General features: G+C 69.7%; 52 protein-coding genes (1 of these 52 running past the window's edge). 30 read left to right on the top strand and 22 right to left on the bottom strand.

Going from position 1 to position 56894, the window contains the following annotated elements; all coding sequences use genetic code 11:
• Window positions 1-79: 79 nt before the first annotated feature.
• Window positions 80-1414, bottom strand: a complete 1335-nt coding sequence (locus ACFXIV_RS29800) for an ADP-ribosylglycohydrolase family protein (RefSeq protein WP_379402898.1) — start codon at window positions 1412-1414, stop codon at window positions 80-82.
• Window positions 1411-1851, bottom strand: a complete 441-nt coding sequence (locus ACFXIV_RS29805; RefSeq protein WP_379402899.1) for a hypothetical protein — start codon at window positions 1849-1851, stop codon at window positions 1411-1413. The genes ACFXIV_RS29800 and ACFXIV_RS29805 overlap by 4 nt, the downstream gene beginning before the upstream one ends.
• A gap of 233 nt (window positions 1852-2084) precedes the next feature.
• Between ACFXIV_RS29805 and ACFXIV_RS29810 the strand changes: the two genes are divergently transcribed.
• The 4 genes from ACFXIV_RS29810 to ACFXIV_RS29825 all read left to right on the top strand — a co-directional run bounded on the left by ACFXIV_RS29810 (window position 2085) and on the right by ACFXIV_RS29825 (window position 8515).
• A complete protein-coding gene (locus ACFXIV_RS29810) occupies window positions 2085-2573 on the top strand; it encodes a universal stress protein (protein ID WP_379402900.1) in 489 nt (162 codons plus the stop codon).
• Window positions 2574-2742: 169 nt separating this feature from the next.
• Complete coding sequence (locus ACFXIV_RS29815) at window positions 2743-3834, top strand: isochorismate synthase MenF (protein ID WP_379402901.1); 1092 nt, start codon at window positions 2743-2745, stop codon at window positions 3832-3834.
• A 234-nt stretch (window positions 3835-4068) separates the two neighbouring features.
• Window positions 4069-4239, top strand: coding sequence for a DUF2613 domain-containing protein (locus ACFXIV_RS29820; protein ID WP_354841234.1), 171 nt, complete (start codon window positions 4069-4071; stop codon window positions 4237-4239).
• Between the two features lie 46 nt (window positions 4240-4285).
• Window positions 4286-8515, top strand: coding sequence for an alpha-(1->3)-arabinofuranosyltransferase (locus tag ACFXIV_RS29825; protein ID WP_379402902.1), 4230 nt, complete (start codon window positions 4286-4288; stop codon window positions 8513-8515).
• Between the two features lie 37 nt (window positions 8516-8552).
• On the opposite strand, the gene ACFXIV_RS29830 is transcribed toward ACFXIV_RS29825, so the two are convergent.
• On the bottom strand, window positions 8553-9704 hold the full coding sequence (locus ACFXIV_RS29830; RefSeq protein ID WP_379402903.1) for an acyltransferase family protein: 1152 nt from the start codon (window positions 9702-9704) through the stop codon (window positions 8553-8555).
• A gap of 201 nt (window positions 9705-9905) precedes the next feature.
• Between ACFXIV_RS29830 and ACFXIV_RS29835 the strand changes: the two genes are divergently transcribed.
• The 3 genes from ACFXIV_RS29835 (at window position 9906) to ACFXIV_RS29845 (ending at window position 14642) form a co-directional block, all read left to right on the top strand.
• Window positions 9906-11045, top strand: coding sequence for a DUF3068 domain-containing protein (locus ACFXIV_RS29835; protein WP_379402904.1), 1140 nt, complete (start codon window positions 9906-9908; stop codon window positions 11043-11045).
• A 171-nt stretch (window positions 11046-11216) separates the two neighbouring features.
• On the top strand, window positions 11217-12593 hold the full coding sequence (locus ACFXIV_RS29840) for a polysaccharide biosynthesis protein (protein WP_379402905.1): 1377 nt from the start codon (window positions 11217-11219) through the stop codon (window positions 12591-12593).
• A gap of 9 nt (window positions 12594-12602) precedes the next feature.
• On the top strand, window positions 12603-14642 hold the full coding sequence (locus ACFXIV_RS29845; protein ID WP_379402906.1) for a hypothetical protein: 2040 nt from the start codon (window positions 12603-12605) through the stop codon (window positions 14640-14642).
• Between the two features lie 88 nt (window positions 14643-14730).
• On the opposite strand, the gene ACFXIV_RS29850 is transcribed toward ACFXIV_RS29845, so the two are convergent.
• Complete coding sequence (locus ACFXIV_RS29850; RefSeq protein ID WP_379402907.1) at window positions 14731-15900, bottom strand: glycosyltransferase family 4 protein; 1170 nt, start codon at window positions 15898-15900, stop codon at window positions 14731-14733.
• Between the two features lie 185 nt (window positions 15901-16085).
• Here ACFXIV_RS29850 and ACFXIV_RS29855 point away from each other — a divergent pair, with 185 nt between their 5' ends.
• Entirely contained in the window at window positions 16086-16913 is an 828-nt protein-coding gene (locus ACFXIV_RS29855; protein ID WP_379402908.1) for a class I SAM-dependent methyltransferase, read from the top strand.
• Here the strand turns inward: ACFXIV_RS29855 and ACFXIV_RS29860 are convergent.
• Both ACFXIV_RS29860 and ACFXIV_RS29865 read right to left on the bottom strand, forming a co-directional pair.
• Entirely contained in the window at window positions 16875-17177 is a 303-nt protein-coding gene (locus ACFXIV_RS29860) for a hypothetical protein (protein ID WP_379402909.1), read from the bottom strand. The two genes, ACFXIV_RS29855 and ACFXIV_RS29860, sit on opposite strands and share 39 nt — an antisense overlap.
• 203 nt (window positions 17178-17380) lie before the next feature.
• Window positions 17381-17584: a hypothetical protein gene (locus ACFXIV_RS29865; protein WP_379402910.1), complete on the bottom strand. Its 204-nt coding sequence runs from the start codon at window positions 17582-17584 to the stop codon at window positions 17381-17383.
• A 239-nt stretch (window positions 17585-17823) separates the two neighbouring features.
• On the opposite strand from ACFXIV_RS29865, the gene ACFXIV_RS29870 reads away from it, so the two are divergent.
• The gene (locus ACFXIV_RS29870) at window positions 17824-19257 is read left to right on the top strand and encodes an aldehyde dehydrogenase (protein WP_379402911.1); all 1434 of its coding nucleotides are present in this window, start codon (window positions 17824-17826) and stop codon (window positions 19255-19257) included.
• Between the two features lie 66 nt (window positions 19258-19323).
• Here the strand turns inward: ACFXIV_RS29870 and ACFXIV_RS29875 are convergent, their stop codons facing one another.
• From ACFXIV_RS29875 to ACFXIV_RS29885, 3 genes are all read right to left on the bottom strand, one after another.
• Window positions 19324-21150 (bottom strand): phosphoenolpyruvate carboxykinase (GTP), encoded by a 1827-nt coding sequence (locus ACFXIV_RS29875; RefSeq protein WP_379402912.1) that lies wholly within the window; start codon window positions 21148-21150, stop codon window positions 19324-19326.
• Between the two features lie 169 nt (window positions 21151-21319).
• Window positions 21320-23035: a hypothetical protein gene (locus ACFXIV_RS29880; protein ID WP_379402913.1), complete on the bottom strand. Its 1716-nt coding sequence runs from the start codon at window positions 23033-23035 to the stop codon at window positions 21320-21322.
• A gap of 45 nt (window positions 23036-23080) precedes the next feature.
• Window positions 23081-23749 (bottom strand): hypothetical protein, encoded by a 669-nt coding sequence (locus ACFXIV_RS29885; RefSeq protein WP_379402914.1) that lies wholly within the window; start codon window positions 23747-23749, stop codon window positions 23081-23083.
• A 240-nt stretch (window positions 23750-23989) separates the two neighbouring features.
• Between ACFXIV_RS29885 and ACFXIV_RS29890 the strand changes: the two genes are divergently transcribed.
• The 4 genes from ACFXIV_RS29890 to ACFXIV_RS29905 are packed head-to-tail and all read left to right on the top strand — an operon-like array spanning window position 23990 to window position 30294.
• The gene (locus ACFXIV_RS29890) at window positions 23990-25363 is read left to right on the top strand and encodes a lipase family protein (RefSeq protein ID WP_379402915.1); all 1374 of its coding nucleotides are present in this window, start codon (window positions 23990-23992) and stop codon (window positions 25361-25363) included.
• Window positions 25364-25421: 58 nt separating this feature from the next.
• Window positions 25422-26255, top strand: coding sequence for a tRNA (guanosine(46)-N7)-methyltransferase TrmB (gene trmB, locus ACFXIV_RS29895; RefSeq protein ID WP_379402916.1), 834 nt, complete (start codon window positions 25422-25424; stop codon window positions 26253-26255).
• A complete protein-coding gene (locus ACFXIV_RS29900; RefSeq protein ID WP_364609557.1) occupies window positions 26252-27022 on the top strand; it encodes an NYN domain-containing protein in 771 nt (256 codons plus the stop codon). The genes trmB and ACFXIV_RS29900 overlap by 4 nt, the downstream gene beginning before the upstream one ends.
• On the top strand, window positions 27022-30294 hold the full coding sequence (locus tag ACFXIV_RS29905; protein WP_379402917.1) for an MMPL family transporter: 3273 nt from the start codon (window positions 27022-27024) through the stop codon (window positions 30292-30294). Before ACFXIV_RS29900 ends, ACFXIV_RS29905 begins: the two co-directional genes overlap by 1 nt.
• 179 nt (window positions 30295-30473) lie before the next feature.
• On the opposite strand, the gene ACFXIV_RS29910 is transcribed toward ACFXIV_RS29905, so the two are convergent.
• The 5 genes from ACFXIV_RS29910 to ACFXIV_RS29930 form a co-directional block, all read right to left on the bottom strand.
• On the bottom strand, window positions 30474-31289 hold the full coding sequence (locus tag ACFXIV_RS29910; protein ID WP_379402918.1) for an alpha/beta fold hydrolase: 816 nt from the start codon (window positions 31287-31289) through the stop codon (window positions 30474-30476).
• A 74-nt stretch (window positions 31290-31363) separates the two neighbouring features.
• Entirely contained in the window at window positions 31364-32005 is a 642-nt protein-coding gene (locus ACFXIV_RS29915; RefSeq protein WP_379402957.1) for a DUF1707 domain-containing protein, read from the bottom strand.
• 108 nt (window positions 32006-32113) lie between these two features.
• Window positions 32114-32776: a response regulator gene (locus ACFXIV_RS29920; RefSeq protein ID WP_379402919.1), complete on the bottom strand. Its 663-nt coding sequence runs from the start codon at window positions 32774-32776 to the stop codon at window positions 32114-32116.
• Between the two features lie 37 nt (window positions 32777-32813).
• The gene (macS, locus tag ACFXIV_RS29925; protein ID WP_379402920.1) at window positions 32814-33998 is read right to left on the bottom strand and encodes a MacS family sensor histidine kinase; all 1185 of its coding nucleotides are present in this window, start codon (window positions 33996-33998) and stop codon (window positions 32814-32816) included.
• 2 nt (window positions 33999-34000) lie between these two features.
• Window positions 34001-35260, bottom strand: coding sequence for an AI-2E family transporter (locus ACFXIV_RS29930; protein ID WP_379402958.1), 1260 nt, complete (start codon window positions 35258-35260; stop codon window positions 34001-34003).
• A 110-nt stretch (window positions 35261-35370) separates the two neighbouring features.
• Here ACFXIV_RS29930 and ACFXIV_RS29935 point away from each other — a divergent pair, with 110 nt between their 5' ends.
• From ACFXIV_RS29935 to ACFXIV_RS29945, 3 genes are all read left to right on the top strand, one after another.
• On the top strand, window positions 35371-36888 hold the full coding sequence (locus ACFXIV_RS29935) for an adenylate/guanylate cyclase domain-containing protein (protein ID WP_379402959.1): 1518 nt from the start codon (window positions 35371-35373) through the stop codon (window positions 36886-36888).
• A gap of 4 nt (window positions 36889-36892) precedes the next feature.
• Window positions 36893-38038, top strand: a complete 1146-nt coding sequence (locus ACFXIV_RS29940) for a YbhN family protein (protein ID WP_379402921.1) — start codon at window positions 36893-36895, stop codon at window positions 38036-38038.
• Window positions 38039-38117: 79 nt separating this feature from the next.
• Entirely contained in the window at window positions 38118-38501 is a 384-nt protein-coding gene (locus tag ACFXIV_RS29945) for a DUF3054 domain-containing protein (RefSeq protein WP_379402922.1), read from the top strand.
• Between the two features lie 22 nt (window positions 38502-38523).
• On the opposite strand, the gene ACFXIV_RS29950 is transcribed toward ACFXIV_RS29945, so the two are convergent.
• Complete coding sequence (locus tag ACFXIV_RS29950; RefSeq protein WP_379402923.1) at window positions 38524-40200, bottom strand: NTF2-like N-terminal transpeptidase domain-containing protein; 1677 nt, start codon at window positions 40198-40200, stop codon at window positions 38524-38526.
• A gap of 338 nt (window positions 40201-40538) precedes the next feature.
• Between ACFXIV_RS29950 and ACFXIV_RS29955 the strand changes: the two genes are divergently transcribed.
• The 5 genes from ACFXIV_RS29955 (at window position 40539) to ACFXIV_RS29975 (ending at window position 43853) form a co-directional block, all read left to right on the top strand.
• Entirely contained in the window at window positions 40539-41144 is a 606-nt protein-coding gene (locus tag ACFXIV_RS29955) for a hypothetical protein (protein ID WP_379402924.1), read from the top strand.
• A gap of 12 nt (window positions 41145-41156) precedes the next feature.
• Entirely contained in the window at window positions 41157-41609 is a 453-nt protein-coding gene (aroQ, locus tag ACFXIV_RS29960) for a type II 3-dehydroquinate dehydratase (protein ID WP_379402925.1), read from the top strand.
• Between the two features lie 240 nt (window positions 41610-41849).
• On the top strand, window positions 41850-42776 hold the full coding sequence (locus tag ACFXIV_RS29965; RefSeq protein WP_379402926.1) for an ABC transporter ATP-binding protein: 927 nt from the start codon (window positions 41850-41852) through the stop codon (window positions 42774-42776).
• Complete coding sequence (locus ACFXIV_RS29970; protein WP_379384229.1) at window positions 42773-43624, top strand: ABC transporter permease; 852 nt, start codon at window positions 42773-42775, stop codon at window positions 43622-43624. The genes ACFXIV_RS29965 and ACFXIV_RS29970 overlap by 4 nt, the downstream gene beginning before the upstream one ends.
• Window positions 43625-43649: 25 nt before the next feature.
• Window positions 43650-43853 (top strand): helix-turn-helix transcriptional regulator, encoded by a 204-nt coding sequence (locus tag ACFXIV_RS29975; RefSeq protein ID WP_379402960.1) that lies wholly within the window; start codon window positions 43650-43652, stop codon window positions 43851-43853.
• Between the two features lie 12 nt (window positions 43854-43865).
• Here the strand turns inward: ACFXIV_RS29975 and ACFXIV_RS29980 are convergent, their stop codons facing one another.
• A complete protein-coding gene (locus ACFXIV_RS29980; RefSeq protein ID WP_379402927.1) occupies window positions 43866-44747 on the bottom strand; it encodes an NAD(P)-dependent oxidoreductase in 882 nt (293 codons plus the stop codon).
• Between the two features lie 138 nt (window positions 44748-44885).
• On the opposite strand from ACFXIV_RS29980, the gene ACFXIV_RS29985 reads away from it, so the two are divergent.
• Window positions 44886-45242, top strand: a complete 357-nt coding sequence (locus ACFXIV_RS29985; RefSeq protein ID WP_379402928.1) for a winged helix-turn-helix transcriptional regulator — start codon at window positions 44886-44888, stop codon at window positions 45240-45242.
• Here ACFXIV_RS29985 and ACFXIV_RS29990 read toward each other — a convergent pair.
• Window positions 45239-46354, bottom strand: a complete 1116-nt coding sequence (locus ACFXIV_RS29990) for a glycerate kinase (RefSeq protein ID WP_379402929.1) — start codon at window positions 46352-46354, stop codon at window positions 45239-45241. The two genes, ACFXIV_RS29985 and ACFXIV_RS29990, sit on opposite strands and share 4 nt — an antisense overlap.
• A gap of 98 nt (window positions 46355-46452) precedes the next feature.
• On the opposite strand from ACFXIV_RS29990, the gene ACFXIV_RS29995 reads away from it, so the two are divergent.
• The gene (locus ACFXIV_RS29995) at window positions 46453-46776 is read left to right on the top strand and encodes a GNAT family N-acetyltransferase (RefSeq protein WP_379402930.1); all 324 of its coding nucleotides are present in this window, start codon (window positions 46453-46455) and stop codon (window positions 46774-46776) included.
• A gap of 59 nt (window positions 46777-46835) precedes the next feature.
• On the opposite strand, the gene ACFXIV_RS30000 is transcribed toward ACFXIV_RS29995, so the two are convergent.
• Window positions 46836-47597 carry a lysophospholipid acyltransferase family protein gene (locus ACFXIV_RS30000; RefSeq protein WP_379384237.1) on the bottom strand — a complete coding sequence of 254 codons (762 nt, stop codon included), beginning with the start codon at window positions 47595-47597 and terminating at the stop codon, window positions 46836-46838.
• A gap of 125 nt (window positions 47598-47722) precedes the next feature.
• Between ACFXIV_RS30000 and ACFXIV_RS30005 the strand changes: the two genes are divergently transcribed.
• The 3 genes from ACFXIV_RS30005 to ACFXIV_RS30015 are packed head-to-tail and all read left to right on the top strand — an operon-like array spanning window position 47723 to window position 49599.
• Window positions 47723-48337: a YqgE/AlgH family protein gene (locus tag ACFXIV_RS30005; protein ID WP_379402931.1), complete on the top strand. Its 615-nt coding sequence runs from the start codon at window positions 47723-47725 to the stop codon at window positions 48335-48337.
• Between the two features lie 42 nt (window positions 48338-48379).
• Complete coding sequence (locus ACFXIV_RS30010) at window positions 48380-48886, top strand: sigma-70 family RNA polymerase sigma factor (protein ID WP_354841142.1); 507 nt, start codon at window positions 48380-48382, stop codon at window positions 48884-48886.
• Complete coding sequence (locus tag ACFXIV_RS30015; RefSeq protein WP_379402932.1) at window positions 48883-49599, top strand: anti-sigma factor family protein; 717 nt, start codon at window positions 48883-48885, stop codon at window positions 49597-49599. Before ACFXIV_RS30010 ends, ACFXIV_RS30015 begins: the two co-directional genes overlap by 4 nt.
• A gap of 51 nt (window positions 49600-49650) precedes the next feature.
• Here the strand turns inward: ACFXIV_RS30015 and ACFXIV_RS30020 are convergent, their stop codons facing one another.
• The 3 genes from ACFXIV_RS30020 to ACFXIV_RS30030 all read right to left on the bottom strand — a co-directional run bounded on the left by ACFXIV_RS30020 (window position 49651) and on the right by ACFXIV_RS30030 (window position 52000).
• The gene (locus tag ACFXIV_RS30020; protein WP_379402933.1) at window positions 49651-50421 is read right to left on the bottom strand and encodes an ABC transporter permease; all 771 of its coding nucleotides are present in this window, start codon (window positions 50419-50421) and stop codon (window positions 49651-49653) included.
• The gene (locus ACFXIV_RS30025; RefSeq protein WP_379402934.1) at window positions 50418-51377 is read right to left on the bottom strand and encodes an ATP-binding cassette domain-containing protein; all 960 of its coding nucleotides are present in this window, start codon (window positions 51375-51377) and stop codon (window positions 50418-50420) included. Before ACFXIV_RS30025 ends, ACFXIV_RS30020 begins: the two co-directional genes overlap by 4 nt.
• Before the next feature lie 119 nt (window positions 51378-51496).
• Window positions 51497-52000 carry an EXLDI protein gene (locus tag ACFXIV_RS30030; RefSeq protein ID WP_379384247.1) on the bottom strand — a complete coding sequence of 168 codons (504 nt, stop codon included), beginning with the start codon at window positions 51998-52000 and terminating at the stop codon, window positions 51497-51499.
• A gap of 138 nt (window positions 52001-52138) precedes the next feature.
• Here ACFXIV_RS30030 and ACFXIV_RS30035 point away from each other — a divergent pair, with 138 nt between their 5' ends.
• The 4 genes from ACFXIV_RS30035 to ACFXIV_RS30050 are packed head-to-tail and all read left to right on the top strand — an operon-like array spanning window position 52139 to window position 56773.
• Entirely contained in the window at window positions 52139-53842 is a 1704-nt protein-coding gene (locus ACFXIV_RS30035) for a thiamine pyrophosphate-binding protein (protein WP_379402935.1), read from the top strand.
• Between the two features lie 3 nt (window positions 53843-53845).
• Window positions 53846-54523, top strand: coding sequence for an SRPBCC family protein (locus ACFXIV_RS30040; protein WP_379402936.1), 678 nt, complete (start codon window positions 53846-53848; stop codon window positions 54521-54523).
• Window positions 54524-54533: 10 nt separating this feature from the next.
• On the top strand, window positions 54534-55577 hold the full coding sequence (locus tag ACFXIV_RS30045) for a 3-oxoacyl-ACP synthase III family protein (RefSeq protein ID WP_379402937.1): 1044 nt from the start codon (window positions 54534-54536) through the stop codon (window positions 55575-55577).
• The gene (locus ACFXIV_RS30050) at window positions 55574-56773 is read left to right on the top strand and encodes an aminotransferase class I/II-fold pyridoxal phosphate-dependent enzyme (protein ID WP_379402938.1); all 1200 of its coding nucleotides are present in this window, start codon (window positions 55574-55576) and stop codon (window positions 56771-56773) included. The genes ACFXIV_RS30045 and ACFXIV_RS30050 overlap by 4 nt, the downstream gene beginning before the upstream one ends.
• Here ACFXIV_RS30050 and ACFXIV_RS30055 read toward each other — a convergent pair.
• Window positions 56727-56894, bottom strand: the 3' portion of a protein-coding gene (locus ACFXIV_RS30055) for a bile acid:sodium symporter family protein (RefSeq protein ID WP_364609476.1). It continues 801 nt past the right edge of the window; 168 of the gene's 969 nt are visible here — the last part of the coding sequence; the start codon falls outside the window, past its right edge; the stop codon is at window positions 56727-56729. The genes ACFXIV_RS30050 and ACFXIV_RS30055 overlap by 47 nt on opposite strands.

Raw genomic sequence — 56894 nt, forward strand, 5'->3', positions numbered from 1 at the left:
GGGGGGGCCCCGGCGGGCGCCGCGCGCGGCCCACCGCCCTCGCCGCCTTCGGGAACCACCGCCACGACCCGATTCGGTGTCAGCGCACCAGATTCAGCGTGCGGCGGGCCAGGTCGGAGATGCGGGTTCTGCCGTAGCCGGTGACCGAGCTGTGGACGGTGTCGTGGAACGGCGCGGTCCAGTGGGCGGGGATGGCGGCGGCTCCGGTGAGGATGCCCGCCACCGAGCCGGCGGTCGCGCCGTTGGAGTCGGTATCCCAGCCGGCCTGGACGGTGAGGGCGACGGTGCGGGTGAAATCGCCTTCGCCCCAGAGCAATCCGGCGGCGATGAGACAGGCGTTGCCGATGGCGTGGACCCAGTTGTAGTGGGCGTGGCGGGTGTGGATGGCGGTCACGGCCCGGTCCCAGGACATGCCGCCGCGGTGGTCGTCGGTGACCTCGGCCAGGGCCAGTGCGAGGCGGGAGCGGGCGGGAATGACCGAGTGCGCGACGGCCAGCGCTGCGGCAGGGTCGGGGGCGGTGAAGGCGGCGGCAATCAGCGCACCCGACCACATGGCGGCCCATAAACCATTGCCCACGTGGGAGATCGAGGCGTCGCGAGCCGCCGCGGCGGCCGCGCGGCGGGGTTGTCCGGGGTGGGTGAAGCCGTGGATGTCGGCGCGGATGAGCGCGCCGATCCACTCGCGGTAGGGGTTGCGGTAGGTGGCGGTGTCGGGCGGGGCGAAACCGTCGATGAGGTTGCGGTAGGCGACGCGTTCGGCGGTGTAGGTCTGCAGGAACGGCAGGCGCTCGAGCCAGAGGGCCGCGACGTCATCGGGGGTGAACGACCTCCCGTGCTGCTCCAGCAGATGCAGACCGAGAATCGGGTAGTCGACGTCGTCGTCGCGGGGACAGCCGTCGATACGGCCGAGAGTGGCTGTGTACCAGGATCTTCGGCCATCGGCCTCGGGCGGCAGCGGGTCGGCGACGGGGACGTAGTCGCGCAGCGGATAGGCCCCGCTCGCCTCCAGATACCCGCGGATACGTGCGGGTGTCCAGACGAAGCCGTTCTCCAGGGGTTTGCCCAGCGTGCAGCCGATACAGCGGCCGAGCCAGCCGCCGTGGATGCGGTCCAGCAGCTCCGGCTCGCCCAACGCTGGAATCGAATCCCCTTCGATGTCAGCCTCATTCGCGTGCCACGGCGCGTCCACCCATTCGGTGTAGGGCCAGTCCGGCAGTCGCGGCGCCCGCTCGACCCGATCCAGCAGCCGCCAGCAGGCCCCGGGAATCGCCCGTTCGGTGTGCGTGAGATCGCGTACTTCCTCCGCGAAATCGTCTACCGCGTAACCGGATTCGGCGCGCTGACACCACTCGTAGTACAGCAGGGCGCGCGGATCGGCCTCATGGTGGCCGAAGAAGGCCGACTCTATGGTCACAACACCGCCTGGGTGGCCGCGACCACCTCGGAGAGCAGGGGCAGGGATTCCTCGCGCTGTGGCACGCGCGCCCACCAGCGGCCCTCATGGGTGTGACGGCCGAATCCGGTGGGCAGGATGACATTACTGCGATGCGGGCCGATGTCGACGCTGTTGCGCTCGAGCAGCTCGAGGCATTCGTCGGACGGGTAGCCGTCGAAGACCGCCAGGAAGGTGCGGCGCGGCGGCTTGTCGCGCACCAGCACCGGGCCGGCCAGACCGCGACAGACCAGTTCGTCAAGGATCAAGGCCCCCAACGGTTCCGGGGTGTTCAGCGCAGCGATGGTGTCGACCAGCGGTAGGACCACGAAGCCCGGTGTGGTCACATGCACGTGGGGGAGACCGAACAGCGAGCGGTACACACGCGCCCACTCCTGCGGGGTCGTCAGCTCGTCCAACCGCACAATCCACCCCTCGTTCGGGCCCTGCTCCAACGACGGCGATGTCGATCGTCGGCGAAAGCCGACGTTTTCAGTGAAAACCCGTCCCCCGCATCGCACCACCGGTTTGGGTGAATCGTGAGCGAACTGTGGAGAACTTGCGACGCGACGAAGATTGCCAAGTCCACTGAACGGTCTGTTTCCGGGGTAGCCTCGGGGTACAGCCAGGCGTTCCTACCAGGAGGTTCGTCATGCCCTGCGATTTGATGCTGATTGCCTACGACGGCTCCGAGAATGCCCGGCGGGCCGTCGAATACGCGGGACGGTTCCTGGCCGCCGACAGAGCCGTGGTGCTGACGGCGTGGGAGCCGATGGTGCGCCAGGCCGCGCGGTTGTCGGGACTGTCCGGGGTGATGCAGCCGGAGTGGGTGACCGACGACGAAATAGAGGACATCGCGCTGGTGGACGCCCGGAATATCAATGCCGAAGGCGTGCGGCTGGCCAAGCTGGCGGGCCTGAACGCCGAGGCGCGCACCGCCGAGTGCACCACCACCATCTGGAATGCCATCGTCGAGACCGCCGACGAGCTGAACGTGGACATCATCGTGGCGGGCACCCGCGGAGCCACCGGCATCCGGGCCCTCATGCATTCGAGCGTCGCCGACGCCGTGCTCAAGCACTGCCATCGCCCGGTGCTCATGGTGCCGCCGGGCCGCGAACCCGCCGAAAAACAGGCCTGACGCCGGGAAACCCCGGACGGCCGGGGTCCACGCGCCTCCGGCCGGAGCGGGGCATTGCGGGAAAGATGCTGGGCCGCACCGGAATACCCGTACCTGCCCGGCGGCCCGGTGAGAGATGCGTCGCTCCCCGGTCCGGGCCGTCCGGCCCCGGGGCTATGGTCGAACCATCATGGACGGATTTCTGCTCGCGACGCCGGACGGTGTCGTACGCACCTCTGGCACCCGCGCCGCCTTCGATTCGGCGGCCGCCGCGAGCGCGGCGCTGCGGTCCGGGACAGCCGAGCTGATCGTGGGCGCGCTGCCGTTCGATCCACGCCGTCCCGCCGCCCTGGTGACGCCCGAGCAGGCCGCGCACACCGCCGGACCGTGGCGCCCGGCCGCCCTGCCGGACCTGCCCGAGGTCCGGATCGTCTCCGAAATACCCAGTGCCGCAGAGCATGTCGCGCGTGTCACGAGACTCGTGGAGCAGCTGGGCGATCCGGAGCAGCCGCTGCGCAAGGTGGTGGCGGCCCGGTCGCTGCTGGCCGAGGCACAGACCCCGCTGGAGCCCGAGGTGATCGCCGCGCACCTGGTGACCCGGCATCCGCGGGCCGCCGTCTACGCCGTCGATCTGTCGGCGGCGGGACGCCCCGGCGACACGCTGCTGGGCGCGACGCCCGAGGTGCTGATCTCCCGGCACGGCCGCGCGGTCACCCTGCACCCGCTGGCCGGCACCCTGCCCCGGCTCGCCGATCCGGAGGCGGACGCGGCCCAAGCCCGGGATTTGCTGGCCAGCACCAAGAATCGCGACGAGCACGCCTTCGTCATCGACTGGATCCGCGAACTGCTGACCCCCGTGTGCGCCGAGCTGACCATCCCCGACGGGCCCGAACTGCTGTCCACGCCCGAGGTCTGGCACCTGGCCACCCCCATTCGCGGCGTGCTGCGCGATCCGGCCACCACCGCCCTGGACCTCGCGATCCTGCTGCACCCCACCCCCGCGGTCTGCGGCACCCCGACCGCCCTGGCCCTGGACGCCATCGCCGACCTCGAGGGCGACCGCGGCTTCTACGGCGGCGCGGTCGGCTGGTGCGACGCGGCCGGCGACGGCGACTGGTTCGTCGCCATCCGCTGTGCGGAACTCGCCGCCGACGCGCTCTCCCTGCGCGCCTTCGGCGGCGGCGGCATCGTGGCCGCCTCCGACCCGCACACCGAACTCCATGAGACCACCGCCAAACTCCGTACCTTCCTCGGCGGCCTGCACTGCACCATCCCCGAATAGCGCTGCGCACCGAGCAACGCGACGTATCCGTATGCCAGGTCGACAACTGATTTCGCGACGGTCGGGGCAACTCCCCGGGGACGTCCAAAATCGGTTCGGCTCCCAACCGGCGGCACGCGTGCCCAACGCCAACGGCTCTCAGCCGCGCGCCAAAGTCTCGGGGTGGCGGGGGAGCGGGCCCGAAACCTGCTAGGTTGGCTCCCGTTACGTGCGTCCGATGTTGGGAGTACCGCGATGAAGTTTGCCGTTCCTGGTGCAGCGAGTGCTGTCGGCGGAGCCCTGGTCGGGCTGGCGGCGGTCCTGGTCATCACAATGGCGGCTTCGCAGGACAAGCGGCCCGAGATCGACCGCAGCGGCGAGGCGGGCTCGTCGCTATTGAACAACGTTGAGTACGGCTCACGCTGACCGGACGACCTCCGAACCAGGCCAACCCGAAGACTCACAGTCCGATGTGACCGGTCCGGGCGAGGACCGGTCTCCGACGACACTTCAGGACTCTGGCGGCACGGCCCCGCTGGGCCGCCGCTGGCTGCTCGGCAGTGTCATCGCCGCCTTCCTGCTGACCTTCCTGCAGGTGCCCGGGCAGACCGTCGCCGATACGAAATACGATCTGGCGCAGAATCCGCTGGGCTTTCTCGCCCGCGCCTCCCATCTGTGGAGCAGCCAGGCCCCGATGGGGCAGGTGCAGAACCAGGCCTACGGCTACTTCTTCCCGCACGGCGCGTTCTTCTCGCTCGGGCATCTGCTCGGCCTGCCCGGCTGGGTGACCCAGCGCATCTGGTGGGCGCTGCTGCTGCTCGCTGGATTCTGGGGCATCATCCGGCTCTGCGAGACCCTCGGCATCGGCAGCCGGGGCTCGCGGTTGATCGCGGCGGTCGCGTTCGCGTTCTCGCCGCGCGTGCTCACGACACTCGGCTCGATCTCCTCGGAGACGCTGCCGATGATGCTCGCGCCCTGGGTGCTGCTGGCTCCCGCCGCCCTGGGCGTGGCGATGCAGCGCCCCGCGCGGCGTGGCATGGCGACTCCCGCGGGCAGCGCCCTCGCGCTCGCGCTGATGGGTTCGGTGAACGCGGTGGCCACGGCCGCGGCGTTCCTGCCCGCGGCGCTGTGGTGGTTGTCCTACCGGCCGAATCGAGTGTGGTGGCGCTTCACCCGCGCCTGGATTCCGCTGCTGGTGCTGGGCACCTTCTGGTGGGTGGTGCCACTGCTGTTGCTGGGCAAGGTGAGTCCGCCGTTCCTGGACTACATCGAATCCTCCGGCGTGACGACGCAGTGGGCCTCACTGGGCGAGGTGCTGCGCGGCACCGACAGCTGGACCCCGTTCGTCTCCCCGGAGCGCATCGCGGGCGCAGTGCTGGTGACCCAGCCCGCGGCGGTGCTGGCCACCGGCCTGCTGGCCGCGGCGGGCATGGCCGGTCTGGCCATGCGGTCCATGCCGAATCGCGGTCGGCTCGCCCTGATCCTGATCGTCGGACTGGTCGGCATCTGCGCGGGTTACGCGGGTGAGCTGGGCGGGCCGTTCGCGGAACAGGTCCGGGTCTTCCTGGACTCCGGCGGCGCGCCGCTGCGCAATGTGCACAAGCTGGAACCGCTCATCCGGCTGCCGCTGGTGCTGGGACTCGCGCATCTGCTGAGCCGGGTGCCGCTGCCCGCATCGGTGCCGATGCCGGTGTGGCGCAGGGCCTTCGCGCATCCCGAGCGCGATCGCATGGTGGCGGTCGCCGCGCTCATCCTGACGGCGCTGACGCTGTCGACCTCGCTGGCCTGGACCGGCAAGCTCGCCCCGCGTGGCAGCTACGACCGGGTCCCGGCGTACTGGCAGCAGACTGCGGATTGGCTGGCGCACAACGCCTCCGACACCCGGGCGCTGGTGGTGCCGGGCGCGCCGTTCGGCAGCCAGGTGTGGGGTCTGACCCGCGACGAGCCCCTGCAGGCGCTGGCGAGCAGCCCGTGGGCGGTGCGGGATTCGGTGCCGCTCAACCCGCCCGGCGCGATCCGCGCCATGGATTCGGTGCAGCGGCTCATTGCCGACGGACGGCCGTCGGCGGGGCTGGCGGCGACGCTGGCCGGGCAGGGCATCGGAATCCTGGTGCTGCGCAACGACCTCGACCCGGAGACCTCGCGCTCCACCCGGCCGATGCTGGCCCACCGCGCGCTCGACGGCTCGCCCGGATTGACGAAGGTCGCCCAGTTCGGGAATCCGATCGGGACCGCCAGGGTGGAGGGCCTGGTCGCGGACGGCGATCTGCGCCCGGAATACCCGGCGATCGAGATCTATCGCGTCGGGTCGACCGTGCCCGGCACCCCCGCCCAGGTGCGCAGCGGCGTCGGCGCGCCGACGTCGTTCCCGGGGGCGTTCACCGTCCCGCTGGACAGCGTCCCGGTGATCCAGGGCGGTCCCGAGGTGGTGGAACGGCTGCGCCGCAATCCCGCGGCGCCCGCCGGGCCGGCCGTGCTGGCCGCCGACGCCGCCACCGCCGGACTGCCGGTGGACGGGGTCACCATCACCGACACACCGATGGACCGGGAGACCGACTTCGGGCGCGTCGACAACCACAACTCGGCGCTGCGGGCCCCGGGCGACGCCCGCCGCACCCACAATCTGGTGCCGGACTATCCGGTGCCCGGCGCCCAGCTGGTGGCGGGCGAATGGTCCGGCGCGACCATCACCGCCTCCAGTTCCGCCGGTGACGCCACCCAGCTGGGCGGTGCCGCGCCCGGCAGCTCGACCGCGGCCGTGGTGGACGGCGATCCGGCCACCGCGTGGATCAGCAATGGCGCCGAACACGCTGTCGGGCAATGGCTCCGGCTGGATCTGGACAAGCCGATCAGTTCCGCGGTGCTGCGGCTGACCACCAGCGCGGCCGCCATCGGCAGCCCGGTGAAGTGGGTGGAGGCGGAGACCGCCAAGGGCACGGTGGCGGCCCGCATCACCGAACCCGGTACGCCGGTGGCGATCTCGCTGCCGCCGGGCCGCACCGACTGGATCAAGATCACCGCCGTGCACACCGAGGACGGCAGCGCCGGCGGCCAATTCGGGATCAGCGAACTGAGCCTGGACGACTACGCCGACCGCGAGAACCCGGTGACCGTGGACATACGGCACCGCACGGTACTGCCGCCCGCCCCCGCCGGCGCGCAGGTGCGCGGCTGGGACCTGGGACAGGAATTCCCCGGCCGCAGCGCCTGTTTCGACTCCCCCGACCGCGTCCGGTGCAGCAAGGGCCTGGCTCTGGCCGCCGAGGAGCCGAGCCTGTTCGAACGCACCCTGCAGGTGCCGCAGCCGGTCACCGTGTCCCCGGACCTGATCGTGCACACCCGGCCCGGTCCGGCGCTGGAAGCGCTGCTCACCGATCAGGACCGGCCCATCGCCCGCGGCCGCGCCGATGTCGGCGACCCGCGCGGCTCCGCCCTCGCGGCCACCGACGGGGACCCGCGCACCAGCTGGACCGCGCCCGAGACCACCGTCCGCAATCCGGCAGGGCCCAAACCCACACTCACCATCGAACTTCCGGCCCCGACCCTGGTGACCGGCCTGGAGGTGACGCCGTCGCGCGGCGATCTGCCCGCGCACCCCACCTCCGTCTCGGTGAATCTCGGCGACGGCCCGCAGGTGCGCACCGTGAATCCCGACTCCGGCGCGATCAGCCGGGTGGACCTGCACCCCTACGTCACCGATCGCATCGAGGTCAGCATCCAGACCTGGGACGGCGTACTCGACCGCACCGCACTGGGTTTCGCGCAGGAGCAGCCGCCCGGCCTGGCCGAGGTGAACGTGCTGGGCCCCGACTACCCCGCCCCCGCCGATCCCGACCGGCTCCTCACCATCGACTGCGCGCACGGGCCCACCATCGCCGCCGCAGGCCACACCCTGCACACCACGGTGACCGGCACCGCCGCCGAATTGCGTTCCGGCGCACCGCTGCCCGCCACCGTGTGCACGGCCGATGCGAACAACGCGAACGATGCGACGAGCGACAGCGGATTCGACTTCCCGTCCGGCCGTGTGGATGTCGCGGTCGCGCCGACCGAACTGTTCACCGTCGACGAACTGCGCCTGGACCGCACCCCGCCGCTCGCCCCGGTGGCCGATCCGAACGGCAGTGCCGGCACGCAGGTGCTGGTGCTGCCGCTGAGCACGAATGTCGGATGGCAGGCCAAGTCCGCGGACGGCGCGACGCTGCACCCCGTGGTGATTAACGGCTGGCAGCAGGCGTGGCTGGTGCCAGCCGGAACCAAGGGCCCGATCACCGTCGCCTTCCCCACCGATCGCTGGTACCGCCTGGCCATCTTCGGCGGCCTGCTGTTGCTGATTCCGCTGATCGTGCTGGCATTCCGGGGTGCGCGCTCACCCGTCCGCGACGATGGGACCCCGCCGCGCACCTGGCACAGTCGCACCGTCGCCGGGCTGGGACTGGCCGCGGGAGCCGGTCTCATCGCCGGACCCGTCGCCCTCGTGCTCACCCTGTTCGGCCTGATGGCCGACCGGCTCCGGCCGCACGTGCTGCCGCGGGCGCTGGTGGCGATCGCGGCCGGCGGTACCGCCATCTCCGCGGCCGCGCTCTCGACCGGGCCCTGGCGTTCGATGGAGGGCTATGCCGGCGGTTCGCTGTGGGTGCAGTTCCCGGCGCTGGTCGCGGTGATCGCGGTGGGGATCGCGGCGCTGCCGCCACGCGGCTGAATCAGAGTGCCGCCCCGCGGCTGAATCGTGCTGCCGCTCAACCGAAGCGGCGACGCGTCCACTGCCGGACGGGTTCCTCGACGAGGGCGTAGCTGGCGGCCGCCAGCGGCAGCGTGAAGGCCACGGTCAGCAGGTAGACCACCACGAAATGCCCGTGGAACGGCACGATGCCGAACACCGGGAAGATGATCGACAGCACGGCCAGATGCCAGATGAAGATGCCGTACGACCAGCGTCCGAGCGTCGCGGCGACCCGGCCCTCCAGCACCCGGTGCCGCCGATCGGGCCGCAGCACCAGCGGGGCCAGCAGGCCGAACCCGATGACCGCGCCGAGCGCCATCTTCATGACGTACTGCCACGGCCGCCCGTGCACGAGACCCGCCGGACCCGCCAGATCGGTGGCCGCCAGCAGCATGGCCACGAACGCGAGCGGCCACATCAGCCACTGGTTCCCGGCCACCCGCCGCCAGCGCGGGGCGGGCAGGTCGGCGAGTTCGGCCAGCAGCATGCCCGCCGCGAACCACGGCAGATAGCCCGGCAGCCAGTTGTCGGCGTGAATGCCCTCGGGTGTGGGCACCGGCAGGAAGTTCCAGCCCAGGCACAGCAATCCCAGACCCAGCACCATCGGCACCCGTAGCCGCGCCCGTTGCCCGCGCAACCAGACCAGGGCGAACGCCAGCAGCGGAAGCACAAGGTAGAAGGCGACTTCCACCGAGAGGCTCCACATCTGGGTGAGACCGTCGGTCAGGGTGAAGGGCACGAACACCTGCAGCAGACCGAGATTCGACAGCCATACCCGCAACCCCGCGGTGTGCGCCGCGCTGGGCAGCAGGATCAGCACCACGCCCACGACCACCCAGTAGGCGGGCAGGATGCGGGCCGCGCGATGCAGTAGATACCGTCCGGCGCTCGGCGCTCGGCCCTGTCCCCGGGCCGCGGCGGCGTGCGGGCGCCACAGCAGGAATCCCGACAGCGCGAAGAACACCGCGACCGCCATGTCGAATCGCTCCCACACCCGGCCCAGCACCGGCTGCCCGGTGGCGCCGGTCTGGAAGGCCACGTGGGTGAGCACGACACCCAGCGCCGCCAGCGCGCGCATGCCCTCGAGTGCCGGAACGAAGCGACCCAGACGGGCCGCGGGCGGCTCGGCCGGGATCGGGTTCGTCTCGGGATTCAGGGTGGTCGTCATCGCGGCCCAGTCTGCCCTGTCGCCGTTCGCCCGAGCGCCCGGCCGCCTCCGCACGACTGCACCGGGCGGCTATTTTCGGGGAGTTTTCCTGCCTCGGCCGCACTCTGGGACCGCTCGGACTGTTAGTGTCTGGGCTCACGAGTGCTGCGCGGCGACCGCAGTACTGGAGGAAACACGTGTTCGACGACGAGGAGAACCTGCATGGCACTCAGTGCCGGTACCAGAAGGACGGTGGCCTGCGTACTCGTGGGGCTCGGTGCGATGCTGCTCGTCGCCGCGATCATGGTCCCCACCTATACGGTCAGTCGGCTGGCGAAGACCCCGCTGGACCTGGAGATCACGACCGTCGCGACCAATCCGCAGAACGGCGCCCCCAGTGAGGTGCTGGACTCCAAGTCGCTGACCTCGGGAACAGGCTCGGCGAAGGTGGACCAGAACGTCCCGCTCGTCTCGCAGCGCTTCCTCACCGTCGAAGACCCGTCGGACGCTTCGGAAATGACCATCCAGGCCGGTCAGACCCTGCGCCGCACCGACAAGCAGGGCGACACCGGCCTGCTGACCGCGTCCATCGACCGCGTCACCGTGGACCGCAAGACCGGTCAGCCGGTGGAGTCGGTGGACGGCGGCCCCAACGGTGCGATCGGCGTGACGGTCGACAAGAAGGGCGAGAGCGTGATGGACCCGGTGCAGCACACCGGCCTCCAGTACCGCTTCCCGATCGGCACGGACAAGAAGACCTACCCGTACTTCGATCTGAACGTGCGTAAGACCTACGACATCAACTACGTCGAAGAGACCGAGATCAACAATCTGAAGGTCTACCACTTCCAGATGGCCGTGCCGGTCACCGATCTCTCCACCGTCGCCAACTCGCCGACCAACAAGCTGACCCTGCCCGCCGAGAAGTGGGGCGTGGAGGGCGACGGCGACGTCACCATGGCGCGCTTCTACACCAACACCCGCGACCTGTGGGTCGAGCCGCGGACCGGCACCGTCATCAAGGGCCAGGAGCAGATCCACCTGTTCTACGCCCGCAGCGGTGACAAGCCCGAGGTGACCGCCCTGAAGTCGACCCTGGTGTTCGACGAGAACACCATCGAGTCGCAGATCTCGGTGGCCAAGGACAATATCGACAAGCTGTCGCTGTACGGCCGCGTCCTGCCGATCATCCTCGGCGTCCTCGCCCTGGTGTTCCTGATCGTCGGCCTGCTGCTCGGCTTCCTCGGCAAGAACGGCGGCAACGGGCGCACCCCGGTCCGCCGCGTCGCCCCGGCCCCGTCCGGCGGTCCCGGCAACTTCGATGCCCCGACCCAGCAGATCGATATGAACAAGAAGCCCTAGCGGCTCCCGGTTCACCGCGGCCCAGCACCTGTGCAGGTGCTGGGCCGCTTCCATTTCCGCCCGAGGCGCTGCTGACAGTCCCGCGCTGGTCGGTGCCGACGGCACAGGGGCGGGAGCGAGGCGCAGGGGTGCGCGGCCGGGGTGGTCGAGACGGATGGGAGCATTGCGGACGTGCCCGTCGTACGCCGTCTGCCCGTGGTCAAGGACCTGACCTTGGTGACGGCGGGGGCGATGACCGCGAATGTGGCGGGATACCTGCTGCAGCTGCTCGCCAGCCGATGGCTGGGGGTGTCGGGATACAGCTCGTTCGCGAGCCTGCTGGCGGTGCAGATGCTGTGCGCGGTGCCCGCGCTCGCGTTGCAGAACGTGGTCGCGCGGGAGGTGGTGCGGGGTGCACCGGTGAGCGCCGCGCGAGAATTGACCGCGCGCTGCGCCGGCCTGGTCGCGGTGGTGGCGCTGGTGCTGGTTCCGGTGGTCGGCGCGGTGCTGAAGGTCGGCGTGGCGGCGTCGGCGGGTGCGCTGTGTTCCGCGCCGGCCTTGGTGCTGCTCGCGGGCGAGCAGGGAATCCTGCAGGGGCGCAGCCGGTTCCGGGAGCTGGCCACCGTCCTGGGCGGAGCGGCGATCGTCCGGGTGACGCCCGCCCTGATCGTGCTGGCCTGCGGTTTCGGTTCGGCGCCCGCGCTGTGGGCCGGCGCGGGTGGTGCCACCCTGGCGGCGATCGTGGCCCGCCGGATCGCGGATCGGGCGCTGACCGACCACGGCCACGAGGCCGACGCGATGCTGCCGAACAACAGCGACGGCAACACCTCCGGCTCGCCGGCTTGGCCGAGTCCCGCTGTCACCGAGGAAGTTCCGGCCGTAGCCCCGTTCCCGGGAGCAGATTCCGGATCCACCGCACCGCGCCGGACGGCGGCCCTGGGGCTCGGCGTGGCGGCGGTGTTCCGGGCCGTGCAGGTGCAAGCGGCCTTGACCGCTTTGTCGGCGGCGGATCTGCTGGTGTCGCGAATCATCCTGGACGAGAACGACGCCGGGCGCTACGCCCTGGGGGCCATTGCCGCGAAGATCGCGTTCTGGCTGCCGCAGGCGGTCGGCGTGGTGCTGTATCCGAAGATGGCGCAGCCGCAGCACTCCGTGCGCGCCGTGCGGTCGGCGCTGGCGGTGCTGGTGGCGATCGGGGCCGTCACGGTCCTCGGGGCGGCGGTGGCCGCACCACTGGCGCCGCTGTTCGCGGGGCGCGATTACGCACCGATCGAGGGACTGCTGTGGCTGTTCGCGCTCGAGGGCGCGCTGCTGGCGGTCCTGCAGGCCGCTCTGCTGTCGGCGATCGCCGCCGACCGGACGGCACCGGCCGCTATCACCTGGGTCGGGCTCGGCGTGGGGATCGCGGTCATGCTGACCTGCGCGCACTCGGTGCTGTCGCTGATCGTCATCGCCACGGCGACGGCCGCCCTCACGACGCTGGTGATCACCGGGCTGGCCCTGCGGGGCGCGCGCGACCAGACCGAGAACCCAACGCGGGTCCCCGAACTCGGGCCGAACGGAACGTAGGGTGCCGGTGTGAGTTCGCAGGGTCGGAAGCGGGGTTGGGTCAGGTTGGTACCCGCTGGGTACAGCCTGGCGCTCGCGCTGATCGTGCTGGGGCCACTGCTCGGGTCCGGATACCTGCTGCTGCGGGACGCGGTCAGTACACCGCGGTCGTTTCTCACCGATTCCGCACTGGGGCTCGGCGATGCCGCTCCGCGCGCCGTGCCACAGGACGCGCTGATCGCCGTCGGATCGACGGTGGTGGACGGCGGCCTCCTCGTCAAAGCGATACTGCTGACCGCGCTGTGGCTGGCCGGCTGGGGTGCGGCCTGCCTGGCCCGCGACCTGCTCCGCGTATCGCTGGGCCCGCAGCTGGTGGCGGCAACCGTCGCCATCTGGAATCCCTATGTGGCCGAGCGCCTTTTACAGGGCCATTGGAGCCTCCTCACCGGCTATGCGGCGCTGCCCTGGATCGCCCTGCTCGCCACTCGCTTACGGGCGCGCTCCGCAACCGCCGGCCGTTCGGGCGCGCTCGGTATGTGGGCCGCGCTGGCGGGGTGTCTCGCCGCGGCGGGGCTCACGCCGACCGGATCGCTGCTCGCGGGGCTGGTGGCACTACTGCTGGTCGGCAAGCAGAATCTGCCTGTCACGGCGGCACTGTGGATCCTGTCGGCGGCCCCGTGGCTGACAGCGACGGCGCTGTCGGGTGCGGGCGCGGAACCCTCGGATCCCGCGGGCATCGCCGCCTTCGCCGCCCGCGCGGAACCGTGGCTCGGCACCCTCGGCAGCCTCGCAGGTCTGGGCGGCATCTGGAACAGCACCGCCGTACCCGGGTCGCGCACAACCTTCTTCGCCCTGGCCGCAACTGTGCTCCTGCTCGCTCTCGTGGCAACCGGCGTACGTGCGGTCCTCGGCGCCGGCACGAACTCCGAATCTCGTTCAGGCGCAGCGGCCCACAACCTGGATCGGACCGACGTGCGGGCGGACGACACGGCCGAACCGGGTGCCGTGCCCGATTCGGATGTCGAATCTCGTCCGGGCGCAGCGGCTCACGACCCGGATCACACCGGTGTCCGTCCGAACGACACGGCCGAACCGAGCAGCGTGCCGGATGGTGAAACTCCCCGGGATCCGATGCACGACGAGGCGCGGGTTGCGCGGCGGCGGCTGGCCTGGCTGGCGGTGGCGGCGATCGTGCTGCCCGCGCTGGGGGCGACCGGGTGGGGATTGTCGGCAGGTGAGTTTCTGGTGACCAAGGTGCCGGGGGCCGGGCTGCTGCGGGATACCCAGAAGTTCGTGGCGCTGGCCGTTCCTGCGTATGCCCTGTGCGCAGCCGCCGGATGCCGGGTGGTGGGGCGCTGGATTTCCACCATGGTCGTGGATGGTGTGAGCGCCGCGTCGCCGCGGGCGCGAACCGGCGGGGCCGCAGTGCTTTTCCTCGCGATCCTGTTCCTCACGTTGCCGGATCTGGCGTGGGGAGTCGGGGGCGCGCTGCGCCCGGTGCATTATCCGGCCGGATGGCAGCGGGTGGCCGACGTGGTCGACGCGCCGGGTGATGTCGCGGTGCTGCCGGGCGGGATGTTCCGGAAGTACCGGTATTCGGGGAGTGCGCCGGTCCTGGATCCGGCTCCGCGCATGCTGAAGCGAGATGTGCTGCAAACCGGTGAACTTCCTGTGCGCGGCGGCGTGGTGTCCGGCGAGGGCGAGCGGGCCCGGAAGGTGGAGGACCTGTTGTTGCAGGGCGGATCCGCGAACCGGCTGGCCGAGCTGGGAGTCGGCTGGGTGCTGGTCGAGGGCGGTACGCCCGGACCGATGGGTGAATCGAAAACCACTCTGGCGCAGTTGAATCCGGTCTACACCGACCGGGATGTGCAGCTGTACCGGGTACCCGGCGATATCGCCGCCCACGACGCCTCGGCCGCGAACCGCCGCCTCTCGGGCGCCGCGCATCTGCTGTGGGCTGCGCTGCTGGCCGGCGGATTCCTCACCGCCGCAATCGATTCCGCTACGCGCCGGTCAGTCCCACGGGAAGCCGAGCGCGAATCCCACCCCGATCACGACAATGCTGACTAACGCAATGACGAGAATGATCCACATGCCTCGATGCTATGAACCGTAGGACAAACGCGTCGCGGCTTTGCCGAATTGCGATGCCCGCGAATCACACTCGCGCGGGCGCGATCAGACCGCTCACCCGCTCGCCGCGCGTGACCGCGGACAGCACCTCGTAGACGCCGTTCCCGGTCTGCTCCCAGGAGAATTCCCGCGCCCGCGCCCGCGCCTTCTCCCCCAGCACCATCCGGGACTCCGGATCGCCGAGCAGTTCGCCCACGGCCTCGACGAGCTGGGCCGGATCGTCGACCAGCAGCCCGGTCACGCCGTCCACGATGGAGTCGGTGAGCCCGCGCGAACTGCGGTACCCCACCGTGGGCACCCCGTGCTGGGCTGCCTCGATGACCGCCAGCCCCCAGCCCTCTTTGCGCGAGGGCAGCACATGCACCCAGGCGCGGCCCAGCAGCCGGTGCTTCTCGTCCTCGTCGACGTGGCCGTGGAAGGTGACCGCGTCGGCGATCCCGAGCTCGTGCGCGTGGGCGCGCAGATTGGGGGCCCACCAGCCGTCGCCGACCACGTCGAGGTGCAGGCCCGGGATCCGCCCGCGCAGCCCGGCCACCACGGCCATGGCGTCCTCGATCTGCTTGTGCGGCACCAGCCGCGAGAGCACCACGATGCTGGGGTGCGCGGTGCGGGTGGCGTCGTCGCCGGCCGGCACCTGCGCGGGGATCGGTTCGGCGCCATTGCGCACCACCGCGATCCGCGTCCCGGCCACCCCGAGCGCGGCCAGCTCCTCGGCCGACGGCAGCGAAACCGTCAGGTACTGATTGCCGCGGTGCACACGCGGCGACAGCCGCGATTCGATCCACCAGCCGATCCGCCCGACCAGCCGCCCCGCCACCGGCCACTGCTCGCGGTGCCCGTGATGCACGAGCACCACGGTCGGCGCGGCCGTCGCGGCCCGGGCGAAGAAGGGGATGCCGTTCTGGGTGTCGATGACCGCGTCGGGCCGCAACCCCTTGAGCGGGCCGATCCCGAACCGGCCCAGCGCGATGGCCGCCAGCGCCCGCGGATACACCGTGAACCGCCCACCGCCCCGGCTGATCTCGATGCCGTCGATCGACTCCCGCCTTGCCGCACCCGGATAGCCCGCGGTCCGCAGCGTGACCTTGACACCGCGCGCGGCCAGCTGTGCCCCTACCTGCTCCAGATACCGCTCACTCCCGCCACCTTGTGGATGCCCGGTGTCGCGCCAGCACAGCAGCAGCACTTCACGCACGGGCGAATCTCCAGGGGGTCAGGGTGGGTCGGGGACAGGCAGACAATGGGCTCCACCATATAGCCCGCCCGCCCGTTCCGGGCCAGCAGCGGTCATCCGACCTGCACGTGCCGCGAATCGATGCCGGGGTGCGAGGTTGCGAGCGGGTGTCCGGGCCGGTGCGCGGCTGTGCGAAACTTGCCGCCGTGCTTCGAGCCGATCAGACCAGACCGCGCCGCCCGCGATTCGCCCGCCGGGCGACGCTGCGCCGGTCGCTACGGCTGCTGAGCAGCTTCCGGTTCGAGCAGACCGATCCGGCCGTGTTCTACGGCGGGGTGGCGGCCGATACCGCCGATCTGGTGTCGGACTTCTACCGGGATCTGACCGGGAAGTCGCTGCGCGGGACGATCGTGCTGGATGTGGGCGGCGGTCCGGGCTATTTCGCGGAAGAGTTCGGCCGGGCGGGAGCCCGCTACCTGCCGGTGGAGCCGGATCCGTCGGAGATGCACGCGGCCGGTCTGCGGGTCGCGGGCTCGGTGCGCGGGTCGGGAATGGCGCTGCCGTTCCGCGATGACGCGGTGGAGGTCTGCATCTCCTCGAATGTGGCCGAGCACGTGCCGCAGCCGTGGGTGATGGCCGCGGAGATGCTGCGGGTCACCAAACCCGATGGCCTCATGGTCTTTTCGTACACGGTGTGGCACGGGCCGTTCGGCGGCCACGAGACCGGGCCGTGGCATTACCTGGGCGGGGAGTACGCGGCGCGGCGGTATCGGCGCAAGCACGGGCGGGAGCCGAAGAACCGTTTCGGGCGGTCACTGTTCGCGGTGCGGGCGGCCGAGGGGGTGCGGTGGGCGCGCGAAACTCCGGACGACATCGGGATTCTCGCGGTGTTCCCGCGCTATCACCCGCGCTGGGCCTGGTGGATGGTGCACGTCCCGGTACTGCGGGAGCTGCTGGTCAGCAACCTGGTCGTGGTGGCGACCAAGCGGCCGCGGTCAGCCTATGGAGAATCCGCGCCGCCAGATCCGGCGTAGGCCGGTGCAGGGTTCGGGTTCGCCCCACGGTGACTCCTGGGTAGCCAACCCGACCGTCTCCAAGGCGGTCAGCCCGACCTGACCGGCGAGGGCGTTCACGGTGGCAACCGCTTCGGCCGCCTGTAATGCGGCGGCGGCTTGCTCGGTGGTCAGGGTCCGGCCCGGCAGGAAGGACACCACCCAACCGCCTGCGCCGACGCTTTTCGCCTGATGCGGCGTGAGATCACTGGTCATCAGCGATCTGCCGACCACTTGCACCGCCATGACTCGGACTCCCCTGTGCGGTAACGGTTCATGAATCGAGCGAGCTATCCACGGTAGCTATAAAGCATGCTCGCTGCGGCTGCCGAATGCAATAGTGCGTTCGGTGAAAAGCGAACCAACAGGTCGGAATTCGATAGTGCGGACTGCTACCAGTTTGCCACAAGGATGCGGAATGGCTTACACCCCTGCACATCCAGAGCGGATCAGTCCTCGGGCAACTGAAGTCGCAGGACGGGTTGCCCTTTCCGGACCGTCGGATAGGTCGCCTCCACCACCTCGACGCGCCACCCCGGCGGCAGCACCCGCTGCAACTGACCCGCAGCCCGCTGCATAGGAGTGCTGGCGCCCGGTGAGTCGACATCGGACAGCTCACCGAGCAGGAAGTCGTCGAGGCGCACATCGGACATGCGGGGGATCTACCTTTCGAAGAGCTAATAAATAGCAACCGACCGGATTGGTGGAGAAAGGTGTACTGGGCCGAGCATAAGCCACGGCCTGGCAACCCCGAATCCGAATCAGGTTTCGCCGCACCGGTAACCGGGCGGCTTAGAAACCGAGGAGTCCCATTTCAAAGAAGATCCCGGTCAGCGGGACATTTGCCCCCATGCGGGGGACAGCGCCGAACGCAAAACTGTAACGTGTTCTCATGGAGTACCAGAGTCTGTTCATCGGTGGCCGCTGGACCGCGCCGGCCGGCGCCGACACCCTGCCCGTCGTCTCGCCCGCAACCCTGGAAACCGTCGGCAGCGTGCCCGTCGTCACCCGCGCCGACGTCGACGCCGCGGTCGCCGCGGCCCGCCGGGCCTTCGACAGCGGACCCTGGCCGGCCACCCCACCGGAGGAGCGCGCCGCCCTGCTGACCCGCGTCGTCGCCCTGCTCGATCAGAAGGCCGGCGACCTCACCGCCGCCCTCTCCGCCGAGATGGGCGCGCCCGCCCTGGCCGCGAGCACCCTCAACTACGTCCCCGCCCGCGCCACCCTCGACTTCTGCGCCGGACTCGGAAAGTCCTTCCCCTGGACCGAATCTCGCACCGGTCTGTTCGGCACCACCCGGGTCTCCCGCGAACCGGTCGGTGTGGTCGCCGCCGTGATCGCCTGGAATGTCCCGCTCTTCCTGGCCGTCAACAAGCTCGCGCCCGCCCTGCTGGCCGGCTGCAGCGTCGTCCTCAAGCCCGCGCCGCTCACCCCGCTGGCCGCCAACCTGCTCGCCGACATCTTCGCCGAGGCCGGGCTGCCCGAGGGCGTGCTGTCGGTGCTGCCCGCCGAGGCCGACGCCGCCGAATACCTGGTCTCCCACCCGGGCGTGGACAAGGTCACCTTCACCGGCAGTACCGCGGTCGGCCGCAAGATCGCCGCCATCGCGGGCAGCCAGCTCAAGCGCTGCTCGCTGGAACTGGGCGGCAAATCCGCCGCGATCCTGTTGCCCGACATGGACATTGCCGACATGCCCAAGCTCGCCTTCGCGGGCCTGATGAACAGCGGCCAGGCCTGCGTGGCCCAGACCCGCATCCTCGCCCCGCGCGGCCGCTACGATGAAATCCTCGACGCCCTCACCGCTTCCGTGGGCCTGTTCCCGGTCGGCCTGCCCGATGACCCCAATGCCCAACTGGGCCCGCTCATCTCGGAGAAGCAGCGCGAGCGCGTCGAGGGCTACATCGCCAAGGGCCAGGACGAGGGCGCGCGCCTGATCCTGGGCGGCGACCGCCCCGCCGACCTCCCCGGCTGGTACGTCCGCCCCACCGTCTTCGCCGACGTCACCAACGCCATGACCATCGCCCGCGAGGAGATCTTCGGCCCGGTCCTCTCGGTCCTCCCCTACGACACCGAGGAGGAGGCCGTCGCCATCGCCAACGACAGCGACTACGGCCTCGCCGGCTCGGTCTGGACCACCGACATCGAACACGGCGCCGCCATCGCGGCCAAGGTCCGCACCGGCACCTACGCCATCAACTGGTACGCCTTCGACCCCTGCGCCCCCTTCGGCGGCTACAAGACCTCCGGCATCGGCCGCGAGAACGGCCCCGAGGGCCTCGACGCCTACTGCGAGCAGAAGTCCCTGCTGATGCCCATGGGTTCCTGACCCACCCGCAGAGACAAAACGGCTCGCCCGCACTCACAGTGCGGGCGAGCCGTTTTCGTCATGTCTTCAGGCGAGACGCTGCTTCAGGGCCTCGAACTCGTCGCGGATGCCGGAGGGCAGCTTGTCGCCGATGAACTCGAACCACTCCTCGATCAGCGGGATCTCCCGCTTCCACTCCTCGACGTTGACCGCGAGCGCCTCGTCGACGTCGGCGGTGTTCACGTCCAGGCCCTCGAGGTCGAGGTTGGTGGCGGCCGGGACATTGCCGATCGGGGTGGCTTCGGCCTCCGCGGTGCCCTCGATGCGGTTGACGATCCACTCCAGCACGCGGGAGTTCTCGCCGAAGCCGGGCCACAGGAAGCGGCCGTCCTCGCCGCGGCGGAACCAGTTGACGTAGAAGATCTTCGGCAGCTTCTGGGCGTCGGCGTTCTTGCCGAGGTTGATCCAGTGGCCGATGTAGTCACCCACGTGGTAGCCCATGAACGGGATCATGGCCATCGGGTCGCGGCGCACGGTGCCGACCTTGCCCTCGGCGGCGGCGGTCTGCTCCGAGGACAGGGTGGCGCCCATGAACACGCCGTGCTGCCAGTCGAAGGACTCGGTCACCAGCGGGACGGTGGTCTTGCGGCGGCCGCCGAAGAGGATGGCCGAGATCGGCACGCCCTGCGGGTCGTCCCACTCGGGGGCCAGGGTCGGGCACTGCGACATCGGGGTGCAGTAGCGCGAGTTCGGGTGCGCGGCCAGGGTTTCCGACTCGCGCTCGTACCAGTCGTTGCCCTTCCAGTCGATCAGGTGATCGGGCTGACCCTCCAGGCCCTCCCACCACACGTCGCCGTCGTCGGTCAGCGCGACGTTGGTGTAGACGGTGTTGCCCGCGTCGATGGTGGCCATCGCGTTGGGGTTGGAGGAGTGGTTGGTGCCGGGCGCGACGCCGAAGAAGCCGAACTCCGGGTTGACGGCATAGAGTTGCCCGTCCTTGCCGAAGCGCATCCACGCGATGTCGTCGCCGAGGGTCTCGGCGCGCCAGCCCGGAATGGTCGGCTGGATCATGGCGAGGTTGGTCTTACCGCAGGCCGACGGGAACGCGGCGGCCACGTAGTACGCCTTGTTCTCCGGCGAGATCAGCTTGAGGATGAGCATGTGCTCGGCCAGCCAGCCCTCGTCGTGCGCCATGGCCGAGGCGATGCGCAGCGAGTAGCACTTCTTGCCCAGCAGCGCGTTGCCGCCGTAACCCGAACCGTAGGACCAGATTTCGCGGTCCTCGGGGAAGTGGGTGATGTACTTGGTGTCGTTGCACGGCCACGGCACGTCGGCCTGGCCCTCGGCCAGCGGCGCGCCCAGTGAGTGCAGCGCCTTCACGAACGGCCGGTCGGTGCCGAGCTTCTCCAGGGCGGCCTTGCCGGCGCGGGTCATCACGCGCATCGACACCACGACGTACTCGGAGTCGGTGATCTCGACGCCCAGCTTCGGGTCCTCGGCGCCCAGCGGGCCCATGCAGAAGGGCACCACGTACATGGTGCGGCCCTTCATGGAGCCGCGGTACAGCTCGGTCATGGTGGCGCGCATCTCGGTCGGGTCGACCCAGTTGTTGGTCGGACCGGCGTCGGCCTCGGTCTTCGAGCAGATGTAGGTGCGGGATTCGACGCGGGCGACGTCGGAGGGGTCGGAGAGGGCGAGGAACGAGTTGGGCTTCTTGCTCTCGTTCAGCTTCTTGAAGGTGCCCGCCTCGACCAGCTTGGTGGTGAGGACATCCCACTCCTCGTCGGAACCGTCCGACCAGACCACGCGGTCGGGCTGGGTGAGTTCTGCGACCTCCTGTACCCAGGCAAGCAGTTCCTTGTGCTCGGTGGGCGCGGTGCCATCGTGAAGACCAGGAATGGTCGCTGAGGTCATGAAAACTCTCCTGAGATGGGCAGCCCCGGTGTCATCGAGCCGAGGACCACGGCTCGCGACACCGAGTGCCACCAATTGCGGCAGGGCTCCCGCTGGTCTCGACGCTTGCCCGTACCGGCTGGACGCGCGTACAAGAACGCAACGGATGCCCTGGTTCCTGCCATAGAGGTTAACGCCATATATCGGGGTGTACGGAATCGGGTTGTCCACTCGGTACCGGGTCGAAACCTCCGACCAGCCGCTGAGCGAATTCGAGTGCGGCCAGGTCACGGTCGCATGCCAGCAGTAAAGCGGGGCGCCGCTGCGCCGCCTGCCGCAATTGCGCCTCCAATTCACCGACCCGCAGATCGGTTTCCACCATCCGCGCGGTGGCACTGCCGAGCACCTCGTCGGTGAGCCGTTCCTCGGCGTCGACCAGGGCGGTGGCGACCCGCTGTTCCAGCTGCGCCCGGGCGTCGACCAGCGTGTCCGCCACCCATTGCCGCAGGTGAGCGTGATCGGCGAGGTGCCGGCGGGCGCGCACCACCCAGCCCGCGGCGGCGGCACCGAGGAGCAGACTGACCGGCACGATCGCGAAGTCGAAGGCCTGCAGCAGGGCCAGCGGCGCCACCACCAGCCGGCCCAGTCCGAAGCCGGCCGAGGCGCCGAGCGCGATCACCAGGTGGTCCTCCGCACCTCGTAGCCGCGGGCCCGGCGTGGGAACCGCCCTCGACACCCGTTCCGCGGGTGCCGGAAAAGATATATGCCATTCCTCCGCGACGGATTCTTCGACCTGACGGCACAATTCGCCGATCCGGGAGCGAATCGAGCGATCCATCTCCTGTGTGAGTTTTTCCACAGAATCGCTCACATGCCGCGGAAATTCGGCGTCTGCGCTGCGCGGCAGGCGTTCGATTTCGGCCCGCAGCTCCCCGTGCAGCGCCCGGATTCTGGCTCCGACCTCGTGCAACAGATCCACTCGCGCCAACTGCAGCCGATTCCGCACGATCGTCATGGCCGAGCCCCGCCCGCCGTCACTCACCGCCAGCAGCCGCGCCCGCTCCTCTCGCAGTCCCGCCACATCCCCGCCGTCCCGCAGCTTCCCGAGCTGCGCCCGGATCCGCCGCCGCGTCTCGGCCACCACCCGCTCCCGCACGATCGCCACCTGATCCCCCACCGCTCCCGCCCCGGCCGCCGCCACCAGCCGCGCGTGCAACAGCCCCACCCCTGACCGGTCCAGCAGCGCCGGATCCCCCGCCGCCCGCGCCACCGCCGCCATCCGCGCCGACACCGGCACGATCTCCGCCCCGCTCTCGCCACCGGCCTTCGCCAGCAGCTCGACACCCAGCTTCCGCACCTCCCGCCACTGCCGATGCGCGTGAATCCCATCCAGCGCGAACACGATCCGCGTCCCGTCCGCCCGCAGCGCCCGCACCCGCGCCAGCATTTCGCCCCCGATCAGCGCCCCGGCGTCGAGCACGACGAGCGCCACCGGACACGGGCGCGCCCCGGGTCCCGCGCCGGTCGCGGACGCCGGATCGGCGTCCTCGGTGTCGGCTCCGGCCGCTGTGACGACGATGAGGTCGATACGCGGCTGGAACCGAGCCAACTCGACTCGCAATGCCGCCGCGTGCGACTCGTCGCCGCTGAGGAGCGCGATCGCGGTGACTCCGGCCCGCGGCTCCGGGACAATCGCCCGCAGCAGGGCCAGACCGTGCGGATTCCAGCGCATGACAACGGCTTCCACCGCCGCGGGCAGCTCGGCCGGCGATGCGGGAGGTTCAGCGACGGGTGCACCGCCCCGGACGGACCGGTCCGCATCGGCCGGGGCCGGCCGCTGCAACGGCGGCAGTTCGAGCCCGTGCAGCGGCGGCGAGTCAGCGGGGCGGGGTTCGGGGATCAACACCGCTGATTCGTATCCGGCGGCGTATTCGGCTTGGCCCCAGGCGAATCAATCGCCGAGCGCGGCGGCGACGGCCTCGTAGCGGCGGTGGAGTTCGTGGTGTAGGGGCTCTATTCCGCTGGCGCAGTGGAGGATCTGCAGCAGCAGCTGCGGGGGCAGGGTGGGGTGGCGGCGGAGGGCTGTGAGGGCGCAGGAGACGCCGAAGAGGTCCCAGCGGTCCAGCAGGGCTCGGCGGGATTCCAGGTCGGGGGCAAGGTCGGGAGCGGTGAAGAGGTCGTGCGAGAGGGTGAGGGGCGGGTCGGGGCGGTCGCGATGGCGGTGGAGAGTCCGGAGGTCGGCGTCGGTGAGGGTGCCCGAGCGGGTGCGCGCGGCGAGGGACGCGACCACCGGGAAGACGGGCAGACCGAGTTCGGCGGTGAGGTCGGCGGCCGCCGCGGCGGCGTCGGGCCAGCGGGCGCCGATGGCATCGGCCTTGTTGAGTACCACAAGGGCGCGGTCCGGGTGGACGGTGGCGAGCAGGCGGCGGTCGGCGTGGCCGGCCAGGCCGGGGAGAACATAGAGGACGAGATCGGCGTCGAGTGCGGGGTCCGGTTGCCCGGGCTGGTCGACCGGCCGGGTTTCTTCAGCGGTGAGCAGCGACAGTGCATGTCGCAGGGTGGTTTTGCCCGCTCGGGCCCGGCCCGTCACCTGGATGCGCGGAGATCGCCCGACCGGCACGCGGGCAGCCTAGCCGGAAGCCCCTGGGCGCGTGGGCATTTCGGATCACAAACACGCAGGTCAGGCGGTGAGGAAGCAGACCGGTCCGGGTCCTTCTGTGCGCCCGCACAATTCGACGCAACCGCTCTTCACAGACACCTGGGATTGCCCTACTCTGGCGATTCGGTCGGCATCAGGGCCGATGCACGGCTGCGGCGATCCCTCTCGGTCCACGGCCGGGCGCGACGAGGGGAGGTGGCGATGACCGTCAATGCGGACGTCATCGAATCATCCGGGACACCGGGCCCGCAAGGGACACTACGACCGGCAGCGGCCGGGCAGCCGAGCAGCCGCCCGCTGCCGCCGGGCCGGGACCCCTTCTTCCATCCGCCGCGCGGGTTCGCCCGCCACGCGGCGGGCACGATTCTGCGCAGCCGCCCGGTCGACATCGCGCTGTTCGGCCTGGTGCCGCAACACGTGACGGCCTGGCAGCTGCTGTACCGCAGCCAGGATCTGCACGGCCGGCCCGAGGTCGCGGTCACCACCGTGCTGCTGCCCGAGGGCGCCGAACCGGATGCGGAGCGCCCGCTGCTGGCGTTCCAGACCGCCATGGACGCCGTGACCGACCGCTGCGCCCCGTCCTACGCGCTGCAGCGCGGCGCCCTGTCCCCCGGTTCCATCACCCAGCTCGAATGGCTGCTGGTCGCGAACGCGCTGCGCCGCGGGTGGGCGGTCAGCATCGCCGATCATGAAGGGCCGCAGGGGAATTTCGGCGTGGCGCGCGAGCCCGGCTACCGCGGTCTCGACGGTGTCCGCGCCGCACTGCGTTTCGCGCCGCTGGGTCTGCGTGCGGACACCCGGGTGGCCGTGTGGGGCTATTCCGGTGGCGGCATGGCCAGTTCGTGGCTGGTGGAGATGGCTCCCGAGTACGCGCCCGAGCTGAATATCGTCGGGGCGGTGCTGGGCGCGCCGGTCGGCGATCCCCGCCACGTCTTCCTGAACCTGAACGGCGGCCTGTTCGCGGGCTTTCCGGCGATCGTGATCGCCGCGCTGCAGCAGGTCTACCCGGCGCTGGCCGAGGTGGTGCGCCGCGACTTCACCCCCGAGGGCCGTCGCCTGCTGGACCGCGCCCGTTCCCTGGGCCCGATCGCGGTGCTGCCGCTGCTGGTGGGCCGCCGCATGGACGACTGTCTGCGGCGTCCGCTGGCGGAGATCCTGCCGGATCTCGAGGACATGTTCGACGAGCTGCGCCTGGGCAATCGCACGCCCGCGTGCCCGGTGCTGGTGGTGCAGCCGGTGCACGACCAGGTCATCGACGCCGCGGGCATCGACGGTCAGGTCGAGCGGTACCGGGCGGGCGGCGCGGCGGTCTGGTACGTCCGCGATCGCCTCAGCGAGCATTTCTCACTACTGCCGCTGGCGACCCCGATGAGCCTGGACTGGCTGGCCGATCGGCTGGCCGGGAAGACTCTTACCGAACCCACAACCAAGACCGTCTGGTCGGTCGCGCTGTCCCCGGCACACTGGCGCGGCATGGTGGAAATGGCAACTACCGCAATGCGAGTCACCCTCGGACTGCCGCTGCGCCCGGCCGCCGCACCGGCGTCCGGCGAGGTCTCGGGCCTGGCAGCCTGAGTGATCGCGGTCGCGGCAACCGTGGTCGATTGCTGCGCGAACTATCCGGTACTGGACAATGGACGCCGTGAACGACGCCGCGAACCACACTGCCGAGCCAGTTCCCGGGCCGCGGTCCGCCCAGGCCAACGGTGACGCCGATCACTCGGAGACCGCCATCGGCCGGCCGGATCGGCCCGCGGGCAACCGCCTCTATCCCCGGGTCACCAGTTTCCGTGCCCGCCGCGGCGCGGTATCGCCCGCACGCCAGGACGCCTGGGATCGGGTGTGGCCGGTGATCGGCAAGGACGTCTCCGACGAAAAGCTGGACGCCGACGCCTGGTTCGGGCGCTCGGCGCCGCTGATCATCGAGATCGGCTGTGGCACCGGCACCGCCACCGCGGCCATGGCGCAGGCCGAGCCGCAGTTCAACCTGATCGGCATCGAGGTCTACAAGCCGGGTCTGGCCCAGCTGGTGCAGCGCGTCGAGCGCGAGGGCATCGACAACCTCCGGCTGCTGCGCGGCGATGCCGTGGATGTCCTGGAAAATATGATTGCTCCCGAATCGCTGACCGGGGTGCGCGTGTTCTTCCCGGACCCGTGGCCGAAGGCGCGCCACCACAAGCGGCGGCTGTTGCAGCCGGAAACCTTCGCACTCATCGCAAGTCGGCTGATTCCGGGCGGCGTGTTGCATGTGGCGACCGACCATGCGGACTACGCCGAGTGGATCGGCCTGTACGGAAATGCGGAACCCCAGCTCATCGGCATGAACGAGCCGACCGGAGGGGATCCCGAGGCCTACCGGAACAGAGCACCGATTGGTTTCGAACGCCCGATTACCAAGTTCGAAAGCAAAGGACTCCGCGCGGGTAGCGCCATCACCGAGTTCATCTGGGGGAAGATCGAATCATGAGCGTCAGTGAGATGGCCCACGGTGTGTCGGAAGTTGCCGGAATAATGCACGGCACCGATTCGACCGAACTATCGGGCACCACAGGGCTCCACGGCAATGCCGGGGTCGCCCTGGGCGGCACCGCCACCGATGTGCGCCGCGTCCTATTGGTCTGGGATGCGCCGAACCTCGACATGGGCCTGGGCGCCATCCTCGGCGGACGCCCGACCGCCGCCTATCGCCCGCGCTTCGACGCGCTCGGCCGCTGGCTGCTGGCCCGCACCGCGGAACTGTCGGTGGGCAGCACCACCCGGGTCGAGCCCGAGGCCACGGTCTTCACCAATATCGCCCCCGGCACCGCCGATGTGGTGCGCCCCTGGGTCGAGGCACTGCGCAATGTCGGCTACGCCGTCTTCGCCAAACCCAAGATCGACGAAGACTCCGATGTCGACAGCGACATGCTCTCCCACATCGAACTACGCCGTCGCGGCGCGGGTCTGGCCGGGATCATGGTGGCCTCCGCCGACGGGCAGGCGTTCCGCGCCCCGCTCGAGGAGATCGCCGGCTCCGGCGTGCCTGTTCAGGTGCTGGGTTTCCGCGAGCACGCGAGTTGGGCGGTCACGTCGGATATTCTCGAGTTCATCGACCTCGAGGACATCCCGGGCGTGTTCCGTGAACCGCTGCCCCGGGTCAGCCTCGACTCGCTGCCCGACGAGGGTGCGTGGCTGCAGCCGTTCCGGCCGCTGTCGGCCCTGCTCACCTCCCGCCCCGCTCAAGGAGTCGCTTAGTGTTCACCCGCTGGGGCGACCTGGTCTACAAGCTGCGCTACACCGTGCTCGGTGTTGTCGTGGCCGCAATGCTCTCGCTCGGAGCCTTCGGATTCGGGCTGGAGGACCATCTCAGCTCCAGCGGATGGTTCGACCCGAACTCCCAGTCCTCTCAGGCCGCGGTCCTGAAGGACCAGGTGTACGGGCGCGATCACAACAGCGACGTGGTGGTGCTGTACACCGCGCCGGACGGCAGCACCGTCGATGATCCCGCGTGGAATCAGAAGATCATCGACAACCTGAACAACCTGCCGGTGAAGTACCCGGAGATCGGTCAGGTCAACGGCTCGCCGTGGAAGACCGACACCGGCCAGCAGCTGGCCCAGGCCGCCAGCCAGGACCGCAAGCACGCCTTCGCCTCCATCGCCATCAAGGGCGACAACGACACCGACATGGTGCGGAACTACCGGAAGGTGAAGGACGCCTTCTACATTCCGGACGTCAAGGTCGAGGTCGCCGGTCTGCAGCCGGTCGCGGGCACGCTGCAGGACACGATGGCAAGCGACCAGCGGCGCATGGAGATCATCGCTCTTCCGGTGGTCGCGATCCTGCTGTTCTTCATCTTCGGTGGTGTGGTCGCCGCCGCGCTGCCGCTCATCATCGGTGGTCTGACCATCATCGCCGCCAATGGCGTGATCATGGCGCTGACCAAATTCACCGAGGTGAATTCCTTTGTGGGCGGCGTCGTTACGATGATCGGCCTCGGTCTGGCCATCGACTACGGCCTCTTCATCGTCAGCCGCTTCCGCGAGGAAGTGGCGGAGGGCTACGACACCAAGGCCGCAGTGCGGCGAAGCATCATGACCGCGGGCCGCACCGTCACGTTCTCGGCAACCATGATCATCGGTGCGGCCGCGGGCATGTTGCTGTTTCCACAGGGCTTCCTGAAATCGGTTGCCTACGGCACCATTGCGGCGGTGGGGCTGGCCGCAATGTCGGCGCTCACCATCCTGCCCGCGCTACTCAGCATTTTGGGTCCGCGCGTGGACGCGCTGGGCCTCAAGTGGTTCCGTAAGAACAAGACCGCGGACGAGGTCGAGAACGGCTACTGGGGCCGGCTCACCGCGTGGGTGATGAAGCACCCGCTCAAGGTGGCGATTCCGCTCACAGTCGGCCTGCTGCTGCTCATCATCCCGGTGAAGAATCTGGCGTTCGGCGGGATCAGCGAAACCTATCTGCCGCCGGACAATCCGACTCGCCTGGCGCAGCAGCACTTCGACGAGACCTTCCCGCTGCGCAAGGCCGACCCGGTCCAGCTGGTCATCATCACGAACAATCCGAAGGACATCGGCACGATCCTCAACGAGGCCAACCAGGCCCGAGGGCTCCAGCCGAAGACCACATTCTCACTTCCGCAGACTCCGCCGAACGGCTCCAATGTATGGAGCACCTCACGACCGGTGGAAAAGGGCGCGGACATCAAGGAAACCATCGACGATCTGCGGTCGATAGATGTCCCGGACAGCGCCGAGGTGATGATCACCGGCACGCCGGTCATGATGCAGGACAGCATCGACACGCTGGTCGATCGCATGCCGCTGATGATCGTTCTCGTGGTCTTCGTGACCGGCCTGCTGATGTTCCTGACGTTCGGCTCACTGGTGCTGCCACTCAAGGCCGCGCTCATGAGCGCGCTCGGGCTGGGCTCGACGCTGGGCATCCTGACCTGGATCTTCATCGACGGCCACGGTTCGGGTCTGCTGAACTTCACACCACAGCCGATCATGTCGCCAGTTCTGGTGCTGATCATCTCGGTCATCTACGGCCTATCCGTGGACTACGAGGTATTTCTGTTGTCCCGCATGGTCGAAGCCCGCGCCCAGGGTGCGAGTACGACCGAGGCGGTGCGCGCAGGTACGGCCCAGACGGGCCGCCTGATCACCGCCGCCGCGCTCATCCTGCTGGTGGTCACGGGCGCGTTCGCGTTCTCCGACCTGGTGATGATGCAGTACATCGCCTACGGCATGGTGGCGGCGCTGTTCATCGACGCGACCGTGCTGCGCATGCTGCTGGTGCCGGCCACCATGAAGCTGCTCGGCGACGACTGCTGGTGGGCGCCCAAGTGGATGAAGAAGATTCAGCAGAAGATCGGCCTGGGCGAGCCCATCCTCGACGATGAGCGGCCCGGCGGCGGCGAGGTGGTCGACCTGGTGAAGACCACCCCGATCACCGACCCGGTCACCATGCAGATCCCGATCCTGTCCGACGGCACCGCCGCCCCGGCGCGGTCGCGCAAGCCGCGCCCGGCCCGCACCGTCGATGTGGACAGCGAGGCCCCGACCCAGCGCATCGACAAGGTCGAGCGGGCCCAGCCCGTTCAGCCCGCGGAGCCCGCCCAGCGCACCGAGTCCCCGCAGACCCCCGAGCCGACGCGGCCCGCCGACAGCTCCGCGGCGGCCCCGGCCCCGGAGACCAAGCGCGCGTCCGGATTCCCGTCCGCCGCCATGCGTCCCGGCCACGGCGTCACCCCGTCGACCACTGCGGCGCCGGCCTTCGCCAAGCCCGTCGGCATCGGTGAGCCCGCCCTCGCGCCGCCCGCGCCGGTCAGCGAAATCGGTATCGCCGCACCGGCGGAGGTCACCCCGCCGCTCGCCCCCCGGCGCATCAGCGCGGCCGCGGAGGACGCGCCGACCACCGATCTCGGTTCCGGCCGCACCGGTCTGGGCGCCAACCCCACCGGTCCGGGCGCGGCCCGCGGCCCGATGGCTCCGCACCCCATCGGCGACTTCGCTTCTCCCGCACGGGGATCCGCGAATGCCGGTGGCGGGCTGCCGCAGCGTACGCCCGAGGCCGTGGCCCCGCCGGTCGCCCCCGTGAACCCGATGCCGTCGGTCTCGCAGCCGGGAGCGCCTGCCGCGCCCGCGGATTCGCAGCCGCCCGCACCGGTGGTCGGTTCGGAGCGGGTGCTGCCGCCGCCGACGCCGAAGATCCCGCCCCATCCGGCGACCCGGGCACAGCTGTACCAGCCGCACCCGCCGGAGCCGGAGCAGAGCGAGCCCACCGAACAGCTCGCGGAAACCGCTGCCGAGGAACAGCATCCGACGCACCACGCCGCGCAGGATGCGCCGCAGGACGGCCCCGGCCGCAGCAGCATCGAGCAGTGGATGTCGGATCTGCGCTCCTCACGGCGCCGCCCGCCCGCCGAGAATCCGGACGAGGACGCCAAGCATCGGGGCGGCGACGGACGCACGGTGAGCGTCAACGAGCTGCTCCGCCGCCAGAACCACGACTGATACGCGGACAACAGGAAGGCCCGGCCGAATCGGCCGGGCCTTCCTTTTTCAGCGGTCACGCGAGACGAGCGCCAGAGTCCATGTCGGCGAAGGCCGGCGAAGGCACCGGGTGCAATCGCGGCTGGGGGTATGGAGGGGATCGGTGAGTCGGACGAGGAGGCTCAGGTGCTCGCTGCGGGTCAGGCGGGGTGGGCGGGCGTCGCGGCGCGGGCGATGGTGGCGCGGATCTCGGCGGTGATCAGATCCGGGGCCTCGAGCATGGGGACGTGGCCGAGATCGGGCAGGGTGCGCACATCGACGATCCGGGTGGGGGTCAGCGGGGCGTAGACGTGGGGCGGGAGCACGCGGTCGCGGTCGGGCAGCAGGATGCTGGTGGGCATGTCCAGTTCACTCAGCCGGGTGAAACCCGTTGGAAGATCCGGATCTTCGGCCAGGTCATCGACGATGGCGCATTCGGTGATGGCCGCGGTCATCGCCTTGGCCAGGTGATTCGGCACCAGGGCGGGACGATCGGCGAGCAGCGGGAGCAGCAGGCTGCGCAGCAGCGAGGGCATGCTCGGCCGGCGGTCGGGTCCCAGGCCGATGAGCGGGCCGAAGGCCCGGAACTTGCGCAGCAGCGAATCAGCGGCGGCAGGCGTGCGCCACAGGCCCGCGGGGGCGATGGCGGTGCAGGATCGGGCGCGGCCGCGGGCGGCGAGTTCCAGCGCGATCCAGCCACCCAGCGAGTTGCCCGCGATATGCGCGGTGTCCCAACCGGATTCGTCGAGCAGGCGCTCACAGTGGTCGGCCAGGCCGGCCACGGTGGCGGGCCGGGCGGCCTCGGGTCCGCCCCAGTGGCCGGGGAGGGTGGGGGCGAGCACGGTGTGCCCGGTGGCCAGCTCGTCTAGCACCGCGCCCCAGGACTGCCAGGTGAGCAGGACACCGTGCAGCAGGAGCAGCGGCTCGCCGCCGCCCGATCGATGCGCTGCCTCCGGGGTCGCGACGCCTTCCACCATGTGCGTGACCCTACCGCCCGGATCCGCCCGCCGCCGCGCTCGATTCCGCGGCACTGTGGCCTCGGGCACGGCGGTCACGCACCGTTGAGGAACCGCTTCCAGTTGGTTCCGAACGGGTGCTTGGCGGTGACGGAGCTGAACCGCAGCGTGCCGTGCACGACCAGGTGCAGCGGCCCGATGGGCGGGCCGGTGCGCACCTTGGTGTTGGCGCTGGAGCCGATCAGGTCGATGGCATTGAGGTCCACGGTGGCCTCGGCCGGCACGATCAGTTCGATCGAACTGCAGGTGTCGTTCACGTGGATCTCCACCACCTGGGTGGACATGACGGCCTGGGTGAAGTCCAGGCGCACGCTGCCCAGCATGCTGTTGATCGCCAGCGCCGGCGGCACGTGCCAGGCGCCCTTGCGCTCCACGCTCGACAGCCGCGCGCGAATCACATTGGAGGGCACGGCCGGTGGCATCCGGTGCGCGGTCGCGTACCGGGGCGGCGGCTGCACGAAATGCTGCCCGGCGGGGGCGGGCTGCCCGACCAGCCGGACGCCCGGCAGATCGATCAGCACCGCATTGAGTTCGCCGCGGGTCTTGGCCGCGAGCGCGGTGTCCATGCGCTCGGTGAATTCCCCCAGCGACAGCATGCCCAGCCCGACCGCGCGCTGCAGCAGCCGGCCGACATGTTCGCGTTCGACATCGGATACCCGTAGATCCCGGTCGCCGATCATGGCGTTGCCGGTCACGATCGCGGAAACCGCTTCAGGACCTCCCATGCTTCGAGGCTAGCCAGCACGGGGCCGCCGCCGCATCAGGGCAATCCCTGAACCGTCCCCCTACTCGAGGCCCTGCTCGATGGCGTAGCGGGTCAGCTCGACGCGATTGCCGAGCTGCAGTTTGCGCAGCGTGGACTGCACGTGGTTCTCCACGGTGCGGTGACTGAGCCCGAGCCGGGTGGCGATCTGCTTGGCGGACAAGCCCTTCGCCACCATGCGCAGCACCTCGGTCTCGCGATCGGTGAGGGCGGGGCGGTGCGGTTCGCCGCGTTCGGCAGGGGTGCCGGCGATCCGGCGGAACTCGCCCAGGACCAGACCGGCCAGGCCCGGGGTGAAGACGGCCTGTCCCGCCGCGGTGGCGCGGACGGCGTCCAGCAGTTCGGTGGCCGAGGCGCTCTTGACCAGGTAGCCGGTGGCGCCGGCCTTGATGGCGTCGAGCACGTCGTCGCGTTCGGCGGAGGCCGACAGCACCAGCACCCGGGTGCGCGGGGAGACCCGCAGCACCTCGGCGGTGGCGTCGGCGCCGTTGCCGTCGGGGAGCTGCATGTCCATGAGCACGACCGCCGGTTGCACGGCACTCGCGCGGGCCCCGGCGGCGCGCACGCCGTCGGCGGTGGCGACCACGTCGAATCCGGCCTCGGCCAGGTCGCGGGCGACCCCGTCCCGCCAGATCGGGTGGTCGTCCACCACCATCACCGTGATTCCGGCATCCGATTCGGTCATGTCCGCCTCCGATCTCATTGTGGCCGTTCGAGGGCTCTCAGTGTCGCGGTTCCAGGGGCACGCGGAACTCCCATTCCGCGCCCTCACCGTCCGCGGGCGCCGCCTCGAACAGCAGCTGTGCGGTGCCGCCGAGGGCGGCGATGCGCCCGACGATGGACCGCGAAACACCCATGCGCCCTTGCCCTTCGGCCTCGGCGAGTCGGCCGGGCGGAATGCCGGGGCCGTCGTCGCGCACGCTCACGATGAGCTCGTCGCCGGTATCTTCCAGCAGCACATACGCTTTCGCGCCCGGTCCCGCGTGCTGGACCACATTGGCGAGGGCGGCGGCCACGGCGGCGGCGACCTCGCGCGCCGCCCAGTGGCCCAGCGGCACCGGATGACCGGGGGTGGAGACGAACACGGACGGGGTGGCCTGGGCGGTGAGCAGCGGTCGCAGATCCTCCTCCGCGCCCCCGGCGTCGGTGCGATCGCCCTGTTCGGAGATGAGTACCCGCAGCGCCACCTCCTGCTCGCCCGCGCGCCGCGCCAGTTCGGCTGTCGGGCCGCCGATTTCATTGCCGCGGCGCTTGATATAGCTGAGTACCTGCAGGACTCCGTCGTGCACCTCGCGGGCCAGGCGTTCGCGTTCCTGGGCGGCGGCGGTGAGCCGGACGGCGCGCTGCAGCTGCGCGTGCGCGCGGCGGGCGGTATCGGAGGCCAGGCCCAGCGCGAGGCCCACCGAGATCAGGACGGGCAGCGTCGCGTCACGCCACACGTCGAAGTCCCATTGCGCCCGTGCGGTGATGACGGCGGCGGAGATGAGCAGCCCCGAGCAGATGCCGCCGAACGGTCCCCACAGAATCGCCGCGGAGACAACGGCATTGGCGGCCCAGAGCGTGGTGGGCAGGGTCTGATGGTGGTGATACCAGTCGTAGGGCGCGACCAGCCGGGTCGCGAAGATCAGGGCGATGACCGCGAGATGGTCGCCGACCACCACGGCCGTGCGCACCCGCGGCTCGTGCCGGATCCGCCACTGCGACAACAGCACCGCCGAGATACCCGACCACACCGCCATCACGGCGATCAGCGCCCAGCTCAGCCGCTGATTGCTGTAGTACGACACCGAGGCGATCTGCTGGCCCACCGCGTACAGCAGGGTGACCAGCCGGAACGCCTGCACGGCCCGCCACAGCGGCGCGGTGGCCGCCCAGGCGGGATCCGGCTCCGCCTGCCCCCGGGTCACCGTCAGTCCCCGGCGTCCCCGCTGCCGCCCGCGGGCTTCGGGGGCGTCTCGTGGTCGTCCTCGGCCACGGGCACCGGCACCTTGTAGCGGTCCGGATCGGGAGTATCGGGTTCGGCGCTGAACATGGGTTTGGTCGGGTCGCCGGTGTGCAGGTCCTGGTAGAGCTCGTCGGGCGAGTCGGCCAGCAGCGAGCGCAGGGCGGTATTGAGCACCGCCACGAACGGCACCGCGAGCAGACCGCCCGCGAGACCCGCCAGCACCACGCCCGCCGCGATGGCGAGCACCACGGCCAGCGGATGGATACGGACCGCGCGGCCCATCAGCAGCGGTTGCAGCACATGGCCTTCCAGCTGCATGACCGCCACCGTGATGCCCAGCACGATGAGCGCGGTGACGATGCCCTTGGTCATGAGCGCGATGAAGACCGCCACCGAACCGGCGATGAACGAACCCACGATCGGGATGAACGCACCGATGAAGACCAGCGAGGCCAGCGGAAGCGCCAGCGGCACATTGAGAATGGCCAGGCCCGCGCCGATACCGATGGCGTCCACCGCCGCCACCATGACGGTGGCCCGGACGAAGCCGGTCAGCGTGCCGAAGCCCAGCCGCCCGGCCTGACGGACCTTCGCCCGGTGCCGGGTCGGGACGATCCGGGTCACGAACTCCCAGATCTGGTCGCCGCCGTAGAGGAAGAAGATGAGGATGAACAGGGTCAGGAACGTGCCGGTGAAGAATTCACCGATGACCGTGGCGGTGGTGAGCGCCCCGTTGGTCAGCGCGTCCTTGTTCGACTCGACGGTTTTGACGATGGTGTCGCCCGCATTGCGGATCTGGTCGTTGCTCAGGTGCAGCGGACCGTTGATCAGCCAGTCCTGCACCTGGTGCACGGAGGTCTTGAACTCGTCCGACAGCTGCGGCACACCCGAGACGAACTGCTCGACGACGAAGGTCATGATTCCGGCGAGCAGACCGAGCGCCCCCACCAGCGCCACGAACACCCCGATCGCCCGCGGCACCCCGAACCGCTGCATCCAATTGACCAGCGGCGCCATCAGGGCGGCGCCCAGCAGTGCGATGGAAATCGGAATGGTGACCGTCGAGAGCCGCCGCGCCAGATAGGCCACCGCGAGCACCGCCGCGAAGATGATCAGCAACCGCCAGCACCACTCGGCGGTCTGCCGCACGATGGGATGCACCGCCTCCGCGTCGCGCCGGCGCACCACGCCGGATTCGCTCGATCTGCCGGACCCTGCCTGCACCTCGCTCACGAGGCCGAGCCTAACGGCCGAAACCTCCGCGGGCATGTACCGGCGATCTAAACGCTAGATTGGTGATCGTGTCAGCGCCCCTGGAAGCGGTCAAACAGACCATGCATACCCGCTGGCCGCTGTACTTGGCTTCGATGCTGGCGGCCAACGCCTTCGGCGCTGTCCTGGTGTGGGCCTTCATCCAGTACGGGCTGCCGGTTCCGGAGGGCGGGACCAGCGCGACCCGGCAGACCGGGCTGCTGATCCCGGGGCTGGTCTTCGTGATCGGCGGGTTCCTGAGCGTGACCGCGTCGGCGCTCATGCTGCGGCCGGTCATGCGGTGGCAGATGCGCGGCGGGCCGCCGTCGCGGCAGGAGCAGATGGCGGCGCTGCACGCCCCGCTGCGGCAGGCCATCGTGCATCTGGTGCTGTGGCTGGTCGGCGGCGGCGTGCTGGCCTCGGTCATCATCGTGCGGACCCCCGAGCTGGCCGCGGCGGTGATCGTGACCGAATGTATGGCCGCCACCATCGTTTTCGGCTTCACCTACATGCTGGGCGAGCGGATCCTGCGGCCGGTCGCGGCCGAGGCGCTGACCACGGGGGCCTTCGACCACACCCTGACCGCGGGCGTCGGCACCCGGATGGCCATGACCTGGGGCATGGGCACCTTCGCGCCGACGATTGCCATCGTGCTGCTGTGCGTCACCCAGATTTCTTCTCGCGTCCAGTTTTCCGCGCAATCGCTGGCCGTCTCGATTCTGCTGTTGTGCGGTGTGGTGATCATGCAGGCGCTGGCGCTTTCCATGCTCACCGGCTCTTCCATTTCCGATCCGATTCGCCAGCTCAGCCAGGCCATCGACCGCGTGCAGGAGGGTGCGCGGGATGTGCAGGTCGAAGTTTTCGACGGTTCGGAAATCGGGCTGCTGCAGGTTGGCTTCAACCGAATGATGGGTGAGGCCGCCAAACGCCGGGAACTGCAGGAATTGTTCGGTCAGCATGTCGGTGAGGACGTGGCGCGCCGAGCGCTCGAGTACGGCACCGAACTCGGTGGTGAAACCCGATTCGTGGCGGTGCTGTTCGTGGATATGGTCGGTTCGACCGCGACCGCCGCGGAGCGCCCGCCGACCGAAGTGGTCAGTCTGCTCAACGAGTTCTTCCGCGTGGTGGTGGATGTCATCGACCGCAACCACGGGCTCATCAACAAATTCATGGGCGATGCCGCGCTGGCCATCTTCGGCGCCCCGCTGGACCGCCCCGACGCACCGACCGCGGCCCTCGCCGCGGCCCGTGAGCTGCGCGAAGCCCTGCGCGAGGTGGCCGGGCTGGATATCGGAATCGGCGTCTCCGCGGGGCTGGCGGTGGCCGGGAATATCGGTGGCGCAAATCGTTTCGAATACACCGTGATCGGTGATCCGGTGAACGAGGCGTCGCGCCTGACCGAACTCGCCAAGGATCGCCCGGAACGCGTCCTGACCTCGTCGAGCGCACTGTTTTTCGCCGATGAGAACGAGCAGCGGCATTGGCAGACCGGCGAGGAGGTGCAACTGCGCGGGCGCCGCCGGAAAACCCGGCTGGCCTGGCCGCGGGAAAGCATCGACCCGGCTGATGCAGACGAGGCGGCGGCGAGTTCGTTAGGCTGACGGCGTGACGGCCCATGGTGAGCTGGCCGGCGATCCTGCGCCGCCCGCGGATGACGAGCACCGTGGCAGGTTCTGGTGGGCCAAATGGGTTCTCGGCGCCGCGCTGGCGGCGTTGCTGATTTCCGAAGGCATATATCTATATCCGCGCCTGCACGAATCCTGGAAGAACCTCAGCGAAATCCACTGGGGATGGGTCGCCGCCTGCATCGTCATGGCGGCGTTTTCCATGAGTGGCTTCGGCCGCATCCAGAAACAGCTGCTGCACGCCGGCGGCGTCGAGGTGAGCCAGCGGAAATCGGTGTCGGTGGTGTACGGCTCCACCGGCATGTCGCTGACGCTGCCCGCGGGCCAGGTGTTCTCGGCGGCCTTCACCTACCGGCAGACCCGGCGCTGGGGCGCCAGCCCGATCGTGGCGTCCTGGCAGCTGGTGATGTCGGGCGTGATCGCGGCGGCCGGGCTGACGCTGCTGGGCCTGTTCGGCGCGGTGCTGTCCGGGGACCGGGTCGGCCCCGGCAAGGTGATCCTGACGCTGGGCACCGTCGCCCTGCTGATCTGGACCTTCAACTACGTCTCCCGCCACCCCGGCGGGGTGCAGGCGCTGGCGCAGCGAATCCTGCACCTGGTCAATCGGATTCGGCGCAGGCCCGCCGACGCCGGCATGGAGAAGGTGGCCGAGATCCTGACCCAGCTGGAGTCGGTGGATCTGGGCAAACGGGATGGCGCGTGGGTGGTGGTGTGGGCGCTCGTGCACCGGTTCGCCGATGTGGCCTGCCTGGGTTTCGCCTGCTACGCGGTGGGCGCGGATCCGCACTGGGCCGGGCTCATGCTGGCCTTCGCGGCCGGAAAGGCCGTGGGCACCATCCCTTTGGCGCCGGGCGGCATCGTCTATGTGGACGCCACCCTCATCTATTCGCTGACCGCGGCGGCCGGGCTGCCGGCCGCACAGGCCGTGGCGGCGGCGTTCCTCTACCGGCTGATCAGCTTCATCCTGGTGGCGATCGTCGGCTGGATCGTCTTCCTCTTCCTGTACCGCAAGCCGCAGGCCGACGACGCCGAGCTCGAGAAGGAATTCGAGGAGCGCGGCAATTCGCTGGTCACCGACCGGCGCCGGCCCAATCCGCCGGCCGATCCGGACGCGGCGTCGGCCTGACCCGCCCCCTCCGGCGTGACCGGCCAGGGTGGAGTGTCCCTGCACAGGCGTCCCCGGGACGCCCGATACCCTGTGCCGCGTGAAGAAACTCGTGCCCCTCGTCGTCGATGTCGCCCTCGTGGTCGTGTTCTGCGCGATCGGGCGGCGCAGTCACGACGAGGCGATCGGCGCGGGTCTGCTGCGCACCGTCTGGCCGTTCGGCACGGGGTTGCTGCTGGGCTGGGTGATCGCGCTGGCGGTGGCGACGGGCCGGGAAGGTGTGCGCGCGGCACGACGTTTCGACGGCCGCGCGGTGTGGCCGACCGGCGTGATCGTGTGGCTGAGCACCCTGGTCGGCGGCATGCTGCTACGTGCCGTGTCCAGTCAGGGACTCGCCGTCAGCTTCTTCCTGGTGGCAGCGACCTTCCTGGCCCTGTTCCTGATCGGCTGGCGCGCCGCCGTGCAGGTGCTGCGCTCTCGTTGACGTTGCGGGTACTGCGCTCTCGCTAGTCGGGCGAGGCCAGCGACTGCAGCAGGCGCGCCGCCACCCGCGCGGTGAGATCCCCGCTGTCCGGATCGTCGATGTGGATGGCGAAGGCCAGGTCTCCCATGGTGGCGATGAGCCAGGCGTTGTTGCCGGTGGTGGCCCCGTAGGCCTGCACATCGCGATACCTGTTGAGGCTGGCCATCTCCGGCGCGCCGACGCCATCGTGCAGCATGCCGCGCAGCCGGTCGGTGGCCTCGCCGGGCAGTGCGGCCAGGTCGGCCTCGGTGGTGGCGGGCTGGCCGATGGTGATCATCGGCTTGGGCACCTGGCCCTTGGCGATGGCGGCCGCCGCGATGGCCATGCCCCACGGGCTGGCCAGCAGCGAGTCGGCGGCATTGCCGCGGCCCACGTTCTCGGCGGCGTTCTTGCCGGTGGGCAGCCGGCCGGTGGTCTCGTCGAGGCCGGGCACCTTGAAGTCGATGCCGATGCCGAGCAGACTGGCCGCGTCCGCCGCGTCGCCGACCGAGACATCCTGCGGCGCTTTGTGTTTGGTCACCGCGGCGACGTTCTTGAACAGCTCGATCATGCCGCCGACCGGGTACTGCCCGGTGAAGGCGATATTGCCGTGCTCGCTGGCCTGACTGTTCTGCGCCACCGCGACCAGGGCCCCGCTGGAGGGCTGGATGGCCACGATGGAGGTGGGCGAGCCGGTGCTCACCGCGGCGTCCTCGGCGGCGCGCTGCAGGCGCTGGTCCATGGTCGCCGGAATGTCGGGTCCGGGCGGGCCCTGCTCGCCGGCCAGCTGGGTGACGAAACTGCCGTCGGGCTCGAACAATTGCACACCCCAGCCGGAGTGCGCGTCGCGATCGTCCTGCCACACCTTGGTCAGCGCGTCGAGCATGGGCGACCAGACCCGGCGGTCCGCGGAGATGAGCTTGGGCTGCTTCAGCAGCACCACACCCGGGATCGGGGCCATGCGCGGCTCGAGGATGGCGAAGTCACCGTCGCGCAGGTTGACCGCGACGAAGGGTTTGCCCTGCGAGGCCGCGAGCTGCTGCATCAGCGACGGTCCGTCGATGAGCGGCGCGACCGGGGCGATGGCGGCGGCCAGCGCGTTGGTGGAGGCGACCGGGTCGGTGATCTTGGCCGGGTCCAGCTGGACCACATTGATGGTCTGCTCGGTCATGAGCGGCTGGCCGACAATGTCGTTCACCCGCGGTGAGGGGGTGGCGAAGGTGCGCACCAGCTTGGCGCTGCGCTTGGCGTCCAGCTGCGGCATGACCATGGCCGGATCCCACGAGATACGCCAGCCCACACTGAGTTTGCGCACCGTACCCTGTAGGTCGTATTTCCAGTCCCGCTTGTCGCCGAAGTTCCAGGCGCCGGTCATGGAGAAGAGTCCGGTCGTACCGTTCAGTCCGGTGAACTGGGTCACGTGGTAGTCGGGCTTGCCCGGGTCGAGTCCCTCGAAGACTTGCTTCAGCGTTGCCGACGCACCCGCCGGGTAGGAAGTCAGCCGCGACGCCCCGTCATAGTCCTTCTTGTCGATCAGCGTGGCGAACCGTTCGACCACCGCCTCCGCACCCGTCGACCGCTCCCGAAAACCACATGACCCCATCGCGATCGCGACGGCTGCCACACCCGCGAGTGCGATCGCACCCCGTACCCGGAAGCGGCGGGATCCCCACACATCCATATCGCCCACTCTTCACTCTGGCCACATCAGCAACAGGTCCACGGTACCGCGCGGCGAACGCCCGCGACTTCACCATCCCACCAGGCGCACTTGCATCGAGCACCACCATAGTGCCGAAATCGGTCAGCAGTGACCACTTACATGATCACCGGTCGGTTACATCCCCTGGCGTATTCAAGACTCGGCAGACCGTTCGGTTCTTACTGGTGACAGCGTTGCGGGCCGGCCTCGGCGAAGCCGCCGAACATCGTTCTCCCAGAGCAGAACCCACTCCCGCTGAAACGACGTAACGTTGTAATCAGCATTACAACTTCTCGCAGTAAGTGAGTGTGACCAACATGAGACACGGACATCGTGGACACGTTTTCGGGCGCACCGGCGGCTGGCAGCAGGCCGACCTTCCCGACGCCTCGGACGCTCCCGCCTGGTTCGCTGGAAGATTGCCAGCGGACTGGTTCACCGGTCCAGCAACCCTCGAAGTCGATCGCGACGAAATCGTCGTCCTCGGCGAACTCCCCCTCCCCCCAGCCGAACCCGCCCCGGGCGACGACGCTCCCGCCGAGGACGCGGCACCGGCCGCCGTCCCGCAGGCCACCCGCGAGGGCATCATCGCCCGCTTCCGGGAGACCACCCGCCCCGCCCGCATGCAGATCGCCCAGGAGGCCCAGGTCCGCTACGGCCGCAATGTCGCCTGGGGCGTGCTGGTGGACGGCGAGCGAATCATGTTCACCCACCTGGCCGTTCCGGTCATGACCCGGTTGCGCCAGCCCGAACGCAAGGTGCTCGACACCCTCGTCGACGCCGGCGTGGCCCGCTCCCGCTCCGACGCGCTGGCCTGGACGGTCAAGCTGGCCGGTAAGCACGCCGAGGAGTGGCTCGAGGAATTGCGCACGGCCATGCGCAAAGTCGACGACCTGCGCACAGAGGGACCGAGCGGCCTCTAATACAGTGGGCGCATGGCTGCTTCCGGTCCGATCCTGGTGCTCAACGGCCCGAACCTGAACATGCTCGGCACCCGCCAGCCCGAGGTGTACGGGGCCGACACCCTGGACGACGTGGTGGAACTGTGCCGCAAGACCGCGGCGCGGTTCGACCGGGAGATCGTGGCGTTCCAGTCCAATCACGAAGGCGCGCTGATCGACCGGATCCACGCCGCGCGCGGGGTGGAGGCGGGCATCGTCATCAATCCGGGCGGGTTCACCCACACCTCGGTGGCGCTGCGCGACGCGCTGGTGATTCCGGAGGTGCCGATCGTGGAGGTGCACATCAGCAATGTGCATGCCCGCGAGGAGTTCCGGCATCACTCCTACGTCTCCCCCATCGCCACCGCGGTGATCGCGGGGATGGGCATCCAGGGTTACGCGGCCGCGATCGAATTCTTGATCCGCCGCTCCCCCGCCTCCCCGTAACTTCGGCGCACGGCCGAGAGCCGTTCACCGTTGGGCACGCGTGCCGGCGGTTGGGAGCCGAACCGATTCTGGACGTACCCGGCGAGTTACCCGCATCTCACGAAATCAGTTGTCGCCTCACGAAAGAGGGCCCGGCTCGCTTGGAGCCGGGCCCGTTTTCGTGCACGAGAAATAGCTTGTCCACCCCAAAATGTAGTAGGTATGCTACATCCGATCCGGCTTCTACTACGGAGGGGTGACATGTCGGTCGGTGAGGGCGTCGTACTCGACGTCGAGAATCTGCGGATGCGCTACGGCACCCGCGATGTCCTGCAGGACGTCAGCTTCCAGGCCCACCGCGGCGAGGTGCTGACGCTGCTCGGCCCGAACGGCGCGGGCAAGACCACCACCATCGAGATCCTGGAGGGCTTCCGCATGCGCTCGGCGGGCCGGGTCGAGGTGCTCGGCGCGGACCCCGCGCACGGCGACGAGGCCTGGCGGGCCCGGCTGGGCGTGGTGCTGCAGTCCTGGCGCGATCACGGCAAGTGGCGGGTGCGGGAACTGCTGGACTACCTGGGCATGTTCTACGCGCCCTATGCCACGGCCGACATCCAACGGCCTTGGGACACAGACGAACTCATCGCCGCGGTGGGCCTCACCGAGCACGCGGACGCCAAGGTGATGACCCTCTCCGGCGGCCAGCGCCGCCGCCTGGACGTGGCCATCGGCATTGTCGGCCGCCCGGAACTGCTGTTCCTGGACGAGCCGACCGCGGGTTTCGATCCGCGGGCCCGCCGCGAATTCCACGACCTGGTGCACCGGCTCGCCGACGACGACCACACCACCATCCTGCTCACCACCCACGACCTGGACGAGGCGGAGAAGCTGGCCGACCGCATCCTCATCCTGGCCGGCGGGCGCATCATCGCCGACGGGTCGGCCGATCAGCTCTCCCGGCGCATCGCCGGTGAGGCCGAGGTGAAATGGACCCGGGACGGGCAGCGCTTCGTGCACACCACCACCGAGTCCACCAAGTTCGTCTACGAGCTGTTCCAGCAGTTCGGCGAGTCGGTCGAGGAGCTGGAGGTGCGGCGCGCCTCGCTCGAGGACACCTACATGACCCTGGTACAGCGCTTCGAATCCGGCCAGGGCGACACCGAACTGCGCAGCCTGGAGGAGGTCCGATGAATCCGACGACCGTCGCGGTGCGGGCCGGTTTCCGGCGCGGCCGCATCGAGCTGATCCAGACCCTCACCAATGGGATGGACATCTTCTCGCAGTTCTTCTGGCCCGTGGCCACCATGATCGCGGTGTTCTTCATGCGCCACGGCGACTTCCAGGGCAGCGGCGTCGGCCTGGGCGCGCTGGCGCTGCCCAGCGTGCTCGGCATGCTGGTGGCGTTCACCGGCATGTTCGGCGTGGCACAGGGCCTGGCCATGGATCGCGAGGACGGAACCCTGCTGCGCGCCAAGGCGACCCCCAACGGCATGCTGGGCTACCTGATCGGCAAGATCGTCGCGGTCTCCGGCGTCACCGTGGTCCAGGTGGCGCTGATCCTCGGGTTCGGGCTGCTCACCATCGGCGGGGTGAGCCTGGACAGCGTCGGCGCCTGGGCCACGCTGATCGGCATTCTGGTGCTCGGCCTGCTGGCCTGTCTGCCGCTGGGCGCGATCGTGGGCTCGGCGTTCGACAGCCCGCGCAGCATCGGCTTCATCTCGTTCCCCATCATGGGTCTGGTGGCGATCTCCGGAATCTTCTATCCCCTCACCGGCCTGCCGGGCTGGCTGCAGGCCATTGCCCAGGCGTTCCCCATCTACTGGATGGGCCTGGGCATGCGTTCGGCCATGCTGCCCGACGGCGCGGCCATGGTGGAGCTGACGCACTCATGGCGGCACCCGGAAACCGTGGCGGTGCTGGGCGCCTGGGCGGTGGCGGGCATCCTGATCGCGCCGATCGTGTTGCGCCGCATGGCCCGTCGCGAATCCGGGGCCGCGGTGGCGGCCCGTCGCGAGAGGGCCATGGCGCGTGCCTACTAGCGAGGTCATCTACAACCGGATCGCGATGCTGCGCGCCGAGCGCGGCATCTCGCGCCGGCAGCTGGCCGAGGCGCTGGGCGTGCACTACCAGACCGTCGGCTATCTGGAACGCGGCGAATACAGCCCGAGCCTGCATCTGGCGCTGCGGCTCGCGCAGTACTTCGAGGTGCCGGTGGAGATCATCTTCTCCACCGTGCCCTTCCCTCGCATCGGCTCCGAGACCGCCTGATTCCCGTGCGGCTCAGGCGTTCCCGGAGACCGTGCCCATGAGTTCGAAGGTCGATACCGCCCGGCCCGCCGCCGCGCTGGCGGCGACGGCCCGGCGCCAGAACGCCTGCGCCGTGCGCGAGAGGGTGGCGTCGACGCCGACCTCCGCACTGGCGTCGATGATGTGCTGCGCGCCCGCGTCCATCATGCGCAGTCCGGCCACGTCGGCCCAGCCGCCGTTCTGGTTCTCCATCGAGAACTGCTCCATGAAGTACGGGAAGGCGGCGCTGGAGCGCACCGCGAACGGCACGAACTGCGCGATGTCGTGGCCGGAGCGCGCGATCATGGCCGTGGCCTGGTCGAAGGCCAGCAGCCAGGGATGGAAGATGGTGAGCAGGCCCTGGTAGAAGACCTGCGCCAGACCGTCATCCGGGCCCAGATACTCCTGCGGGCTCAGCGGGCGCAGCAGTTCGGCGTGCGCGTCGAAGACCGTACGCGGGCCGCTGTAGAAGATGTAGGACGCCGGGTGTTCGATATTGTCGCCCGCCGACATCACGCCGCCGGAAAGGAATTCGGCGCCGCGCTGCCGCAACCACGCCGCACCCCGGCGGGCCTGCTCGGGCGAATCCGAGGAGAGATTGGCGATCACCTTGCCGCGCAGGTGATCCGCGGCCGGACCCAGCACGTCGTACATGGCGGCGTAGTGGGTGAGGCTGAGCACGGCCACCGCATTGGCATCGAGCGCCTCGGCGACCGTGGCGGCCCGCCGGGCGCCGAGCTCGACCATGGCGTCGGCCTTCTCCGGACTGCGGTTCCAGACCGTGACCTCGACTCCGGCCTGCAGGAACGCTGCGACCATGGCCCGTCCCATCGGGCCCAGACCGATGACGGTGACCGATCGACGCAGATCAGACATGGTGTATCCCCTTCGATTTCGGCTGTTCGGAACTGGCGCGCCGGAATCGATGGTGGCCGGGATCGGTAGCCTCGGGAAGACCGCACCGGTGGGTGGGGTTGCTTACCCCGAGGTTCGAAATCTGGTCAGGAGGGCACGATGAGTATCGGCGGTGACGCGGATCACGAGGTGTGCGGCATGTCCGTGGCCATCGAGGCGGTCGGCGGCAAATGGAAGATGCACCTGATGTGGGTGCTGGCCGAGGGACCGCAGCGGTTCGGGCAGATCCGGCGGCTGCTGACCGGTGTCAGCGAGAAGGTGCTCGCGGAGAACCTGCGGCAGCTGGAGGCCAGCGGCATCGTGCACCGCGAGATCTACCCGGAAGTGCCGCCGCGCGTGGAGTATTCGCTCACCGAGCTGGGCTGGGAACTCAGCGCGGCGCTGCGGCCGCTGGAGGAGTGGGGCGACCGCAATCGGAACCGGATCCCCGGCCGCGCGCTCACCCCGGCCACCTAGGACTCCGCGATCCGCTCCCCGATCCGTTCCAGCAGGGCGGCGGCGTTCGCCATGCTGCGGGCCGGATCGGGCTCCAGCGCGGACAATGCGTGGGCGGTGGCGAATCCGGCCTCCCGCACCTGCTCCGGGGTGAGCAGCACCCGGCCCGCCACCGCGACCACCGGGACGCCCGCCGCCAGCGCCGCGCGACAGACCCCGATCGGGGCCTTGCCGGACAGGCTCTGGGTGTCCAGCGAGCCTTCCCCGGTGACGACCAGATCCGCGTCCGCGAGCCGGGCCCGGAAATCGATCAGGTCGAGAACCAGCTCGATGCCCGAGCGCATCCGCGCGCCCAGCGCCGCCAGCGCCCCGAAACCGGTGCCACCCGCCGCGCCCGCACCCGGTTTGTCGGCCCATTCCGGGCCCAGCACGGCGGCCCAATTCTTCAGTGCCGCTTCGAGAGTGGCGACCTGCCCGGGATCCGCGCCCTTCTGCGGCGCGTAGATCGCGGCCGCGCCATCCGCGCCGAGCAGCGGGTTGTCCACATCGCTGGCCAGCGTCACCGTCGCATCGGCCAGCCCGGGGTGCAGATCGTCGCGATCCACCCGCACCGCGCGCGCGAGTGCCGCTCCGCCGCAGGGCAATTCGTTCCCGTCGGCGTCGAGGATGCGCAGTCCGAGCGCCTGCAGCAGACCCGCCCCGCCGTCGGTCGAGGCGCTCCCGCCCAGCCCGAGCACGATGTCGCGCGCTCCCCGATCGAGCGCGTCCCCGATCACGTCCCCCACCCCGTAGGTGCTGGCGTGCAGCGGATCGGGCTGTCCGCCGGGGAGTTCCGCGAGGCCGCTGACCGCGGCCAGCTCCACCACGGCCACCCGCCCGCGGACCGCGTACGAGGTGGTCACCGGCGCGAGCGTCGGCCCGTAACTCTCGACCTCCACCCGTTCCCAGCCCGCCGCCACGAAGGCGTCGACCGTCCCGTCCCCGCCGTCGGCGACGGGTGTCCGCCGCACCGCGGCGCCGGGGGCGGCGCGGGTGATCCCCGCGGCCAGCGCGTCCGCCACCTGGGTGGCGCTCAGGGAGCCCTTGAACTTGTCCGGGGCCAGCAGCACCCGGCGCAGGGGTGGGTTCGTCATCCCTACATTTTGATCTCCGATGTGGGAAGCGACACGCCGGACGCCACCGTTCGGCCAAAGGGACAAATAGCCGTCACTGGAGAACTAACGTCGCATCCATGTCGAGTGAGTCGGTCGAGGTCCGCAAGAACGCCACACTGGATCGATTCGAGTTGTACGTCGACGGATACCTCGCCGGGGTCGCGGCCTATCAGGACACCGCCAACGAGCGGGCCTTCGTGCACACCGAGGTCTACCCGCAGTTCGAGGGCCTGGGGTACGGGCGCAAGATCGTGCAGGGCGCGCTGGACCAGTCCCGCGACGACGGGTTCGGGATCCTGCCGCTGTGCCCGATGGTGCATCACTTCGTCGAATCCCGGCCCGAGTACCTGGCTTTGGTGCCGCAGTGGTCGAGGGAAAGGCTGGGCCTGCCCCAGCAGTGACCGCTGGTCAGTACTCCTCGACGGCACCGCCGGTCGGCACTCCTCGACGGCACCGCCGGTCAGTACGCCTTGACCGCACCGTCCAGCGCGTTCTGCAGTTCTTCGCGCACCACCCGCGTGATCTCGGCGGGTTTGGTGGGCAGCTCCGCCACCGGCATGCCGAAATAGAAGCTGGCCGAGCGGGCCTCCTCCTTGGTGGGTTCCACCCTGGGATCCAGCCGCGGGCCGTAACTCAGACCCAGGCTCACCAGCACCGGTTCCGCCCCGAGCTTCCTGGCCCGGAAGGCGATGTGCCCGATGCCGGTTCCGACCGTCTGCACCTGGGTGGGGTCCACGTCGTTGCAGGTGCCCTCCGGGAACACCGCCACCCCGTCACCGCGCGCCATGCGCTCGGCGCAGATGTCGATCATGCGCTGCCCGGCCGCGTTCACCGCGCGCAGGCCGTGGTCCTTGCCCCGGAACACCGGGATGCCGCCCATCATGTCGATGCGCTCGCGCAGCTTGGTCTCGGTGAACAGCTCGTCCTTGGCCAGCACCCGGGTGTGCCCGATGACCGGCCGCAGCGCGCTGCGCCAGGCTGCGGCGCCGACGGTGTACGGATCCAGCTGGGAGAGGTGGTTCACCGCGATGAGCAGCGGTCGCCGCTGGGAGATGAACTCCCGCAGCCGGTCCCGCGCTCCGTCCGCGTAGGTCACCCGGGGCCGATAGCGACGACCCAGTAGCCAGTAGGCCGCCCGCGCCTTCAGCAGGTTCTGCTGGTGGTCACGATAGAAGTCGTAGACCGCGTCGCTGTTCTCGAGGACGACTTCGGGGCGTTCCATAGCGCCCACCCTAGCTACGAACCGCAAGGTATGCCGGACATGTTTTTCGCGGCTCGCAGCGGCACAAATGAATAAGCGGCAAATTATGCAACGCAATTGGTCTGTCTCAGTGCGATGATGGCTGAGTGGCACGCGCAGAGGAACACGGTGACCGTTCTCGACGCGAATTCCGGCATGAGGACCAGGTGGTTCGACCAGGGACCCTGCTGGTGTCCGCGACCGATCTGACCGAGCCGTCGTTCCGGCGGTCGGTGGTCTACATCCTCGAACACAATGACGGCGGCACCTGGGGCGTGGTCCTCAACAAGCCCAGTGACACCGCCCTGCACGACGTGCTCCCCAACTGGTCGGAGCTGGCCGCCGGCCCGCGTGCGCTCTACATCGGGGGCCCGGTGAAACGCGATGCGGCGCTGTGCCTGGCCACCGTCAAGGTGGGGGCGTCCATCGCCGGGCTGTCCGGCGTGCGCCGGGTGGACGGCCGGGTGGCCCTGGTGGACCTGGATTCCGATCCGGACCGCATCGAGGGTCTGGTGGAGGGCATCCGGGTCTTCGCGGGCTACGCCGGCTGGACCTTCGGGCAGCTGGAAGGCGAACTGGATCGCGGCGACTGGATCGTCCTGTCCGCCCTGCCCTCCGACCCGCTGGCGGGCCGCGTCGACCTCTGGGCCCAGGTCCTGCGCCGCCAGCCGCTGCCGCTGTCCCTGCTGGCCACCCATCCCATCGAGCTCGAACGCAACTGAACCGCCGGGACATCTGTGTCGTGATCGATGCGGAGGTGAGCGATGCCGGAGGACCAGGCGGCCCTGCTCCGCGCGCTGTACGACGAGCACGCGGCAGCGCTGTGGCGGTACACCTACGGGTTGGTCGGAGATCCGGGCCGGGCCGAGGACATCGTGCAGGAGACCCTGCTGCGCGCCTGGCAGCGGCCCAATGTGCTGGACCAGTCCACCAGTTCGGCGCGGGCCTGGCTGTTCACGGTCGCCCGTAATCTCGCTGTGGACGAGCATCGCAGCGCGCGAAGCCGGCGCGAATTCCGCACCGATCACCCGCCGGAGGTACCCGAACCGGACAAGACGGATCGGGCGCTGGACGGGTGGCTGGTGGCGGATGCGCTGGCGCGGCTGAGCATCGATCACCGTGACGTAATCGTCCGTGCCTACTACCGGGGCCTGTCCACGCATCAGATCGCGGAGGAACTGGAGATCCCGGAGGGCACGGTCAAGTCCCGGATGCACTACGGCATGCGGGCATTGCGATTGGTGTTGCAGGAAATGGGGGTGACGAGATGACCGAGGGCCATGAACTGTGCAATGGCTACACCACCTGGGACGGCGCGTATGTGCTCGGCGCTCTCGCCCGGGACGACCGCCGCGAGTACGAGGAGCATCTGACCGGATGTGAGTCCTGCCGCGCGGCCGTGTCGAAACTGGCCGGTCTACCCGGCCTGCTGGCCATGGTGGATGCCGAGACCGCGTTGTCGATTGCGGCGCAGGACGATCCGCCCTCCACCGTGCCGCCGCCGCCCGAGCGGTTGCTGCCGGCCCTGGCGGCGCGGACCGCCAAACGGCGGCGCCGGGGGCGATGGGAAGCGATCGCCGGAGCAGTGGCGGCGGCGGCGGCCGCGGTGACCATCGCGATTCCGGTGACCGCCACCGTGGCCCACCACGAGGGCCCGTCCTTCGTGCAGCAGGTGGTGGCGCAGGGTCCGCTGAAGCCGCAGACCGACACCCCGATCCTGGCCACCTTCAAGGTGATGTCGATCAACGGCCAGACCCGGGTGGACATGTGGTGCCAGTACCCGCCCTCGGACGAGGAGTACGTGTGGACGCTGTCGCTGTGGGTGACCCGCAACGACGGCGTGCAGTCCAAGCTCGCCGAGTGGACGGTCAAGCCGGGCCAGACGCTGACTCCGGACGGCACCACCTCGGTGTCGCCGGAACAGTTGAAGACGATCGAGATTCGCAACGGATCCGGGAAAATCCTGCTGGCAGCGGGTATCTGACCACGCCCGAACGGCGCGCCCCGCCTGGGAGCGCGCCGCCCGGCACCGTGACTACCGGGTCTTGCGCCGGAAGGTCGTGGTGGACCAGAAGTATCCGAACACGCCGATCACCACGCACCAGCCGATGGCCAGGATGCCGTTGTGCCCGATCGGCCCGCCCATCAGCAGCCCGCGCAGGGTCTCGGTGATCGGGGTGAAGGGCTGATACTCGGCGAACTGCTTCACACCGGCCGGCATCGTGTCGGTCGGCACCAGGCCGCTGCCCAGGAAGGGCAGGAACAGAATCGGCATGGGCATATTGGACGCGCTCTCCGGAGTCTGGGCGATCAGGCCGAAGCCGACGCCGAGCCAGTTCAGCGCGAAGACGGTCAGGCCGATGAGTCCGAGGGCCGCCAGCCATTCCACCACGCCGGCGTGCGGCCGGAAGCCGATGGCCACGGCCATCAGCGTCATGGCGACCACGCCCAGCATGCCCTGGATCAGGGTGCCGACCACCTGCCCGGTGAGCACCGAGGCGTGCGAGAAGTGCATGGTGCGAAAGCGATTGATGATGCCCTTGGTCATATCGGTGGCCATGCCGACCGCGACGCCCGCGACCATGTACGCCGGGATGATGAGCATCATCCCGGGCGTCAGGTAGTCGATGTACCGGCCGCCGGTGGCCGACTTCAGCGCACCGCCGAACACGTAGTTGAACAGCAGCAGCAGGAACACCGGCATGACGATCAGGGAGAAGGTCATGCCCGGATACCGCTTGGCGTGCACCAGGTTCCGGCGCAGCATGGTCTTCGAGTCGGCGAACGACGAGGTCAGAGTCGTCATTTGGAGGTCTCCTTCTCCGGAGCGTGGCCGCCGGTGAGGGCCAGGAAGACGTCGTCGAGGTCGGGGGTGTGCACGGACAGGCCCGCGGGTTCCACCCGGGCCGCGTCGAGGCGGTCGATCACCTCGCGGACCGAGCGCACCGCGCCGTCGCTCGGAACGGCCAGCGTGAGGTCACCGTTGACCTGCGCGGCATCACCGAAAAGCCGTGCGGCGGATTCGAATTCGGCCCGGTCGCCGAAGTCCAGGCGGATGTAGCCGCCGGGCACCATGCGCTTGAGCTGATCGGCGGTGCCCTGGGCGACCAGTTGCCCCTGGTGCAGCACGGCGATGCGGTCGGCCAGCTGGTCGGCCTCTTCCAGGTACTGGGTGGTGAGGAAGATGGTGACGCCCCGGGCGGTGAGGTCGCGGATGATGTCCCACATGCCGCGGCGGCTGCGCGGATCCAGGCCCACGGTGGGCTCGTCGAGGAAGATGATGCGCGGATCGCCGACCAGGGTCATGGCCAGGTCCAGGCGGCGGGTCATGCCGCCGGAGTAGCTCGAGGCGATCTTGTCGGCGGCCTCCTCCAGATCGAAGGTGGCCAGCAGTTCCGCTGCCAGCCTGCGGCTTTCGGCACGCGGCAGGTGGTGCAGATCGCCCATGAGTATGAGGTTCTCGCGGCCGGTGAGCAGTTCGTCCACGGCCGAGAACTGGCCGGTGACCCCGATGATCGAGCGGACGCCGTCGGGCTGGGTGGCGGGATCGAAACCGCCGACACTGATCTCGCCGCCATCGGCGCGTTTCAGGGTGGACAGGATCTCGACCGTGGTGGTCTTGCCCGCGCCATTGGGGCCGAGCAGCGAGAAGACGCTGCCCTCCGGGACGGTGAAGTCGATGCGGTCGAGCACGATGTGCTCACCGAAGGATTTGCAGAGGCCGGTGACCGCGATGGCTGCCGGTGCAGGGTCGTTGTACATGTCTCCCCTCTCATCAATAGATAGGCATGAATGCATACGTCATCCAGGCCGTGACCGCCGAGGCTTGCGATCAAAGTTTCTTCGGGTCGGTTATTCAGTTGTGCTACCGGGTTTTTCGATCAGATATCGAGGTCCTCGACCTGCGAGTGCTCGGTGGCGTCCACGACGCGGGCGTAGAGGCGATCGGGAATCTTGCCCTCCAGGTCCTGGATGGTGTCGTAGACCTCGAGGGTGAAATCGCCCCAATCCTGTTCGCCCAGACCGAGGAAGCGACGCCACTGGCGCCAATTGGTGTCGGTCGGGAACTCCGACCAGTTGGAGAAGTGGCTGTGCACCGCATACGCGCCTTTGCGGGTGCGGTACACCCGGATGTCCTCGATGCGCTCGTTGGCCATCTGGTGCCAGTGGGTGAGCAGGGTGCCGGAGAACCGGACCTGCCGGGTGCCGTCCTTGCCCACCTTCAGGACCACCTCGTCGTAGCCCTGTTGCCGGCCCTCCTCGAGCTCGATGAAGCGCCGCAGTGCCGTCACGATCGCGCCCGACAGATTGCCCCCCACCAGCTCCTGCGCGCGCTGAAACAGCTTCAGGTCATCATCGGATACGTAAATCGTCTTGTTCGGCATGCACCAACTATACGTAGACGTATACATACACGGCAAGACCTGTCGCGAAACGCGGTGATTGAACCGCTGACGACCCGCATCCGTATCCCGGTTGAAGGCACTCGGGCACCGGTGGCTGCCACCGGAAAGGACGCGCCCATGCATAGCGGCACACGGGTCGCTGACCAGCTGGTCAGGGCGGTATCGGCGCTGGGCGTACGGCACCTGTTCGGCGTCGACGGAGCAAACATCGAAGACCTCTACGACGCGGCTTTCGATCATCGGGATCTGATCACCGCCGTGGTGGCCAAGCACGAGTTCGGTGCGGCCACCATGGCCGACGGGTATGCGCGTTCGACCTCCGGCCTCGGTGTCGTGTGCGCGACCTCCGGCGGCGGCGCCGTGAACCTCGTCGCCGGGCTGGCCGAATCGTTCGCCTCCCGGGTGCCGGTGCTCGCGCTGATCGGGCAGCCCCCGACCGTCCTGGAGGGCAAGGGCGCCTTCCAGGACACGAGTGGGCAGGCCGGCGCCTTCGACGCGGTCGCGCTCTACAGGCCGATCTCGCACTACTGTGCCCGCGTCGAGGCCCCCGCCGACCTGCCCGCTCACCTCGCCCGCGCGGTCTCCGCCGCCCGCCGGGGCGGGCCCGCGGTGCTGTTGCTGCCCAAGGACATTCAGCAGGCCGACCTGGTCGCCCCGGATTTCGTGCCGCCCGCGCGCCCCTACCGCCGCGACATCGAGAACCTGTGGCGGGTGCTGCACGCCGTGCGCGGCGCCCGGGCGGTCGGCAAGATCGTGATCATCGCCGGGGACCAGGTGGCCCGCGACGACGCCCGCGACGAGCTGGCCGCCTTCGCCGCCGCCGTGGACGCCGCCGTCGGGGTCGCGCCCGACGCCAAGGACGTCTACCACCACGCGGACCCCGGCTGCTGCGGCGTCGCGGGGAGCATGGGCAATCCCGAGCTGCTCGACGCCCTGCGCGGCGCGGAGCTGTGCCTGCTGATCGGGACCCGCATGCCTGTGACCGCCCGTGCCGGGATGGAGGACGCGCTCGCGGCGGTGCCGCTGGCCAGCATCGGCGCGCTGCCGCCGTTCCTGCCCGCCGGGCACGCGCACAGCAACGACCTGGCCGAGACCCTCGCCGAGCTGATCGGCGAATTGGATTCCGGCGACGGCGAAACCGGGGCGCGGATCATCCCGCTGCGCCCGCACCCGTCCGGCGAGCCCACCCTGACCCCGCTGCCGGTGCCACCCTCCGACGGTCCCGGGCTGCGCTATCGCGAGGTGGTGGACAGCATCAACGACGCGCTGCCCGCGGGTTCGGACGTCTTCGCCGACGCCGGCAATACCGGTGCGGCCGTGGTGCACCACCTGCGGCTGCCGCGGCACGGGCGCTTCACGGTGGCGCTCGGCATGGGCGGCATGGGCTATGCCTTCGGGGCCGGGATCGGCTCGGCCTTCGCCCGGCACCGCCACCCGGCCGGCGGGCAGCGGCGCACCTACGTCATCGCGGGCGACGGAGCATTCTTCATGCACGGCATGGAGATTCACACCGCGGTCGAACACCGGCTGCCGATCACCTTCATCGTCCTCAACAACAACGCGCACGCCATGTGCGTCACGCGCGAGCAGCTGTACTACGGGGATCGCTACAGCTTCAACAGGTTTCGTCCCGCGTATCCGGGCGCAGGGATGGCCGCCATGTTCCCGGATCTGTGCACCCATGCACCGGAGAACCGGGCCGAGCTCGCCGCGGCACTGCGGCACTGCGCCGACCGCCCGGGACCGTCGTTCGTCGCGATCGACTGCGATCCCGACGAAATCCCGCCGTTCACACCGTTCCTGACGCCACCCAGGAGGTAACCCGTGACCACCAGCGCCCTGCCCGCCCTCAGTGACATTCCGGATGCCGTCCTGCCCGGCCTGCTGCGCATCGAGAACTCCGATCGCGAGGCCACCACCCCGATCATCCTGGACATGCTGCGATCGGTGTATCCGCACGACCAGATCTTCGGCGACTTCTGCCCGGTCCAGGGGTTCATCGCGGCCCCGCCGCGGGAGCTGTACGAGTACCTCGCCGACACCCGGTGCCTGGAGGAATGGACCTACAGCCTGCGCGGATTCACCGAGACCGCGGAGCCCGGGCTGTGGGTGTCGCACGATCGGCTGGGCGACAGCACCAGGATCTACACCCGCACCGTCGCCAATCCCGACGCCATGACGGTGGACTACCACTGCGCCTGGGACCAGAGCGACCACCTGTGGATGGTCTACCTGATGCGGGTGATCGACGCCCAGGTGGTGTTCGACAAGCCTGGTTCGGTGGTGCTGTGGACGAACTGCCACCACCCGTTCTATGACGAGAACCCCTACAAGGACACCGCGCCGGACAAACGCAAGGTGTGGGTGGGCGACTTCTGGGAGATGTTCTCCGCCGGGCACCAATTGGAGCTCGACAACCTCAGGGCCATCGCGGAATACCGCGCCTCGCACGGGCTGCCCATCAAGCCCGACTGGATGCTGAATCCCCCGGAAGAGAAGTGAGCTGAGCGCCATGGACTTCACCGACCCCGCCCTCCGGACGGCGCCGCCCGTCAGCCTGGTCGATGTCGCCGGTTACCTGCCCGGTGACCCGGTCGGCACCGAGTACTTCACCCAGTTCTCCCGCTCGGACCGGATGGCCAGGAACGTCATGTTCCGGGCCCCCAGGGGACGCCATCACATCGGCCGCGACGAGACCGCCGTGGACATGGTGGAGCGAGCCGTCGCACCCCTGATCGAACGCCATGGGGCACAGGAGATCTCGAATGTCGACATCCTGCTCACCCACACCCAGCTGCCCGACAATCCGGTGCTGGGCGCCGGGCCGGAGGTGGCGCGCCGGCTGAATATGAAGCCGCGCTGGGTGTTCGACATCCACAACGGCGGCTGCGCGGCCTTCGTCCACATGATGTGGATGGCCCGCATGATCCTGCAGACGACCGACGCCCGCACCGCGCTCATCGCCTGCACCCAGAACTGCGCGGGCCCGGTGTTCACCCAGCCCGATATCCGCGGGCTCGCGCAGGCCCCCGTCCCCGGCGACGGCTGCGGGGTCGGGCTGCTCGTGAAGAACAGCTCCGCGCCGATCCTCGATATCGAGTGCCGCACCTATCCGGAGTTCGCGGGCGACATGGAGTTCAGCACCAACGGCGAACGCAAGTACTGGGAGCCGGGCGAGGGCCAGGGCTGCGTCACCTTCACCGAATCCAAGGTGGCCAAGGTGATGACGCGCGGCAACCGGCTGGTGCCCGAGGTGGCGCACGCGGTGTGCCGGCGCATCGGGGTGAAGTCCCGCGATATCGACACCTTCGTCACCAACCAGCCCAACCGGCTGTTCCTGCGCAACTGGAACGAGGCGATGGAACTGCCGCCCGAACGGCACCCGGACACCTTCGACAGCTGCGGAAACCTGTTCGCCGCAGGCATTCCCGTGACCCTGGACGCCGAGAACCGGGCCGGGCGGCTGCGCAACGGCTCGGTGGTGCTGATGGCGGCGTTCGCGCACGCCGGGGACTTCGCGGGGGCGGCGGCCGTCCGCTGGGGCGCGGCCCGATGACCCGCCCCGGTGCGGGCGAGCACAGGCGTCCCGCGGCGCGGATCGTGGCGCCGGTGTCCTGGCCGACGGGATTGCGCGGTTCCGAGGTGGCGGACTATCCCGCCACCGTCGACCCGCACGGCGCGGACACCATCCGCTACGACCTGAGCTTGAGCGAAAACCCGTTTCCGCCACTGCCTTCGGTGGTCGCCGCGCTCGACGACTGCCTCGGCAAGGCGAACCGGTATCCGGAATTCCTGCCCCGGCGGCTGCCGCGGCTGATCGCCGACCATCTCGGCGTCTCGGCCGACCAGGTGGTGGTGGGTTCCGGCGCGACCGGGGTGGCCATGCAGATCATGCAGACCCTCCCCCGCGCCGGAACCGAATTCGTCTACGCCACACCGACCTTCGACGGCTACCCGATCATGGCGACCATGACCGGGCTGCGGCCGGTGCCGGTGCCGCTGGACGGCCACGGCCGCCAGGACCTCTGGGCCATGGCCCGCGCGGTGAACGAGCGCACCGGGCTGATCGCGGTGTGCCGTCCGCACAATCCGACCGGAACCGTGCTCCCGGCCAGCGAAGTGAAGGCGTTCCTGTGTTCGATCCCGTCCCGGGTGCCGGTGATACTGGACGAGGCGTACGTCGAATTCCTCGGCGCGAGCGACTCTCTCGACGCCGTCGAGCTGGTCGACCGCCACCCCAATGTGCTGGTGCTGCGCACCTTCTCCAAGGCCTACGGACTGGCAGGGCTGCGCATCGGCTACGCGTTCGGAGCGGCGGAACTGGTGCACCGGGTGCATCGGCTGCAACTGCCGTTCGGGGTGCCCGCCCTCGCGGTCGCCGCGGTGCGCGCGTCCTATGCCGCGGAAGCCGAACTGGGTGAACGGATTCTGCGCATCACCACCGAGCGCGAACTACTGCGCACCGAACTGCGGCGCGGCGGCATCCGGGTGCCGCGCAGCAGCGCCAACTTCCTGTACCTGCCCGGCCGCGATATCGCGCCCGCGCTGGCGCGCGCCGGGATCGTGGCCAAGCGCTACCCGGACGGCAGCGCCCGCATCGCAGTGGGCGATCCGGGATCGGACCGGGCCGTGCTGCACGCGCTGGCCGCCCGGCCCTCGGCGGGCACCCGTTCGCTGCGGCGCGACGACAGCCGGCTGCTCTCGCTCACGGCGCGCTACGAGCCCACCGCTGCGCGAGGGCGGCACACGTGATCAGCTGAATCTGGTGGAACATCATGAGCGGCAACACGACCAGTCCCACCGAGTGCCCCGCGAACAGCACCGTCGCCATGGGCAGCCCGGTGGCCAGGCTCTTCTTGGATCCGCAGAACAC

Source organism: Nocardia sp. NPDC059236 (genome assembly GCF_042754085.1).
In the GTDB taxonomy this organism is placed as follows: domain Bacteria; phylum Actinomycetota; class Actinomycetes; order Mycobacteriales; family Mycobacteriaceae; genus Nocardia.

Coding starts and splice junctions, on each gene's coding strand:
- ACFXIV_RS29810 (WP_379402900.1), top strand. CDS start 2,085: ATGCCCTGCGATTTGATGCTGATTGCCTACGACGGCTCCGAGAATGCC.
- ACFXIV_RS29815 (WP_379402901.1), top strand. CDS start 2,743: ATGGACGGATTTCTGCTCGCGACGCCGGACGGTGTCGTACGCACCTCT.
- ACFXIV_RS29820 (WP_354841234.1), top strand. CDS start 4,069: ATGAAGTTTGCCGTTCCTGGTGCAGCGAGTGCTGTCGGCGGAGCCCTG.
- ACFXIV_RS29830 (WP_379402903.1), bottom strand. CDS start 9,704: ATGACGACCACCCTGAATCCCGAGACGAACCCGATCCCGGCCGAGCCG.
- ACFXIV_RS29835 (WP_379402904.1), top strand. CDS start 9,906: ATGGCACTCAGTGCCGGTACCAGAAGGACGGTGGCCTGCGTACTCGTG.
- ACFXIV_RS29860 (WP_379402909.1), bottom strand. CDS start 17,177: ATGGCGGTGCAAGTGGTCGGCAGATCGCTGATGACCAGTGATCTCACG.
- ACFXIV_RS29865 (WP_379402910.1), bottom strand. CDS start 17,584: ATGTCCGATGTGCGCCTCGACGACTTCCTGCTCGGTGAGCTGTCCGAT.
- ACFXIV_RS29870 (WP_379402911.1), top strand. CDS start 17,824: ATGGAGTACCAGAGTCTGTTCATCGGTGGCCGCTGGACCGCGCCGGCC.
- ACFXIV_RS29875 (WP_379402912.1), bottom strand. CDS start 21,150: ATGACCTCAGCGACCATTCCTGGTCTTCACGATGGCACCGCGCCCACC.
- ACFXIV_RS29890 (WP_379402915.1), top strand. CDS start 23,990: ATGACCGTCAATGCGGACGTCATCGAATCATCCGGGACACCGGGCCCG.
- trmB (WP_379402916.1), top strand. CDS start 25,422: ATGGACGCCGTGAACGACGCCGCGAACCACACTGCCGAGCCAGTTCCC.
- ACFXIV_RS29900 (WP_364609557.1), top strand. CDS start 26,252: ATGAGCGTCAGTGAGATGGCCCACGGTGTGTCGGAAGTTGCCGGAATA.
- ACFXIV_RS29910 (WP_379402918.1), bottom strand. CDS start 31,289: ATGGTGGAAGGCGTCGCGACCCCGGAGGCAGCGCATCGATCGGGCGGC.
- ACFXIV_RS29920 (WP_379402919.1), bottom strand. CDS start 32,776: ATGACCGAATCGGATGCCGGAATCACGGTGATGGTGGTGGACGACCAC.
- ACFXIV_RS29935 (WP_379402959.1), top strand. CDS start 35,371: ATGCATACCCGCTGGCCGCTGTACTTGGCTTCGATGCTGGCGGCCAAC.
- ACFXIV_RS29950 (WP_379402923.1), bottom strand. CDS start 40,200: ATGGATGTGTGGGGATCCCGCCGCTTCCGGGTACGGGGTGCGATCGCA.
- ACFXIV_RS29955 (WP_379402924.1), top strand. CDS start 40,539: ATGAGACACGGACATCGTGGACACGTTTTCGGGCGCACCGGCGGCTGG.
- aroQ (WP_379402925.1), top strand. CDS start 41,157: ATGGCTGCTTCCGGTCCGATCCTGGTGCTCAACGGCCCGAACCTGAAC.
- ACFXIV_RS29965 (WP_379402926.1), top strand. CDS start 41,850: ATGTCGGTCGGTGAGGGCGTCGTACTCGACGTCGAGAATCTGCGGATG.
- ACFXIV_RS29970 (WP_379384229.1), top strand. CDS start 42,773: ATGAATCCGACGACCGTCGCGGTGCGGGCCGGTTTCCGGCGCGGCCGC.
- ACFXIV_RS29975 (WP_379402960.1), top strand. CDS start 43,650: ATGCTGCGCGCCGAGCGCGGCATCTCGCGCCGGCAGCTGGCCGAGGCG.
- ACFXIV_RS29980 (WP_379402927.1), bottom strand. CDS start 44,747: ATGTCTGATCTGCGTCGATCGGTCACCGTCATCGGTCTGGGCCCGATG.
- ACFXIV_RS29985 (WP_379402928.1), top strand. CDS start 44,886: ATGAGTATCGGCGGTGACGCGGATCACGAGGTGTGCGGCATGTCCGTG.
- ACFXIV_RS29990 (WP_379402929.1), bottom strand. CDS start 46,354: ATGACGAACCCACCCCTGCGCCGGGTGCTGCTGGCCCCGGACAAGTTC.
- ACFXIV_RS29995 (WP_379402930.1), top strand. CDS start 46,453: ATGTCGAGTGAGTCGGTCGAGGTCCGCAAGAACGCCACACTGGATCGA.
- ACFXIV_RS30000 (WP_379384237.1), bottom strand. CDS start 47,597: ATGGAACGCCCCGAAGTCGTCCTCGAGAACAGCGACGCGGTCTACGAC.
- ACFXIV_RS30010 (WP_354841142.1), top strand. CDS start 48,380: ATGCCGGAGGACCAGGCGGCCCTGCTCCGCGCGCTGTACGACGAGCAC.
- ACFXIV_RS30015 (WP_379402932.1), top strand. CDS start 48,883: ATGACCGAGGGCCATGAACTGTGCAATGGCTACACCACCTGGGACGGC.
- ACFXIV_RS30020 (WP_379402933.1), bottom strand. CDS start 50,421: ATGACGACTCTGACCTCGTCGTTCGCCGACTCGAAGACCATGCTGCGC.
- ACFXIV_RS30025 (WP_379402934.1), bottom strand. CDS start 51,377: ATGTACAACGACCCTGCACCGGCAGCCATCGCGGTCACCGGCCTCTGC.
- ACFXIV_RS30030 (WP_379384247.1), bottom strand. CDS start 52,000: ATGCCGAACAAGACGATTTACGTATCCGATGATGACCTGAAGCTGTTT.
- ACFXIV_RS30035 (WP_379402935.1), top strand. CDS start 52,139: ATGCATAGCGGCACACGGGTCGCTGACCAGCTGGTCAGGGCGGTATCG.
- ACFXIV_RS30045 (WP_379402937.1), top strand. CDS start 54,534: ATGGACTTCACCGACCCCGCCCTCCGGACGGCGCCGCCCGTCAGCCTG.
- ACFXIV_RS30050 (WP_379402938.1), top strand. CDS start 55,574: ATGACCCGCCCCGGTGCGGGCGAGCACAGGCGTCCCGCGGCGCGGATC.